48 protein-coding genes and 4 pseudogenes (2 of these 52 running past the window's edge) are annotated in these 57,671 nt (G+C 41.0%); 19 read left to right on the forward strand and 33 right to left on the reverse strand.

The genetic code is table 11. The annotated features are described in order from the left end of the window. The 3 genes from CUR83_RS08105 to CUR83_RS08115 all read right to left on the reverse strand — a co-directional run. Positions 1–766 carry the 5' portion of an alkyl/aryl-sulfatase gene (locus tag CUR83_RS08105; RefSeq protein ID WP_071001755.1) on the reverse strand. The gene continues 1,202 nt to the left of window position 1, outside the view, so only the first 766 of its 1,968 coding nucleotides appear in the window; the start codon lies at positions 764–766; its stop codon lies beyond the left edge, outside the window. After that, a complete protein-coding gene (locus tag CUR83_RS08110) occupies positions 766–2,526 on the reverse strand; it encodes a GMC oxidoreductase (protein ID WP_071001756.1) in 1,761 nt (586 codons plus the stop codon). Before CUR83_RS08110 ends, CUR83_RS08105 begins: the two co-directional genes overlap by 1 nt. Before the next feature lie 109 nt (positions 2,527–2,635). Next, the gene (locus tag CUR83_RS08115) at positions 2,636–4,069 is read right to left on the reverse strand and encodes a coniferyl aldehyde dehydrogenase (protein ID WP_284719419.1); all 1,434 of its coding nucleotides are present in this window, start codon (positions 4,067–4,069) and stop codon (positions 2,636–2,638) included. Between the two features lie 174 nt (positions 4,070–4,243). Here CUR83_RS08115 and CUR83_RS08120 point away from each other — a divergent pair, with 174 nt between their 5' ends. The 5 genes from CUR83_RS08120 (at position 4,244) to CUR83_RS08140 (ending at position 8,475) form a co-directional block, all read left to right on the forward strand. Beyond that, positions 4,244–5,263 carry an AraC family transcriptional regulator gene (locus tag CUR83_RS08120; RefSeq protein ID WP_252962493.1) on the forward strand — a complete coding sequence of 340 codons (1,020 nt, stop codon included), beginning with the start codon at positions 4,244–4,246 and terminating at the stop codon, positions 5,261–5,263. 810 nt (positions 5,264–6,073) lie between these two features. Beyond that, the gene (locus CUR83_RS08125; protein ID WP_284719420.1) at positions 6,074–6,382 is read left to right on the forward strand and encodes a hypothetical protein; all 309 of its coding nucleotides are present in this window, start codon (positions 6,074–6,076) and stop codon (positions 6,380–6,382) included. 52 nt (positions 6,383–6,434) lie between these two features. Continuing rightward, positions 6,435–7,600, forward strand: a protein-coding gene (locus tag CUR83_RS08130; protein ID WP_284719421.1) for an IS3 family transposase whose coding sequence is annotated in 2 segments (ribosomal slippage) — positions 6,435–6,693 and positions 6,693–7,600 — 1,167 coding nt in all. Because the reading frame shifts where the segments join, the coding sequence is not laid out codon by codon here. 38 nt (positions 7,601–7,638) lie between these two features. Further along, entirely contained in the window at positions 7,639–7,839 is a 201-nt protein-coding gene (locus tag CUR83_RS08135) for a hypothetical protein (RefSeq protein ID WP_284719422.1), read from the forward strand. Positions 7,840–7,908: 69 nt separating this feature from the next. Beyond that, positions 7,909–8,475: a hypothetical protein gene (locus CUR83_RS08140; RefSeq protein ID WP_284719423.1), complete on the forward strand. Its 567-nt coding sequence runs from the start codon at positions 7,909–7,911 to the stop codon at positions 8,473–8,475. Between the two features lie 478 nt (positions 8,476–8,953). Here CUR83_RS08140 and CUR83_RS08145 read toward each other — a convergent pair whose 3' ends face one another. Then, positions 8,954–9,490 carry a hypothetical protein gene (locus CUR83_RS08145; RefSeq protein ID WP_223334636.1) on the reverse strand — a complete coding sequence of 179 codons (537 nt, stop codon included), beginning with the start codon at positions 9,488–9,490 and terminating at the stop codon, positions 8,954–8,956. Positions 9,491–9,656: 166 nt separating this feature from the next. Between CUR83_RS08145 and CUR83_RS08150 the strand changes: the two genes are divergently transcribed. From CUR83_RS08150 to CUR83_RS08190, 10 genes and pseudogenes are all read left to right on the forward strand, one after another. Then, a complete protein-coding gene (locus CUR83_RS08150; protein ID WP_284719424.1) occupies positions 9,657–12,446 on the forward strand; it encodes a class I SAM-dependent DNA methyltransferase in 2,790 nt (929 codons plus the stop codon). Between the two features lie 56 nt (positions 12,447–12,502). Further along, entirely contained in the window at positions 12,503–13,120 is a 618-nt protein-coding gene (locus CUR83_RS08155) for a hypothetical protein (RefSeq protein ID WP_284719425.1), read from the forward strand. Between the two features lie 83 nt (positions 13,121–13,203). Beyond that, positions 13,204–15,405 carry a DEAD/DEAH box helicase gene (locus tag CUR83_RS08160; protein WP_284719426.1) on the forward strand — a complete coding sequence of 734 codons (2,202 nt, stop codon included), beginning with the start codon at positions 13,204–13,206 and terminating at the stop codon, positions 15,403–15,405. After that, on the forward strand, positions 15,359–16,759 hold the full coding sequence (locus tag CUR83_RS08165; RefSeq protein ID WP_223334644.1) for a GIY-YIG nuclease family protein: 1,401 nt from the start codon (positions 15,359–15,361) through the stop codon (positions 16,757–16,759). The genes CUR83_RS08160 and CUR83_RS08165 overlap by 47 nt, the downstream gene beginning before the upstream one ends. A 308-nt stretch (positions 16,760–17,067) precedes the next feature. Beyond that, on the forward strand, positions 17,068–18,528 hold the full coding sequence (locus tag CUR83_RS08170; RefSeq protein ID WP_284719427.1) for a DUF3375 family protein: 1,461 nt from the start codon (positions 17,068–17,070) through the stop codon (positions 18,526–18,528). Between the two features lie 65 nt (positions 18,529–18,593). Further along, the gene (locus CUR83_RS08175) at positions 18,594–19,571 is read left to right on the forward strand and encodes a DUF4194 domain-containing protein (protein ID WP_284719428.1); all 978 of its coding nucleotides are present in this window, start codon (positions 18,594–18,596) and stop codon (positions 19,569–19,571) included. Positions 19,572–19,582: 11 nt separating this feature from the next. Beyond that, positions 19,583–22,972, forward strand: a complete 3,390-nt coding sequence (locus CUR83_RS08180) for an ATP-binding protein (protein ID WP_071001766.1) — start codon at positions 19,583–19,585, stop codon at positions 22,970–22,972. Further along, on the forward strand, positions 22,965–24,251 hold the full coding sequence (locus CUR83_RS08185; protein WP_284719429.1) for a Wadjet anti-phage system protein JetD domain-containing protein: 1,287 nt from the start codon (positions 22,965–22,967) through the stop codon (positions 24,249–24,251). The genes CUR83_RS08180 and CUR83_RS08185 overlap by 8 nt, the downstream gene beginning before the upstream one ends. 383 nt (positions 24,252–24,634) lie before the next feature. Next, positions 24,635–24,853 carry a helix-turn-helix domain-containing protein gene (locus tag CUR83_RS13455; RefSeq protein ID WP_425301324.1) on the forward strand — a complete coding sequence of 73 codons (219 nt, stop codon included), beginning with the start codon at positions 24,635–24,637 and terminating at the stop codon, positions 24,851–24,853. A gap of 469 nt (positions 24,854–25,322) precedes the next feature. Continuing rightward, a pseudogene (locus tag CUR83_RS08190) lies at positions 25,323–26,555 on the forward strand (IS3 family transposase). On the opposite strand, the gene CUR83_RS08195 reads toward CUR83_RS08190, so the two are convergent. The 20 genes from CUR83_RS08195 to CUR83_RS08285 form a co-directional block, all read right to left on the reverse strand. Further along, positions 26,543–28,051 (reverse strand): hypothetical protein, encoded by a 1,509-nt coding sequence (locus tag CUR83_RS08195; protein WP_284719430.1) that lies wholly within the window; start codon positions 28,049–28,051, stop codon positions 26,543–26,545. The pseudogene CUR83_RS08190 and the gene CUR83_RS08195 sit on opposite strands and share 13 nt — an antisense overlap. A gap of 73 nt (positions 28,052–28,124) precedes the next feature. Then, on the reverse strand, positions 28,125–29,609 hold the full coding sequence (locus CUR83_RS08200; protein WP_193005964.1) for a leucine-rich repeat domain-containing protein: 1,485 nt from the start codon (positions 29,607–29,609) through the stop codon (positions 28,125–28,127). A gap of 126 nt (positions 29,610–29,735) precedes the next feature. Next, positions 29,736–30,158 carry an ion channel gene (locus tag CUR83_RS08205; RefSeq protein WP_201611663.1) on the reverse strand — a complete coding sequence of 141 codons (423 nt, stop codon included), beginning with the start codon at positions 30,156–30,158 and terminating at the stop codon, positions 29,736–29,738. Positions 30,159–30,282: 124 nt separating this feature from the next. After that, a complete protein-coding gene (locus CUR83_RS08210) occupies positions 30,283–30,609 on the reverse strand; it encodes a DUF6122 family protein (protein ID WP_025645701.1) in 327 nt (108 codons plus the stop codon). A gap of 104 nt (positions 30,610–30,713) precedes the next feature. Continuing rightward, positions 30,714–32,003, reverse strand: coding sequence for an ATP-grasp domain-containing protein (locus CUR83_RS08215; RefSeq protein ID WP_284719431.1), 1,290 nt, complete (start codon positions 32,001–32,003; stop codon positions 30,714–30,716). Between the two features lie 83 nt (positions 32,004–32,086). Continuing rightward, positions 32,087–32,953, reverse strand: coding sequence for a twin-arginine translocase subunit TatC (gene tatC / locus CUR83_RS08220; RefSeq protein ID WP_284719432.1), 867 nt, complete (start codon positions 32,951–32,953; stop codon positions 32,087–32,089). Further along, complete coding sequence (tatB, locus tag CUR83_RS08225; protein ID WP_192992010.1) at positions 32,950–33,336, reverse strand: Sec-independent protein translocase protein TatB; 387 nt, start codon at positions 33,334–33,336, stop codon at positions 32,950–32,952. The genes tatC and tatB overlap by 4 nt, the downstream gene beginning before the upstream one ends. A 55-nt stretch (positions 33,337–33,391) precedes the next feature. After that, on the reverse strand, positions 33,392–33,676 hold the full coding sequence (gene tatA / locus CUR83_RS08230; protein ID WP_284719433.1) for a Sec-independent protein translocase subunit TatA: 285 nt from the start codon (positions 33,674–33,676) through the stop codon (positions 33,392–33,394). 80 nt (positions 33,677–33,756) lie between these two features. Beyond that, positions 33,757–36,366 (reverse strand): copper-transporting P-type ATPase, encoded by a 2,610-nt coding sequence (locus CUR83_RS08235; RefSeq protein ID WP_284719434.1) that lies wholly within the window; start codon positions 36,364–36,366, stop codon positions 33,757–33,759. A gap of 138 nt (positions 36,367–36,504) precedes the next feature. After that, positions 36,505–36,660 carry a hypothetical protein gene (locus tag CUR83_RS08240; RefSeq protein WP_156770962.1) on the reverse strand — a complete coding sequence of 52 codons (156 nt, stop codon included), beginning with the start codon at positions 36,658–36,660 and terminating at the stop codon, positions 36,505–36,507. 98 nt (positions 36,661–36,758) lie between these two features. Beyond that, positions 36,759–37,037, reverse strand: a complete 279-nt coding sequence (locus CUR83_RS13405; RefSeq protein WP_223334650.1) for a DUF5676 family membrane protein — start codon at positions 37,035–37,037, stop codon at positions 36,759–36,761. 112 nt (positions 37,038–37,149) lie between these two features. Next, positions 37,150–37,803 carry a methyltransferase family protein gene (locus tag CUR83_RS08245; RefSeq protein ID WP_284719435.1) on the reverse strand — a complete coding sequence of 218 codons (654 nt, stop codon included), beginning with the start codon at positions 37,801–37,803 and terminating at the stop codon, positions 37,150–37,152. 129 nt (positions 37,804–37,932) lie between these two features. Next, the gene (locus CUR83_RS08250) at positions 37,933–39,276 is read right to left on the reverse strand and encodes an APC family permease (RefSeq protein WP_284719436.1); all 1,344 of its coding nucleotides are present in this window, start codon (positions 39,274–39,276) and stop codon (positions 37,933–37,935) included. 145 nt (positions 39,277–39,421) lie between these two features. Next, positions 39,422–39,895 carry a DUF305 domain-containing protein gene (locus CUR83_RS08255; RefSeq protein ID WP_201611657.1) on the reverse strand — a complete coding sequence of 158 codons (474 nt, stop codon included), beginning with the start codon at positions 39,893–39,895 and terminating at the stop codon, positions 39,422–39,424. Positions 39,896–40,131: 236 nt separating this feature from the next. After that, a complete protein-coding gene (locus CUR83_RS08260) occupies positions 40,132–41,262 on the reverse strand; it encodes a copper resistance protein B (protein WP_284719437.1) in 1,131 nt (376 codons plus the stop codon). A gap of 25 nt (positions 41,263–41,287) precedes the next feature. After that, on the reverse strand, positions 41,288–42,985 hold the full coding sequence (locus CUR83_RS08265; protein WP_284719438.1) for a copper resistance system multicopper oxidase: 1,698 nt from the start codon (positions 42,983–42,985) through the stop codon (positions 41,288–41,290). Between the two features lie 67 nt (positions 42,986–43,052). Then, positions 43,053–43,682, reverse strand: a complete 630-nt coding sequence (locus CUR83_RS08270; protein WP_284719439.1) for a DUF411 domain-containing protein — start codon at positions 43,680–43,682, stop codon at positions 43,053–43,055. Positions 43,683–43,821: 139 nt separating this feature from the next. Continuing rightward, positions 43,822–44,415 carry a c-type cytochrome gene (locus tag CUR83_RS08275; RefSeq protein ID WP_093068419.1) on the reverse strand — a complete coding sequence of 198 codons (594 nt, stop codon included), beginning with the start codon at positions 44,413–44,415 and terminating at the stop codon, positions 43,822–43,824. A gap of 61 nt (positions 44,416–44,476) precedes the next feature. Continuing rightward, positions 44,477–44,755, reverse strand: a complete 279-nt coding sequence (locus CUR83_RS08280) for a hypothetical protein (protein ID WP_093068416.1) — start codon at positions 44,753–44,755, stop codon at positions 44,477–44,479. A gap of 134 nt (positions 44,756–44,889) precedes the next feature. Then, a complete protein-coding gene (locus CUR83_RS08285) occupies positions 44,890–45,216 on the reverse strand; it encodes a hypothetical protein (protein ID WP_093068413.1) in 327 nt (108 codons plus the stop codon). A gap of 227 nt (positions 45,217–45,443) precedes the next feature. Between CUR83_RS08285 and CUR83_RS08290 the strand changes: the two genes are divergently transcribed. Both CUR83_RS08290 and CUR83_RS08295 read left to right on the forward strand, forming a co-directional pair. Further along, positions 45,444–46,178, forward strand: a complete 735-nt coding sequence (locus CUR83_RS08290; protein WP_025645672.1) for a heavy metal response regulator transcription factor — start codon at positions 45,444–45,446, stop codon at positions 46,176–46,178. After that, on the forward strand, positions 46,168–47,721 hold the full coding sequence (locus CUR83_RS08295; RefSeq protein ID WP_284719440.1) for an ATP-binding protein: 1,554 nt from the start codon (positions 46,168–46,170) through the stop codon (positions 47,719–47,721). The genes CUR83_RS08290 and CUR83_RS08295 overlap by 11 nt, the downstream gene beginning before the upstream one ends. A gap of 286 nt (positions 47,722–48,007) precedes the next feature. Here the strand turns inward: CUR83_RS08295 and CUR83_RS08300 are convergent. Together CUR83_RS08300 and CUR83_RS08305 are read right to left on the reverse strand one after the other, a co-directional pair. After that, positions 48,008–48,271 (reverse strand): annotated as a pseudogene (locus CUR83_RS08300) (transposase); the annotation flags it as partial. Between the two features lie 670 nt (positions 48,272–48,941). Beyond that, positions 48,942–49,847: a LysR family transcriptional regulator gene (locus CUR83_RS08305; protein WP_284719441.1), complete on the reverse strand. Its 906-nt coding sequence runs from the start codon at positions 49,845–49,847 to the stop codon at positions 48,942–48,944. Between the two features lie 150 nt (positions 49,848–49,997). Between CUR83_RS08305 and CUR83_RS08310 the strand changes: the two genes are divergently transcribed. Continuing rightward, entirely contained in the window at positions 49,998–51,062 is a 1,065-nt protein-coding gene (locus CUR83_RS08310; RefSeq protein WP_284719442.1) for a TIGR03571 family LLM class oxidoreductase, read from the forward strand. Positions 51,063–51,143: 81 nt separating this feature from the next. Then, entirely contained in the window at positions 51,144–51,851 is a 708-nt protein-coding gene (locus CUR83_RS08315) for an IS1 family transposase (protein WP_284719443.1), read from the forward strand. A 282-nt stretch (positions 51,852–52,133) separates the two neighbouring features. Here the strand turns inward: CUR83_RS08315 and CUR83_RS08320 are convergent. The 7 genes and pseudogenes from CUR83_RS08320 to CUR83_RS08350 all read right to left on the reverse strand — a co-directional run. Then, a pseudogene (locus CUR83_RS08320) lies at positions 52,134–52,627 on the reverse strand (IS1595 family transposase). A 53-nt stretch (positions 52,628–52,680) separates the two neighbouring features. After that, the gene (locus CUR83_RS08325) at positions 52,681–53,829 is read right to left on the reverse strand and encodes a catalase family protein (RefSeq protein ID WP_093068400.1); all 1,149 of its coding nucleotides are present in this window, start codon (positions 53,827–53,829) and stop codon (positions 52,681–52,683) included. Between the two features lie 66 nt (positions 53,830–53,895). After that, positions 53,896–55,458, reverse strand: a complete 1,563-nt coding sequence (locus CUR83_RS08330; RefSeq protein ID WP_284719444.1) for a Dyp-type peroxidase — start codon at positions 55,456–55,458, stop codon at positions 53,896–53,898. Between the two features lie 90 nt (positions 55,459–55,548). Further along, positions 55,549–56,091, reverse strand: a complete 543-nt coding sequence (locus CUR83_RS08335; protein ID WP_058023649.1) for a hypothetical protein — start codon at positions 56,089–56,091, stop codon at positions 55,549–55,551. Positions 56,092–56,461: 370 nt separating this feature from the next. Continuing rightward, positions 56,462–56,986 (reverse strand): transposase, encoded by a 525-nt coding sequence (locus CUR83_RS08340; RefSeq protein WP_342213131.1) that lies wholly within the window; start codon positions 56,984–56,986, stop codon positions 56,462–56,464. After that, positions 56,961–57,080: pseudogene (locus CUR83_RS08345) on the reverse strand (IS630 transposase-related protein); the annotation flags it as partial. The pseudogene CUR83_RS08345 and the gene CUR83_RS08340, both read right to left, overlap by 26 nt. 177 nt (positions 57,081–57,257) lie before the next feature. Further along, positions 57,258–57,671, reverse strand: partial view of an NAD-dependent malic enzyme gene (locus tag CUR83_RS08350; RefSeq protein ID WP_425301279.1) — the end only. 1,269 nt of this gene lie beyond the right edge of the window; 414 of the gene's 1,683 nt are visible here — the last part of the coding sequence; its start codon lies off the right edge, out of view; it ends in the stop codon at positions 57,258–57,260.

A 57,671-nucleotide genomic window follows, 5' to 3' on the forward strand; every position in this document is an offset into this window, starting at 1 on the left:
CAATCAAACCCACCAAACCAGTAGGCACTCCTTTACCTAAAGCTGCATCCACCACGCCATATTGATTTTTAGGTATCATGATGCCGTATTGATATGAGCCACGCCGCGCCATAGCATTGCCTGCAAGTACACTTTCCTTAACGACATGCTCCATAAAATCACGTGGTGCAATGACTTGCACCTCGCCTTTATCTACCTGATTTTTGCTGATAATGCCTTCCACTCCACCAAAATGATCCACATGAGCATGACTATAAACGACGGCTTTAATTGGCCGATCTCCTAAATGCTTGGTCACCAAAGCATGTGCGGCTTTTGCTGTTTCTGGAACGGTTAGTGGGTCAAAAACAATCCAACCTGTATCACCTTGAATGTATGTAATATTGGTCAGGTCAAAACCACGAACTTGATAAATTCGATCGGTTACCTTGAAGAGACCATAGTTCATATTGAGCTTGGCTTGACGTTGTAGACTTGGATTGATTGAAGCCATGAACTTACCTTGATCCAAAAAATCAAATTGCGCTAGATCCCAGACAACCTCTCCTTTTGCGTTTTTTATTTGCTTCGACTCAGGCTTTGCAATTAGTCCTTTAGCAGCAAATTCAAAATCCTGTTTGTCATTAAATGGCAATTGTGATAATACGGCATAGTTTTGCTGCATAGTAAATTTACTTGCAGGTTTACTACTCAAACTATCGTCTGCTTGTGCAGCCCCTATTATTAATGTGCCCGAAATTGCGGCTACTAAAATTTTCTTAATCATTATACGAACTCCTTTTCTTTTACTCGGTTTAAGTCACTTGCTAAATCTCCTATCCCTTTGATATGAGAGGTTTGTCCTACAAGCGGTTCACTGAATTGAATACGTTTAACCTTAGAAGCTTTTTCTTCCGAAAACACAGGAATCTGACTCATGGCAAACTCTGAGAGGGCGGTAATGGTCAAAGATGGGTTAACTCCTAGGTTTCCTGGAATGATCGATCCATCGAGCACTCGCAAATTTTTATAACCGAAAACCTCCCCTGAAAAATCTACGACACCATTGGAAGCGTCGGTTCCCATTGAAACCCCACTCATGATGTGCGCTGTCGTTGGTGTTCCTAGTAGGACTTCACTCAATGACGATCCTGGTTCCCCGCCTAGTTTTTCAGCATATAATCGAGTTGCTTTTTCAGCTGATGGAAAAGAGACTGTCAACGGGGTGTCATTGGCTTTTTGTACAGCAGTAATGCCATTTTTAAAAAAGCGATACCATTTGCGTCGCCACTCTAAATGAATAAAAGCCTCAGATTTTTGCATCACCAAAAACAAAATAGAACTACGAGCTTTGCCTTTTGGACGCAGCATTCTGCCAGTCTTTAACGGATGAATTAAACTATTAATCAAGAACTTCACAATCCTTATAAACCTAGGTCCTGTGACCATCGGCACGTAAGGCACATATAGCCAAGTACCATCTGAGCCTTCTCGGAATCGATTGACTTCCATATTGGTATTTTCATCGACAGATATAAATGAGCTAATAGCGACTCCATCGTCCACTTTTTCACGGGTGTCATTGGCAGTGGTTAAGGTTTCAGAGTTAGTGCGAATCTCCTGTCCTAATTCGGATGAGATGTTTGGCAGCGTTTTATATTTATCCCGCATTTTGAGTAACAACGGCACTGTGCCCATGACGCCGCCAGATACCACAACCCCTCGGCTACGTAATTTATACTGGCGCACTTTTTTACCAAGCGTTTCTTTCACAATAAGCTCATAGCCATCACTACCATCGTAATTTAACGGAATGATTTTGACGACTTCAGAACTAGGGCGTATCTCAACGCCATTACGCTCGGCAAAATACAAATAATTCTTCATTAAGGTATTTTTAGAGTTATATCGACAGCCAATAATGCAGTTGCCACAATACTGACAGGTTCGACGATCTGGACCGTCGCCATTGAAATAAGGGTCTTTTACAATCTTGCCTCTCTCACCGTCTGGTAGCGGGAAGAATACTCCAGTGTTGACCGTTTTGTAGCTGTCACCGTACCCCATCTCTTGGCCGACTTGTTGTAAGGTATCATCAGCGATGTTGGTATAGGTATTTTTGGCAGTGCCAAGCATCCGCTGTGCTAAGCCATAATATGGTAACAGCGTCTCTTTCCAATCGCTACGCAGCCGCGTCCAAGCCTTAGACTTAAAGACTTCATCATCAGGGATAAGATGTACATTGGCATATATCTGCGATCCACCGCCAACGCCTACACCATGCACGACAGTGACTTTGTTGGTAAAACTCATCTGCAAGGTACCTTGCATACCTAATTCAGGTACCCATAGGTAGTTTTTGGTATCTAAGTTGGTTTTGGGAAAATCCTGATCTTCTCGGCGCAATCCTTTTTCAAGGACTAACACGCTATTACCTTTTTCACTTAGGCGTAATGCACTGACAGAACCGCCGAACCCTGAACCAATAATGATTTGATCAAAATCAAAATGTGGCTCTGACTGTGGTTTAACATCCTTATTTAACATGCTATTAACTCCTTTAATAGTTTGCGTTTTGTCACTTAGTTGATACAGATAGTTTTTCGATAATTTAAAGATTGAAGTGTAGGATTGTATTTGAGTATGGCTCTCTACACTAAGATTTGGCATGGGTCAAAAACTTCAGAACTCGATCGGCAAGGTTACCGTAGGGCGGTGCCAAAAACTTTAAGCTTGAAAAGCTAGCTTGATAAAATACAGGTCGCATCTTTGAGAAGTTTAAAAATCCTTCGTAACCGTGATAATGGCCCATACCGCTAGCGCCAACTCCGCCAAACGGCAAGTCATGTTGACCGACATGAAATAAAGCATCATTTACCGATACGCCGCCAGACATCACGTTATTGATATAAAAGTTAACTAGAGCTTTATCTTGGCTAAACGGATAAAAGGCTAACGGACGATCGCGCTGAGCGATGTAAGTGACGACCTCTTCAGGCTGAAGATAAGTCTTAACCATCAGAATCGGACCAAAGGTCTCTCTAGTATCAATTTCCATCTCATCAGTACTATCAAAAATCAAAGTCAGTGGAAATTTACGCGCTGAGCTATCTGCTTGTTGATTATTTAAGTTGATGACTGTAGCGCCCTTATTTTCTGCTTCCTCCACACAGTGGCACAAACGCTGAAAGGCGCGATCATCAATAATTGAGGTATAGTCTTTATGATGAATATCAGGGACATGCTTTCCTACCCACTCACTAGCCGCTTGGATAAAGTGATCTTTTTGTGACTTATGTACAAATAAATAATCGATAGTGGTACAGATTTGCCCAGCATTGAATTGTTTGACGAACATGAGGCGCTCAACTGCTTTTGTCAAAGGATAATTGGGATCAATGACCGCAGGTGATTTACCGCCTAGCTCTAAAGTGACTGCTGTTAAATTCTCTGCCGCCGCTGCCATAACCTTTTTGCCTGTAGCGCCAGAACCGGTAAATATAAGATGATCAAAAGGTAGCTTAGAGAAAGCAACACCTACCCCGCCCGTTTCGTCAAAAATCTGTAGTTTTTCAGGTTCGAAATACTGCGGAATCAGTTGAATCAATAAAGCAGCTAAGTGACGCGAGTTCTCCGATAGTTTGACCATTGCTTTATTGCCAGCAGCAAAAACGGCTGAAAGCTGAGAAAATAGTAAATTAATAGGAAAATTCCATGGCACTATTAAGCCAACAACGCCTAAAGGTTGCGGGATCAGGCGATTTTTTGCACCAAAGTACATGCTCAAGTCCACTTTGCGCTTTTGTACCTTGGTCCATTTTTTTAAATGTTTAATACTGCTATTAATGTCATCTGTTGCCGTAATAATTTCAGCTAGCAAAGTCTCATGTCTTGAACGATTACCATAGTCCTGATTGACGGCTTCAATTAATGCTTCACGGTGATCATTAATAATTGCCTTTAAACTTAATAAATGCGCTTTTCTGACTGCAATGCTTTCGATACCTTCTATAGTTGCATAGTTCTTTTGCTGTTGTAGGCAATCGTGTAATTGACTTTCTAGGTCAATAGAATCGAAGTTGGCTTTCATAAAAACTTCCTTTTACAGCCGGTATGAGGTTGATTCAATGAGGTTTTAATGGATAAGTTGAATCTTTATTCATTTACTGTAGCAAAACCTACTTATCACTTCTTGACATTTTAGGACAAAAAATTGATTATATAGGACATTAAATTAACTACTTGAGACAAAATAGAGGGTGATATGGGTAGCTACATCAGAGCGGCAGGTCTAAACGGTTTTGAAGAATTGGTTCGCAGCTATGGAAAAGACCCTACAAATATCTTTGATAGGATAGGCTTAATACCTTCTGTGATACGCGAACCAAATTCTCTGATTGATCATGATAAATATATTAATTTATTAGAGCTGGCAGCGATTGTCTGTAACGAGGAATGTTTTGGTTTAAAGCTTGGCGCCAAGCAGAGTATCCAGACGATAGGGTTGATTGGCGTCTACATGTCTAAACAAACTGACATAGCCAAAGCATTACTTGTGGCACAAAAATATATTTATAGTCATGCTGAAAGTTTTGTTTTCCAGATCAATGAGGTCTCTGATAAATTATGCGAGCTTGATGTAGTGCGTCAAAATACACAGAACATAGATAGAGCACAGAAATCACAGCTATCTATATGCTTAATTTATAATATTTTAAAAGATTTAATTGGTCCAAAATGGCGTCCAGAAAAAGTAAGATTAAAACAAAATCCATCACCTCAATCAAAAAAGTTATTAACCCAAGTATTAGGATGCCCGGTCGAGTTCAATACCAAAAAGAATGCGATATATTTTTCTACTGTTTATTTAAGCTACAAACCGCACTACTTTGAAGATAATTTGGTGAATCAACTGATTGTGCAACAGCTAGAAAATGAAAACAGTACCTGTACTCATGATGATATATTTTTGATAGAAAGCTCTATGAAGATGCTACTAGCTACTGCTGATTGTAGTATGGCAAATGTTGCGTTATGCGTAGGACAGCATCCCAAAAAAGTCCAACGTCAACTGAAAAACGAAGGGACTACTTACAGAGACTTATTAGAGGAAGTGCGAAAAAAGGAAGCAGTGCGAATTATTAATACTGGCGACGTCAGCCTAACGGACGTGGCTTTTCAGCTGGGTTATGCTGAGCTGTCTGTTTTTAGCCGACAATTCAAAAGCTGGTTTGGTATTACGCCAACAGAATGGAAGGACAGCTCCAAGGTATTAGTAACATAGTTAATTATGGTTTAACTACCCATATGCGCTCCTAACTTAGTTGACCACTAGAGTTATGCCTGTTTTAATACATTAGCGATTTGGTTTTCGCTAAAACATGTCTTTTTCATAGGTGAATCATACTGCTAGCTTAGCAGTTAATCTCTATTTCTAGCTTCTATTATTTATATAGTGCATAGGGCTGGACTATGAAACTTAATTTTCTTATGTGACGCTATTAATGTCGAATTTTGATATAAGACGTTTTAGGTCTCAATCCCTGCCAAACACATAAAGAGACTCTAGCATACGAATGTACATACAAATCATCCTTAATAGGATTGACAAGTTTTTGCCTAACCTTAATTTTATTATTTTTCGTCATTTTTATAAAAATAGTGAATATAATTTATGTTATCCAGTAATAACGTAGGTGTTAAACGCTTTAGCGTTGTGGTGCTTAAAATTGGAGAATAGCTACTAGTTTTAGATATTTCAGATTATTTTAAGCACAAAAAAACTTCTTAAAGCCACAATTGATATGGCTTTAAGAGGTCATTATTTTTTAGAATTTTACTAGATGATGAGCTCAAAGATGGGGTCTTGGGGTTTGGGTTTTTACTTTATTATTTTTGTTCTTAACCTCTTAAGCTCTGAAACCGACTAATAGCCTTAACTACTAAAAACGGGGATATGCATTAGGAATTCAAATTCGATTGGCAACCGTTCATCGGTTAGAAAAATAATCAGTATTTCAGACGCTATAATCAACTCATCAGCAAGGCTATCATTTACTTTGTCTGAAATTAAAAACCATAAAAGGATATAGTCATGAAGCTCAAAAAAACACTGATGGTTACTCCATTGTTATTACTTTCTATTAATGCTATTGCCGGCATGGGTGATATTAATGGTAACACCAAATGCACCATCGTTGACTCTATTAGTAAGAAGAAGGTTATTGCAAAGTCTTGTACTTACGATGGTGCAGTAGGAGGGAGCATGAGTTATGCCATTAGCCAACTAAATTTTAAACTGCCTAATGGTAGTACTTATCGTACCGTCAATAATGCTACGTTTGATTTTGATAAAAATGGAAACGTCCAAAATTTAAAAAAAAGTATCTCTGAGCTATGCTGAAGAAACCGTACAACTAAACTTGGTAAACTAAGCACAATTATAGGAGTTTACCATGACCAAGAAATTAAGAACCTACAGTAACGAATTTAAAGCTGAAGCTGTCAAGAAGATAGCAGATAATAATGGCAATATCTCAGCTACTGCAAAGCAGTTAGGTATTGCCATGCAAACGCTATCAAACTGGCATAACAAAGCCAATCAAGGCAAGCTTGTTGGCACAGAGCAATATGATCCTGACCTTATGAGTGCTCTTCAAGAAATAAAGCAGCTCAAGCGTCAGCTCAAAGTGGCTGAAGAGGAGCGCGAGATTCTAAAAAAGGCGACCGCGTACTTCGCGAAAAACAGCCCGTAAAGTACGCTTTTATCAAAGACAATCGTCAGATATTTAGCACCACTACTATGTGCCGTGTATTAAGCGTTAAGCCCTCAAGCTACTACGATTGGCTAAGTCGTGACATCAGCGAACAGCAGGTACACCGCAATCAGTGCGAGCTACTAGTTAAAGCCGCTCACAGTGAAATGAAAGAACGTTATGGCGTAGATCGATTGCATGCTCATCTAAGCAAACAAGGCCACAACATTAGCCTGTATATGGTAAGAAGCATCAAAGAGGAACACGGCATCAAATGCCGTCGTCATAAGCGCTTTAAAGTCACTACTGACTCAAACCACAACAAGCTGGTCTATGACAATGTTTTAGATCAGAGGTTTGACGCTAAGCGTCCTAACGAAGCATGGGTCAGCGACATTACCTATATCTGGACTGCTGAGGGCTGGTTATATTTAGCTGGAGTGAAAGATTTATACACCAAAGAGCTTGTCGGCTACGCTATCAATAAGCGCATGACCGCTGATTTAGTATGCCGTGCACTCAATATGGCAATCAAGAACAAACGACCTACTCAAGGACTGATTGTTCATTCAGATAGAGGTAGCCAATATTGTAGCCATGCGTACCATAAGATTATCGAGCAGCATAAGTTTACAGGCTCAATGAGCGGCAAAGGTAATTGCTATGACAACGCACCTATAGAAAGCTTCTGGGGCGTCTTGAAGAATGAACTAGTATATCATCAAGATTATAAAACGAGGTTTGCAGCCATTAGCGATATCATTGGGTATATTGAGCTGTATTATAATCAGACTAGGATTCAAAAGGGCTTGGGCTATCGAGCGCCAAGACAGGTGTGGTTTGACTACTATCGTCAGGCTGCGTAATTAAAATCTCCCAAGTTTGGTTCTACGGATTTGACAGCATGGGTCACTCAGTCAATGGTAAAGCAGCTGAAATAATAAATTTACATCATAAGACATTTAAAAAAATTTCTGATAAAGAAATAGAAAGTCGCTATGAAAAGAAAAGTCCTAATTTTTCTGATGTTTTACAATGTTTCAAGTACATCAAAAAAGACACTGCTTTCTGCGTACCTTATGAATTTATTAGCAGCATCTCCTAATAATTATTCGGCTATAATGCGTTCTTTACTCTCTACTTTAACTACCTATATTTATCTACTGGAGCACTTATGAAATCCGTATCTATAACTTCTTTGGCCTTATTAACGACTGCATCTTTACTATCTACTATTACTCTAGCTGCTCCTAACTCTTCTAAAAGTGTCAGCAGCTATAAAAGTAATGATATGGTCCATGTATTTGGTTGGATGGAAGATGCTTGTTCTGGTGAAAAACCGCCTTATAAAAAGATTGCTGCTAAAGGCACAGCATTTATAGAGAGTATTAGAGGTCAAAAGGCCTCTGGAGACTTTGTAAAGCCGAAGGCGAAATGGTTATCAGAATATCGAAATATGATAAAAGATGTAAAAATGAAGAAAGGTGAACCATACACTGAATATCGGGTTATTTTTAACAAAGGCGTTACCTATCGCGGTCAGCCTCTAGAGGAGTATAAATTCAGTTTTATACCTGAGTCATCAGGTGGTGAAAATGTTTTAAAGTTTGCACCGACTGCGACTATACCTACCATTATGCCGAACTTTCAAACTCGAACCATGGAATACTGGGGTGAGATGGAAAAAAGAGGGGCTACTTACAACCCTAAAAATAAAACCGTCACCTGTGAGTTTTGGTAAATAGATTTTTTGAGTAGTGACTTCTGCTGTCAAATCCGTAGACATTAGCTTGAGAGATTATAATTTTAAAAAATTTTGATCTGATGTTTATTTTTATTAAAGTATAGTTTTAAAACTAACATCGATAGCGAAGAATGGTTCAATGCTAGAGTGTAGTCGATACACTCTAAAAATGTCATAGCGCTACTGGGATGAATTTTGCGCAGCCTCTAGGAACGCAGCACGCAAGTAAAATTTATACCAGTAGCGCGTTTAAATCCATAACAGTTTTACATTCAGCTAACTATAGATCAAATATTAATTTAAACTATACCTTAGCAGATGGCACGTACCCCAAAACCATGGTGTTCAAAATATTAATAACATCTCCATATACCATTAATTTATTTACTCTGATAAGTCTAAAAACCCCTACATACTATTACTTGTATAGCATAGAAGGCTGAGGTATGAAATCCACTTTTCTCAGGTGATGTTGTTAATATTGGGGTTTGCTTTGATACAGATCGACTGTACCTTTCTCACCCTCAGAATGATTCATTTCCATTTCAGGATATAGTCGTCTAGTCAGCTCATAAATCTCATCCTCTGCCTTCATCCCTCGCTTATCAGGGTTTGGATAAGCCGCAGCAGTAAGTATCAATCGGGGTAGCTCTAAGTGATGAGAAAACATCCTTGCAAGCTCTTTTCTTAAAAAATCAAGCCAAAACGACACCGTCTGTGCAGGCGTGTGTGGATCTGGCGTACTATAAGTAAATAAATCTGCGTTAAGACAGTAGTCCATGCGAAAAGCAACCGCCATACGATCATGCAACCACTGCAAAGTTCTATGATCAAAACTATTCAGCTCATCTCGCAAGTCACTAAGTTCTGTACGGACATCAACCACCCTTTCGGCATGGCGATGCTTATCGATAGCAAAGTCAATGATGATTCGTAATGCTTCTCCGTAGCTGTCATGCTGGATCATTCCTATACGAATAGAATCTCCTTGAAACTCAGTACCCACTATCATCGTTAATCCCTGTTGATAAACTTGTAGCGTATTAAATTAATAAGCAATAAAACACTATATCCACCCTATTTTTCAGAACACTTAAGCCTTCAAATACGATAAGATAGCGCTATAATTGCACATTAGCCTACTTTTTTATATTAGTAAATCATCTATAGAGACAACCATGGCATTCAACCAAACCCAGTTTTTTGAAGATTTAGAAAAATTAACCACTAAAGTCATTGATAAGAATAAGAAAGAAGACTTTATCTTTGATTTCCTAACGCTGCTAGATGTCTCAAAATCTACTATTACATCACTCAAAAAAAATGACGGTCGTTTTAACGTCGCAGCCAATCCTGAAGCTGGCGAGGTTGCCAATAAGCAGCGCATTTACTTTAAGCCTATCGATGCAGGCCAAGACCTTGCTAAAGCGCTAAGTGAGGTGGTAAGCAGCCCAATTATTAGTCAGCACAAAATCCGCATGGTGATGGTGACAGACTTCAACACCGTACTGATTAACGATACTAAATATGATGAGACGCTCGACTGCGACTTTGCTGATCTCTATAAAAACTACCACTTCCTATTGCCACTTGCCGGCCTAGAGCGTGCTCGTGAGTACTCAGAGCATCCGGCTGATGTACAAGCGTCTGAAAAGATGGGGCGGTTGTTTGACCATATTCGTAAGCTCAACGAGTTTAATACTGCTGATGACTTGCATGCGCTCAATATATTCTTAACGCGACTACTATTCTGCTTTTATGCCGAAGATACGGGTATCTTTAAGCCAGATCAGTTCCATGATGTGATCGATGGCACTACCAATATAGATGGTAGCGATGTCGATAGCGTCTTGTATGAGCTGTTTGACATTCTCAACTTACCTGAGTCTAGCGCTGAGCGCGATACCAAGCCCACCCATCTAAGCGCCTTCCCATACGTCAACGGTAGCTTATTTGAATATCCCTTTGCCATCCCGGAGTTTGATGCACGTACCCGCCGTATCTTGTTAGAGTGTGCACGTTTGAGCTGGGCCGAGATTAACCCTGATATTTTCGGCTCCATGTTTCAGGCAGTCATTGACCCTGAGCAACGTGGCAGCTTAGGTCAGCATTACACTAGCGTTAGCAATATTATGAAGGTGATTCAGCCATTATTTTTAGATGAGCTACATGAAGAGCTAGACGCGGTGAGAGCATTAAGTTATGACAATCGCCACAAGAATAACAAAGCCGAGCGTTTAGATGCCCTACTTAAGCGTATCAGCCAAATCAAAGTATTTGACCCAGCGTGTGGATCAGGGAACTTTTTGATCATTGCTTATAAAGAGTTACGCAAACTAGAGATCGATATATTAAAGGCACAACGCGATTTACTAGGCTCTAATGACAATCTATTAGGTCTAGGCTTTGATAGTGTGGTCAGCTTGGATAATCTATACGGTATCGAGTATGACGACTTTGCCAGTCAAATAGCGCGTCTCTCACTCTGGCTCGCTGAACATCAAATGAATGTGCTATTCGAGCAAGAGTTCGGTGCATCTCAGCCAATGCTGCCGCTTAAAGACAGTGGGCACATCGTTTATGGCAATAGCTTACGTGTCGATTGGAATGAGGTCTGTCCAAATAATAGTACTGATGAGATTTATATTATTGGGAATCCACCGTTTGGGGGCACAACCAATAGAACTGACGAACAAGCTGAAGACATGAAAATTGTTTTTGGAAAAAAAGTTCTTAAATATTTAGATTATGTGTCCTCTTGGTTTTGGAAAGGTTCACAGTATATTGCTAACTCTAATGCCGAGCTTGCTTTGGTATCTACTAACTCAATTGCTCAAGGTGAGCAAGTAGCCATGCTATTCCCTGATATTTTCAAATTAGGTATCCATATTCGCTTTGCTTATCAAACGTTCCCTTGGACTAACAATGCTAAGCACAATGCGGCTGTACATGTGATTATTATTGGTCTTTCTACTCAAGGTCGCAAAAATAAAACAATATATAAGCTTGTTAATAAATCATGGCATAGTGAGAAAGTAGAAAATATTAGCCCATATCTCGTATCAGGAAGCAATATTACTGTAGAGGCGTTAAGAAAACCCATTCAGCCAAGAACTAAAATGATATTCGGTAATAAACCTACTGATGGTGGATTTTTATATCTAGATGAAAGTGAGAAAAGTAATTTTGAGTTCAACGAACCATCTTCAAAACAATATATAAAACAAATTTTAGGAGCAAAAGAATTTTTACATAGCCAGCAAAGGTGGTGCTTATGGTTCGAGGGTGCTGACTTAAAAAGTCTGGTTAAATATCCTTTAATCAAAGAAAGATTAGATGGAGTGAAAAACTTAAGAGAAAATAGCGATGCAGAATCAACTAGGGATTATGCCAAATATCCACATTTATTTCGACAAATAGCTCAACCTAAAGAAGGCAACTATATTCTTGTACCTAGGGTTTCCTCAGAACGTCGTAAATACGTACCAATGGGTTTCTTTGACCATACAATAATATCATCAGATGCTAATCAAATGATCCCTAATGGCACGCTATTTGATTTTGGCATTTTAAACTCTCTTTCTCATAATGATTGGATGCGATTGGTTGCTGGTCGCCTAAAAAGTGATTACCGATACTCTGGGACTATCATATACAACACCTTCCCCTTCCCTGACGCCACAGACGATCAGAAACAGCATATTGAAACCTTAGCAGAAGAAATCTTACTCGCTCGCGCTAACAATGCTGGCATGACTCTCGCAGAGTTATATGACCCTGATAAGATGCCTGACGACTTAAAGCAAGCGCATAGCACGCTCGATGATGCGGTGGACAAGCTGTATCGTCCGCAAGGCTTTGCCAATACTGAAGAGCGCTTGGCACATTTGCTGGCACGCTATGAGCAGCTTATCGAAGCAGAAAAACAGAGCAAAGCTAAAAAGAAGGCCCAAAAGAAAAATAAGTAGCGTCCTTTAGTATTTATGCAAAACAACTTTAAACCCTTTATAAAGAGCGTTTTATTATGATTTCCAAAATATTACCAAGTGCAGCAATTGCTGCCCTACTCGTGTTTTCTGCGGGTCAAGCAACAGCTGCATCGCAAAGTGATCTTATATCGCTAAAAGGCAAAAACGGTCAAGACCTTCCTGAAGGCGATATGTTTATATTGTTTGCATGGATGGAAGATGGCTGTATCGGTGATGGTCCTATTTATAGCTCTATCAATGAACATCATAATAAATTCATTGATAGATCGATGAAAATGAAGACCCTTGCAGAACCGAATGCAAATGATGAGATTTATGAGTTTTCTATAACTCCGCGCTCTCAATGGGCCCCTGGTTATAGCCCGCTGATGAAGGATATTAGCATTCATACTAATTATGAATATACTGAATACCATATTAAATTTGCAGATGGTGTCAAATACCGAGAACAACCTATAACAGAGTATCAGTATAAGTTTAGACCTGAGTCAGAAGGTGGTGCACACGTCCTGAAGTTTGCTAAAAATGCAGACATGCAAAGCGTGTGGAAGCATTTCAAAACACGTCAGACATCAGACTATATGAGTGACGGTTTGTATGATTCAAAAGCTAGGTTTGACCGTAATGATAATACGATAACTTGTGTCTACTAACTTCACACTATTGCTATGACAAATGAGCTTTATTGTTACGACGCTACAGCCTTACAAGCATCTCTACCTATAATGAATCTACTATGACTGCCACTGTTAATATCCTAAATCAAAATTACGCCCGCACGGGTCAAAGTAAACAGAACAACGAGCTTGGCATGCGTGAAATGCAGGCGCGTGCATTTGAGAAGCGTCATAGCCAGTATTTGCTTATTAAGTCGCCGCCTGCCTCTGGTAAGTCACGTGCCATGATGTTCTTAGCGTTAGACAAGCTCATCAACCAGGGTGTCAAAAAGGTCGTTATTGCCGTCCCAGAGATGAGTATTGGCAAGTCCTTTAAATCAACAGCGCTCAGTGACTATGGGTTTTTTGCTGATTGGGAAGTGGCCGATCGTTATAACTTATGCTTAAGTCTCGCCCAAAGTGATACGCGCAAGACTGCGATATTCTCAGAGTTTATTACCCAAGATGTAGATGACAGCGCCCTACCCCAAGTATTAATCTGCACCCATCATAGCTTTCGATATGGTTTTGACAAAGTGATTGAAGATGGCGGCAGTATTGAGCTATTTAACGATGTGCTGATCGGTATTGATGAGTTCCATCACGTGTCAGCGGATGACTCTAATCGCTTGGGCGCGATACTAGATGGCATTATGACGCAGACTAGCGCGCATATTGTGGCAATGACGGGCTCATATTTCCGTGGCGATTCAGTGCCCATCTTGTCAGATAGTGACGAAGAGAAGTTCGATAAAGTAACTTACACCTATTACGAACAGCTGAATGGTTATGAATACTTAAAGTCACTGGGACTCGGCTATCACTTTTATAAAAAATCATTTTTTGATGCCTTAGATGAATGCTTGGATACCAGCAAAAAAACTATTATCCATATCCCGAACGTCAATAGCTTAACTGCTGAGACAGACAAGTATGAAACTGTTGGCCGCATTATCGACATCATAGGTGAGGTTGAGTCTCGCGATGAAGAGACTGGGGTCATCACCGTACGCGCACATGACGGTAAGCAATTGCTACTCGCAGACCTAGTGACTGATGACGCTATGCGGGCGAACACTCAGGCTTATTTAGCTGATATTACCTCTCGCGATCAGATGGATATCATTATTGCTCTTGGCATGGCAAAAGAAGGCTTTGACTGGGAGTATTGTGAACACGTATTGACCATTGGCTATCGAGGCTCTCTGACCGAGGTGGTGCAGATTATTGGCCGTTCAACACGAGATAGCGCGGGCAAACACCATGCTCAATTTACCAATCTAATCGCTGAGCCAGAAGCGGATAAGTCGACTGTGACAAGCTCTGTCAATGACTTATTAAAAGCCATTACTCTATCGCTACTGATGGAGCAAGTGCTCAAACCTAACATCAACTTTAAACGCCGCAGTGAGCTGAATATATTAGGCAAGGCCGACTTGCCGGCAGGTACCATCGTCATTGACGATACAGTAAACCCTCCCTCCGATCGAGTCATGAAGATACTCAACCAAGACCGTGATGAGATATTGGCGCAGTTAGCCCAAAATACAGAGAACATAAAAAAGTATATCGCTGCTGAGACCAATAACGTAGAAACAGAAGCCGTATCAGATTCCGTCATCCCTAGTATTATTCGTAGTAAGTATCCAGCGCTAGACACTGATGAGGTACGGCAAGTACAAGAAGGTGTCATGCAGTATATGGCTATTAACCGCCAAGGTGGCGTGGTTGAAGGTAAGGATATTCCTGAGGATGCGGTCATCGAAAATGAGCGTTTTTTTATTAAGCAAGGCACTGAATATGTCGATATCGCCACTCTAAACGCTGAACGGAAAGGTCAGCTCAATGAAAGTGACATTATTAAAGAGCGCCACCTGCCAGCTGATGCAAAAATTTATAACCCCAAAACTCAATCAAGCAGTAGCAACGACTCGAACCCTAGCAACGGTTTTGTGAAGGTGGGCAGTAAGTTCGTCAATGTAAACAACCTTCCCATTGACCTTGTGAAATCAGTCAACCCCTTTCATGATGCGTATGAAGTTCTCTCTAGGACAGTGGACAAAGAAGTATTGCAAACAATCAATGACGTCGTCTATGCCAGCCGCTCTACTGTTACTGAGGAAGAAGCGGTTCTGATGTGGCCAAAGATCGTTGCATTTATGAAAGATAAAAATCGTCAACCTAATAAAAACTCAGAGGACGCTATCGAGCGACGTATGGCTGAGGTTATCACTTATGTCAGAAACCAAAAAGCCAAGCGAGAAGCCAATAGTCATGATTAAACTCGATGAGATCTATCAAAGTCGTGAGTACAAAACGCTAGACGATATTTTTATCAATGACAGTACTGGTCTACTTGATGATATTAAGCCTACTACCAAAAGCGCAGATACTAATAGTGTTTTAGCGCAGCAGTTTGACACTATCAACCTTTTTATCGATCAACAGGGACACGTGCCTAGTAGCAGTGCCAATGATATTAATGAAAAGATACAAGCTCGCCTGTTAGCGACCATACAAACCAACCACGCAAACTCGCAAGAACTGCTAGCTTTAGATAAGCATGGTTTACTAACTGCTCAAAGTACGGCGTCTACCCTGTCTGACGACAAACCGACACTCTCAGACAAAAGCGTGAGCAATAAGGAGAATAAGGAGGATGGGTCTGAAAACGCAATCAGCGCTAGCACTAAAGAAGCTGAACCGGTAACCGAGGCTGTTAGCGAGCTACCTGTTATTAATAGTCTAGATGATATTTTCAACAGTGATGACCTAGGACTTTTTGACAATATTCACTCTGAAATCTTAGTCAATGACCATCAGAGCAATACACGTGCCAGCTACGATCAATATAATGACGAAGATATAGCCAGCCGGTTCGAATGTAAGGACTTTTATAAATTTGAAGCAACCTTTGAGCGCATATCTAAAGCCATTCAAACGGGTGCTTTTACTAAAACTAACTTTTCATCAGTGAAAGATATCAATATTGGCAGCGTATTTGTTTTAAACGGCATGCTTTGCTATGTGGCTAATATTTATAAAGCAGAGGCCAGAAAGAATACCCGTAGCCAAGAGAGATTACGCTTAATATTCTCTAATGGTACAGAGTCCAATATGCTCACACATTCATTGGCTACTGCTCAATATAAATACGAAAACAGCTACCAGTTATTAATCACTGATCCTGACTGGATGGACGATGAGCTCGCCAAAAACTTTGGGGACGAGCGACAACTTACCGGTGTCATTTATGTTGCTAAGCTGGCTGAGACCCCAAGTGATTTAGCGCACTATAAACATCTGCACAAAATTGGCTTCTCAACCCTTACAGGAGAAGCGCGTACTAAACACTCGATTAGGGATACCGCTTTCTTGCAACAGCCCGTAGATATCATAGCTGAATGGCAAGTCTATGATGCCAATGCTCGTAGTGTGGAAAGGGTCTTGCATGCCTTCTTCTATGATCAAAGAGTCAAAGTATCTTCAAAAGCAGCAGATAATAATCTTTACAAGGCGACAGAGTGGTTCAATGTTCCCCTTGATGAGATTGAAAAAGCCATTAACTTAGTTATCGCCGGGGACATTAAAAACTATCGCATGGATGGTGCGGCTGGCAAGGTGGTTATGAAGTGATGGGCGCTTGCAGCATTAACTTATATCCATATGTTTAAAAGTTATCAGATGTGATTACCTATAATATTACGGGTCTATAAATAGTATTTATAGAAATACTGATTATCAACCACAATATGAAAATACTATGGTGATAATTCATCTAAGCCTGTTTATATAAAGCTAGCACTACAACTTGCTAATCATAATATTTGTCAGGTGGCTTTGTGAAAATCGGGGTTTGATAATAATAAAAATAGACTGACAAGCATATTTGCCATATTAAATAAATTTGGGGTTAATTTCCTCTATCCGATAAGGAGTCTATTGTGAGTTTTCAAGGCCTATCTGCTAAGTATCGGCGCTTATATCAAGAGCATGCAGGATGGCGATTGATGCGAGCAGACAATGCACCGCACATAATGGCGTTTATCTCTGATCTATTCAGTGAACGTAGCGAAGTGCCCTATAACCGAGCTAAATTACTATTAGAGGCGCAAATTGAACACAGTCGTAATCTTGGTATTTGGGAAACCCAAACCAACGCTACTACTTACCTTAATCAATGGATAGCTCAGGGCTGGCTTCGTGAACTTGATGATCTATTGACCAAAACTGATGCAACAGAAATGGTGATACGCTTTTGTCATGGGCTAGAAGAACGTAGTATTGGTGTCAGTGCCTCACACTTGCGTATCGTACAAGAAGCTGTTCGAGATTTTGTGGTCGTTACCAATGAAGATACTGATAGCCGAGTTAAGTTACTTGAAGAAAAAAAAGCAGCCATTCAGCGTCAAATAGACGATTTGCAGGCAGGTGTGGTACATACGTTGAGCGACAATGAACAGCGTGAATATATCCGTGAAATATACCAGCTTGCGTCACAACTCACCGGTGATTTTAGGTTATTAGAAGAACAAATACGTAAGCTTGATAAAGACGTTCGCATACAGATGATCGACGACGCTACTTCAAGAGGCAATCTGCTAAATGAAGTTATGAAACAAGAAAATGTGTTATCAGAGACCGAAGCTGGCAGTGCTTTTGAAGGGTTTTTTCAACTATTATGTGATTACAACCGTGTCACAGAGTTTCGTGAGCAATTGCAGTATGTCTTACAAACACCTGCAGCAAAGCATTTAAGCTTACATCAACGTCAGTTTTTAGCGGATTTGATAGCAGAACTGAGCCGTGAGAGCGAAAGAGTACTTCGCATTCGCAGACGTACCGAACAAGAATTAAGAGCCTATATTGAAAGCGGCGCAATGAGCGAAAACCGTACCGTAGGCAAACTCATCAACAAGCTTGAGCAGTTGGCGGTAACCTTACGTAATGAAGAGTGCAACTTAAAATCAAACACCTCATTGTCATTGTCTGTGGGTAAGATTGAGTTGTCATCTCCAGACTCAATCAGACTAAAACAACCCGATGAGCGGCTACAAATGGGCCTCACAACACCTCATATTAATAGCCGTGAGCCAAGCGTCAAGATGCTTGCGAGTCTAAACTCAGTTAAAGTGCAAGAAGTGGCCATAAAAGTAAAGTCTATGCTCATGCAAAACAGTCCACAAACCATTTCTCAGCTTATTCATCAACTACCCATTAGTGAAGGGCTTGAAGAATTAGTTGCTTACATTCGTATTGCCCGTGCTGTAAAAGCTACTGAGCTTGCATCAGTGGAGGAAGTTATCATTAATGACAATCAAGGCAATATGTTACGTGCCAGCATACCAACAATGCTACTAACGCCTTCTTTATTCCCTGAAAATATTGAAGACTTATCGCTGTAACCATACCTTCTAATAAGACTAATTATAAAAGACTAATGACAACGGACTGAATATAGAGGATTAGAATGAGTGTATCCAATCATTTTTTTGACATGGTCATTGGTACCAACAGTGACACTGCCGTTAGTAGTAATCACGATAAGAAATCTACATCAGCGAGTAAGAACGAAACTATTAGTCCTGATAGCGAAAGTGTTAACGATGAGTCTGCGATTAAAAATACTATGCTAGACCCTATGCCTGGCGATGCCAGTCGCGTCTTAGTACATATCATGCGCCATGGGGTTATTTTTCATGCGCAAAAACCTAATTTATATCATTCATTATGCCGATATCAGTCGATGATTCAGCGCCATTTGTCTGAGGTCTACTTAACCTTAGTTTTAGATGAGCGGCAAGGTATCGCTTTTATTGCTCGTTCTGATAGTGAGACTGCAGGCAACAGCCAAGATAGCTTTGATTCAGCAAGTACAAGCCACCCTAAAGACCTGTTAGCAGATGAGCTTATAGATAGTAATGATGATGAGCACACTCATTCGCTGATTAGCAAACGCACACTGAGCTTATATGACACCTTGATATTGTTAATGTTGCGAAAATATTATCAAGAGCGCGAAACCAGTGGCGAACAAAAAATCATCATCGACATTGAACGCCTGTCATCGCTACTCATCCCTTTTTTACCATTAACTGATCATACCAGCCGAGATCTTAAAAAATTGAGCGCGCGACTCAAAGAGCTTAGCCGTCGCCATTTATTAAGTAGCATTCGCGGCAATGATGATCGTTACGAGATAACGCCTTTGATTCGTTATGTGGTCAGTGCTGATTTTTTAGAGAGTATGCTGGGTGAATATCTGCGCTTGGCACAAGGTACAACAAATACAGAATTAGAGTCACCTACTTTTGAAAATGACGATTTCGAAGATAAAAAATATTCTCAAGATGACTCCTTAAACAATCAATCTACAAACAAAGTAAAATCCGAAAAAACTTCCAATAATCAATCTATAGATAATCAGTCCGATTTATTTGGCGAATGAGGATGAATATAATGCAACAATCATCAAATGACGCGACTCTGAACATCACGCCACTTAGCCAAATACGCTTAGCCAAACTGTCTGTATTTAATTGGGGGTCATTCCATGGGTTACATACGGCAAATATCGACGTGGAAGGAACCCTCATCACAGGAGATAATGGCTCAGGAAAGTCCACCTTAATTGATGGATTAATGGCACTGCTCATGCCTGCTGGTAGAGCGACTTTTAATGTCGCAGCAGCACAAAATGACAAAAGTGACCGCTCACTAATCAGCTACATGCGTGGCAGTTTTGGCTCAGCGCACGATGGTATCAACACTAAGGTAAAAAGTAAGCGCGATAAAGGTGTTATTACAGGACTATCTGCTGAATATCTCAGTGACGATGGTCAAAAAATGACTTTATTGGCACTATTTTGGACGACTGTCGCTAGTAACTCGTTAAGTGATGTGAAAAGACTGTATGTCGTCGCTCAAAAACAGTTGCCACTGTCAGAGGTCTTAGATCAGTTTGCTCAAGGCAATGTCCGTAAATTAAAACAATGGTTAAGCATGCAGCCAGAAGTAACTTGCTGTGATGATAATTTTGGCGACTATCAAGAGCTGTACCGACGCATGCTCTATATGGACAACCCAAACGCGCCGGCCCTTCTCTCGCGAGCGCTGGGTCTAAAAAAGATTGATGACTTAACTGAGCTGATTCGTACGCTGGTACTTGAGCCAAGTGGCGTTCGTGATGACGCCAAAGAGATTGTGAAAGAATTCGGTGACTTGGTTGCCATTCATACTCGCCTGCAAGATGCCAAAGAGCAAGTTACCCACCTTGAACGCTTACCAAAGCTTGCTGATGATATCGTAAAAACACAATTAGTTATTAATGACACTTCTAAGCAAAAACAAGCGCTGCCGATCTATTTTGCTCAGTGCTACGCCAAACTATATCAGCAAAAGCAACAGCAGTTGTCACAACAGCTAGAGCAATTAGAGCGCGATCTTGCGCAAATCGAACAACAAGAGCGTGATGCTACTGAAACAGTAAACCGCTGCCGTGATGAATATATGAACCTCGGCGGCAATCGCATTGATAGCCTAAAAAAAGACATCCAAGCTACTAAAGATACCCTTAACCGCACCAATGCGAACGCCTCTCGTTACCAAATACTATGCCGTAACCTAAGTATTAAAACCACTTTAGATGAGCAGACTTTTCACAGCAATATTACTCAAGCCAATAATATTCAAGAGCATCTCGCTGAGCAAGAAGCAGACCGTGAACGTGAATTTGGTGACTGCGCCATTGCTTTAAATGAAACTGAGGAACACCATCGAGAGCTATCAAATGAGATTGAAGCACTTAAAAGCCAACCTAACTCAAATATTCCACCGAAGTTTAACCAACTAAAAGACGCAATTTCCCGTAGTTTAGGCATTGATCCTAATACACTCATGTATATCGGTGAATTGGTCGATATAGAAGAAGATGAACAAGATTGGCAAGGCGCTATCGAGCGAGCACTTGGAGGATTAAAAACCACATTACTTGTACCAAAAGAGTATTACTCGCTTGTTACTAAATGGCTTAATAGCCAGCACACAGGATTACATGTCCGTGTACAAGTAGTATTGGATAATCAACAAGCTAAGAGCCATACTGCATTTAAAGCTGACGGTTTTTTATGTAAGCTAAAATGGCGTACTCACTCTTATCGTGACTGGCTCAAAACATTTTTATCTCGTTATGATTTGCTGTGTGTGGCTAACACCGAACAGCTCGACCGCACTGCTTTTTCAATGACTCGGCAAGGATTAATTCATAAAGAAAAAGGCCGCTTTGATAAAAAAGACTTGCAGAGTATTAATGATAGGCGTCATTGGCAACTGGGCTTTAGCAACAAAAACAAGCTCGCATTGCTGCAAGTAGAAATAGAGCAGCTCAAAACAAAGCTGCAAGAAGATAGTAAACACTGGAAAGATGCACGCGCAGCCATGCGTAGTGTCAGTGAACAAATATCCTCATGGAAGAAGTTAGAGGAATTTGAATGGTCACAAATCAATGTACCGTATTGGCAACAAAGACTGGAGCATGAGGAACATGAGCTAAGCGCTATTGAAAACGCCCAAGGCGATTTAAAACAAGCTAAAGTACGCTTTGATAATGCTGAAGAAGCTTTATCTAAAGTCGCTCAAGATAAAAAAGAGAAGGTGCGTCAAAACGGTGCAAAAGAGCAAGAGTTATCATCTGTGCAAAAGGAGCTTGATAGATCTAAGAGATTAGCTGAAGTAGAGTTAGATGAGCAGGTAAAACAGCAGCTAAAGGCGTTGGTTGGTAATATCGAGCTTGACAATTCTAGCTATCAAACGCAAATAACCAAACAGCTTGAAGAAAAAATAAACGAAAACCAAAGTAGGCTCAACAAATATACTCATACAGCTATCGGCATTATGAGTAGCTATAAATCAAAACCACAATGGCAGGCTTATACGGTTGAATGGGAAACAGGGCTGAATGGTATGGATGACTATATCGCCCATTTGAACCAATTAAGCAATGAGGGATTACCTGAGTTACTGGATGAATTTAAAAAACGCTTAAACAAACATGCCACTCAATCGCTGGCACGTCTAAGTAATCACTTATCTATGGTGCATGACGATATTCGTCGGCGTATTGGACATATCAATGAGGTATTAAAGAAAACTGAGTTTAGGCAAGACTCTCATCTTAAGCTCAGTTTAAAACGTGAAAACTTCTTGCATGTACAAACCTTTAACCAAAAACTCAATCAGGCCCTCTCTGCGGTGAACGACGATAACCATACAAGAAGGTTTTACCTACTTAAAGAGGTCATCGACATATTGGATAAAGCTACTAGCTCCACTTCGAGTACTACCCTTGAAAGTTTACGTTTATTAGACCCTCGCTATCAGCTGGCATTTTTTGCTGAAGAAATTGATAACGATACACAAGAGGTCTTGGACGTGCTCAGCTCATCAAGTGGCAAATCGGGCGGCGAAAAAGAATCTTTTGCGGGTATGATTGTTGCAGCAAGCCTCGCTTATGTGTTAACGCCCGATGGCTGTGATATGCCAATATATAGTACTGTGTTTCTGGACGAAGCTTTTTCAAATACTGCCGAACAAGTTAGTCGCCGCGTACTAAAAGTATTCAAAAAGCTAAACATTCATGTCAACTTAATCACCCCATTTAAGAACCTAAATTTGGCACGTGAATCTGCCAGAAGCTTACTGATTGCTGAGCGTAACCAAGAACATCATGAAAGCCGATTATGCGAAGTTACTTGGAAAGAAGTGGATAACATCCTGGCAAAGAATAAGCTTGAACAGTTCTCCCAAGACAACCAAGAAATTGCAGAATTAGGTATTGAGCTTCATGACTAAAGAGATGATAACTACAGAAACACCAAATTGGGGTTTGATGCCTGCAGCCGTCATCACACAACTAAAAAAGCGAGAGTGGGACAATCTACCACGCCTTAAAGCCCGTTTAAAAAATGAAAGAGCCTTCCCTATTGTCATAAGCCTAAAGCCTCCCAAAACAGGTAATGAATTACTCAACCATACACTGCATTTCCACGAATTTGTGCAAGCGTGGCGTAATTTTGCTTTCGCTGATATGGTGCAATGGCAGCATAATAGCTTTCGACATTTTTCTGAACAGACCCTTCCTATCACTTTAACTATTCCTAATATTCAAGCACTGTCTGAAATATTAGGCGCATCGGCACGCCAGCAGCTTAAAGACTGGCAAAAAAAACTAAGCTACCTTCATACCGAAATCGCTAAAGGCATGACAATGTCATCTGCTAACAGTACAAATAAGATTGCAGATAGCTGGCATGAGAATTTATTTTTTGCTCTCATTGATATGTTAGAAGTTGTTGATAACTTGAGTGCTGATGATCTAAAGTTACTGGTCGCGCTTATACCGCAATTAAAAAAAGGAATGGGTGCCGGGCTATACTTGCGCGCTTTGCCAGTATGTTACGTTGATACCAAGTTTATAGAAACCTATCACAAGCTTATCGAGACCTTATTGGAAGCTTTTTATCCTGGGCAAATCAAAGAACAAGGCTTAGCTTATTGGCTCGGATGCTTGGATAAGCCTAAAGGCTGGTTAATGGTACGACCTTTGTGCCCTGATACAAGATATGCTTTATCTGGCTTGCCTATTTTAAGATTACCGATACATGTTCTACATAGCCAAGCGCTGCCTGCTAAACATATTTTAGTCGTAGAAAATGAGCAATCTTGCTTAGCACTCCCAGAAACAGAAAACACGATTGCAGTTGCAGGGGGTGGTAAAAATATTAATTGGATGAATGCTGGCTGGTTACAGAAAAAGACAGTAGCGTACTGGGGCGATATTGACTCTGAAGGTTTAATGATATTAAGCCGCGCCAGAGAATACTGTCCAAAGTTGACCGCTATCATGATGGACGACCAAACGATAAAACAGTTTATCAATCGTATGGTAGATGAGCCGGACTCTATAAATCATGAGCCAACACACTTAACTCATGACGAGTTAACATTATTTACAGAATTGCGCCGAGGAATATATGGCTTTAAGAGATTAGAGCAAGAAAGACTTCCAAGCGAATATATTAAACAAACATTGGAAAAGTGGCTCGATAAGCCTACCCCATACTCTTTATAATTGCTATTTAGCTTAAAAGATCGATTATTTGAGATTTCGCTATGATTGATAATATCTTTCAGCTAATTTATATCCTTATCGTAGTTATGTCTCGAAATACCTAGCCCCTAATACTAATGAAGTTACTCATACTGATCTACTATCCGCGTAATAAGTTTTTATTTTTAAAAATTGTAACTTATATGTAAGTTTAAAGGTAAATATATGCAAAAATTAGAGTTTTTGCTTATATCCGCATTTTATATTGATTTTTTTTCATTGCTATTTATATTTATTTAATTCTAATCATTGTATTGTTGAATGACATTAACAAAGATGAAGATTTAACTATGTATATTAAGAAAAAGAAATGGGCTGATTACACACATGATGAGCTCACATTAATGAAAGAAACTGTAGCGAATGCATCTGCTGACACTCCATTTTCGCCTGAGTACGCAGCGGCCTATCTAAACAAATCCGTGAACACTCTGCAATATATGCGCTGTCATAATTCTAATGCAATAACGTACAGTAAAACTGGCGGCCACATTGTATATCGGCGTAAGAATTTGGATGCTTATCTGGATAAATGTGAGAAAAAATGTACATCTAATTTTTGATTAGTGACAATAGTTACTCTTTAGCTCTTTCATGAATAAACTCATATTTCATAAACTTATTTTAAGGTTAGAAATAGGCATATAAAAAAGCTACTTACATTTAAGTAGCTTTTTTATTTCAAGTCAGAGAGCCACACTAACTACAGTAACGTTTAATTAATTGTAAATAACTTATAAAAATCAAGTTGTAAAGAAAAAATCCTCACCGACCAACTCACCATCCTCTAGGTAATATACACCCGAAATATTTAACCTTTTTTCAGTTGATTTGGTACCTCCGTACATCGCAATCTTCTCTGAAAGTATTGTCCAGATCACTCTACATCCAGTGCTTTTTTGCAGCTCTTCTAATGCGTCCTTTTTCACCATTAGGTTGTTACCAGATTCATTACCATAAAAAGAAGTGAGCTATGCTGAAGAAACCGTACAACTAAACTTGGTAAACTAAGCACAATTATAGGAGTTTACCATGACCAAGAAATTAAGAACCTACAGTAACGAATTTAAAGCTGAAGCTGTCAAGAAGATAGCAGATAATAATGGCAATATCTCAGCTACTGCAAAGCAGTTAGGTATTGCCATGCAAACGCTATCAAACTGGCATAACAAAGCCAATCAAGGCAAGCTTGTTGGCACAGAGCAATATGATCCTGACCTTATGAGTGCTCTTCAAGAAATAAAGCAGCTCAAGCGTCAGCTCAAAGTGGCTGAAGAGGAGCGCGAGATTCTAAAAAAGGCGACCGCGTACTTCGCGAATGAGGAACGTTAAGAAACAGTCTGGGAGACTGTTTTAGTGACGCAAGGCGTAGGGCTATGCCCGAAGTGGCAGTTAGTAAAGTACGCTTTTATCAAAGACAATCGTCAGATATTTAGCACCACTACTATGTGCCGTGTATTAAGCGTTAAGCCCTCAAGCTACTACGATTGGCTAAGTCGTGACATCAGCGAACAGCAGGTACACCGCAATCAGTGCGAGCTACTAGTTAAAGCCGCTCACAGTGAAATGAAAGAACGTTATGGCGTAGATCGATTGCATGCTCATCTAAGCAAACAAGGCCACAACATTAGCCTGTATATGGTAAGAAGCATCAAAGAGGAACACGGCATCAAATGCCGTCGTCATAAGCGCTTTAAAGTCACTACTGACTCAAACCACAACAAGCTGGTCTATGACAATGTTTTAGATCAGAGGTTTGACGCTAAGCGTCCTAACGAAGCATGGGTCAGCGACATTACCTATATCTGGACTGCTGAGGGCTGGTTATATTTAGCTGGAGTGAAAGATTTATACACCAAAGAGCTTGTCGGCTACGCTATCAATAAGCGCATGACCGCTGATTTAGTATGCCGTGCACTCAATATGGCAATCAAGAACAAACGACCTACTCAAGGACTGATTGTTCATTCAGATAGAGGTAGCCAATATTGTAGCCATGCGTACCATAAGATTATCGAGCAGCATAAGTTTACAGGCTCAATGAGCGGCAAAGGTAATTGCTATGACAACGCACCTATAGAAAGCTTCTGGGGCGTCTTGAAGAATGAACTAGTATATCATCAAGATTATAAAACGAGGTTTGCAGCCATTAGCGATATCATTGGGTATATTGAGCTGTATTATAATCAGACTAGGATTCAAAAGGGCTTGGGCTATCGAGCGCCAAGACAGGTGTGGTTTGACTACTATCGTCAGGCTGCGTAATTAAAATCTCCCAAGTTTGGTTCTACGGATTTGACAGCATGGGTCAAAGCGTCGAACATCACTAATTCATCATGCTTATCAACCCATGAACCAGAGAACTTATCATTTTTTAGACTCAAAGTTTCGAATAATAATCTAGCAGGTGCACTGATGTTATAGCCTAAATCACGATTTTTTATCCCTTCTGAAATATGACTTTCTGAACAAACGTAAACTTCACCTAAACTATCTTCATCTGAACCAACTCGGCGTTCATATATGTTTTGCCACCCAGAATTACCATAATATTCATTATCATAGATTTCAAGTAAAGGTGACCAGTAATACTCTAAGTTGAATATATCGTTATACCTCTCTACAGACTCAGGCATCCATCGACCCATAAAGTTTTTATTCTGTATATTTGATACGACCAGATCAAAGTCTTCATTTTTTACCAAATATGCGTTGATCATATACCATACACGTTGATATGAGCCAGAATGGTCACCATCACCTAACTTCTTATTAGGCTCAAATTCAATATGCCTATCTAGGGATAACCAGTCTTCGTTCTGAAAATGGTTTAAGATGACTTCTTTTGAATCAATTAAATCATTTTTTGAAACTACCCAATTTTCAAAATCATCACTCCACCCATTGTAATTAGGGGGAGTTATAAGACGGATGTTAGTTGAATCAGGAGGTATGAATGTAGGGTCAATATCTCTAAAAGAAGGCTCTACAGAACCGTTATACCATAGATATTTCTTATCATCTTTCCAACGTGTTGATGGGTCTGTCATTTCAAAGTTATCCGCTACTCTAGCTACCACTTCATACATTGCCATCCACTGATATTTTTTGCCAATTCGTTCAACTCTATTTTCACCACGACCTGTATAGGGAGTGTTTCTATCAAATTCACCATGTTTTTCTGCATCATAACCAAATTTATTAAAAATTATTTCTACAGCATAATTGCTAAGCTTATCAATATTTATATTACTCCAGTTACTAAAATTAGACTGAAAAACGTAACGCCCACAATCACCGTACCAACCTGTACCTCTACCATACTCTGTCGTCATTGAGTCTATAATTTTATCTTGAGCAAAACGATGTTTAGGAATGGTTTTATCTTCATAATCATTCGCGTACTCATTGTCAATGTCTTCATTACTAGGAATAGTTTTAGGAAACACACTTTTATATGATGGTCTAGCTAACTTCAGCTCACTTTCGCTAAAACCTACTAAATTATGACTATTAGCATATTCAATGATATTTCGAGCAAAGTCTCTTACAAGAACATTAGGATACACCTCTTCTTTAGCGAAAATATTGCTAAGGATAAAACTGGATATCTCATTTATTGATTCATGGCTCTGTGACGATAATATTGCACCATACACTGAAGCTAAAACACGCTCAAACACATAAGGATCATCTACTTCTTGAAAGGTTGATAGCAATTGAACCGCAACATGAATATGGTTTTGTAGAAGGCGAGTCAATGCTATTGTGGCATTGTCTCGTAACTTAATGTTTGAAGTTTGCTAAGAGTATGATGTGAATATCGCACAACCGCTAAGAGTATGATTGTTTATCCCAACCGTAGACTGTATCAATAGAACGTAAATAACATTTCACCCTCGGAGAAAGCCTATCAAGAGGATTACCAGTAAGATTGATACATCTCAAACTATTCAGCTGTGTAAAACTATCTGGCAGGTTTCTAAGATTACAATAAACAAGCTCAAGCTTAACAAGATTATTAAGCTCACCAATACTATTAGGTAGCTTGCCCAATTTACAATAACTGATAAAAAACTCAGTCAGACTCTTAAGTTGCCCTATGATTTCAGGCAGCTCTTTGAGGCTACAATGGTTAATATAAAGCTTCTCTAGATTAGTAAGTTGACCTACGCTATCAGGTAGCTTGTCAAACTTGCCATGACTAATAAAAAGCTCAGTTAAGCTAATAAGCTGCCCTATGCTATCAGGTAGGACTTCAAGCTTAGAGTGATTAAAATTGAGCTTAGTTAAGTTAACGAGCTGTCCGATGCTATCAGGCAATACTTTAAGTTTACAGTTGATAATATTAAGCTCAGCAAGGTTAATGAGGTGTCCAAAGCTATCGGGTAGCTCCGTTAGTTCAAGGTGAAGCAGGTCAAGGTGAGTTAAGCTCAAAAGCTGGCCTATGCTATCAGGTAGCTCTTCAAGCTCACAATGAGTAATAAAAAGCTCTGTAAGACTGCTCAGTTGTCCAACGCTGGCGGGCAACTCTTTAATACGACAACGATTAATATAAAGCTTGTTGAGGTTGGTAAGCTGTCCAATACTACTAGGTAGGTCTTTGAGATCACAGTTAATAAGATCAAGGTCATTTAAATTTTTGAGTTGCCCTATGCTGTCAGGCAAGTGCTTGAGCGGGCAATAACTAATAAAAAGCTTAGCGAGGTTAATAAGCTGCCCTATGCTGTCAGGCAGTTCTTCAATCTCACAGTGAACTATATCAAGTACCGTAAGCTTAGTAAGCTGTCCAATGCTGTCAGGTAAACATTGAATCTGACAGCGACCAATGAACATCTTAGTAAGGTTATGAAGTTGTCCAATACTATCAGGTAGCGCTTCGAGTTCACTTTGATCAATAAAGAGTTCAGTAAGATAACTCAGTTGCCCGATGCTCTCAGGTAATGCGACAAGTTTAGAGTGACTAATAGACAGTTTGGTTAGATTAGTGAGCTTACCGATATTGGGCAGTAAATGACTTGAACATATGCCACTGATAGTTATATCTACTAGATTTGTAAGGTTGGTAAGCTCATCGGGTAGATAGGCTATTCTATAGACGTCTTTTGAGTGTTGCTCATCATGTTCAGGCTCTAAGATCTCTAGCTTTTTTAGGGCTAACAGTGATTCTTTATTACGAGGAATTTCAGAATGCTTGAGCTCAAACTCATCTGCCCACGCCCATATTTTCTCAATCCAGTTGTCATTAGTATTTAATGTTTTATTAGAAGTATCAGACTGATGAATGTCCTGATGGTAGTTATTATTGTTTGGATTCATAGCTTTATTCCTTATAACAACTTGAACTATTTTTCTTATGCCAGAATAACGTTAGTATCCTGACATAGGTTTATGCAGCCCTATGCTACACATAGTCGAGATAGTCTTTAGCTAAATAGTCTTTAGCTAATTTGCAAGGGGTTTTTTACCATTCATGATCTGCAGCACAAAGGTTCCGGACATTGTAATCAGTAGGAAACCATGGAAGGCCTCCATCGCGGTCATAAATCGAAGATGTCCGTTAGGCATGAGGTCACCTCGCCCAAGCGTTGTGTAGTTAACTAGCGAGAAGTAAAAGTAGTCCATAAAGGTAAGGGAGGCACTGCCGTTGGATGAGGACGAGACGAGGTCACCAACCTGAAAGTTATGCACAGCAACCCAAAAGCCAGTCGCATAAAGCAGTGCCTCAAGGATATGAGCCAGCACGATTGAGGCAACTGCGACCCCAAGGCAGTGTCCCGGATGGCGCGACGGCGTCACAAACTGTGACGAGAATTTTAATACGCCATAATGTATTGCTGTGCAGACAGCGATTAGAATCGCTGCCATTATAATTGCCAGAATCACTTTTTATCCTTTTTGAGGAAGGAACGACATTAAAGGAAGATTACCCTATTTATTTTAACTAATCCTGTATAATTTTTTCACTATAGCTAACGACTACGCATAAGCACTAGAGTCTATTCAGATAGGTCATTACGCAGTCATTTGAATCAGTCAGCATATGTAGTAACAATCCTAGACCAATTATTCTATAGGGCTTTGGTAGAAATAGCATAGCCGCATAAACTGCCATTGCATAGTAAGTATGTAATGGATGAAAATTAATACTACAGCGATCAGGTAAGAAAACAGGTGTTGCTAGCAAGTGATCTAAATCTACCAGCATGGTTGCTAAAAGAATCAAATATACTCGTTTGTAATCATCACGAAAAAAAGTATAGGCAATAATCAACGGCATGCCAAAATGCAGGAAGTAGTGGATAACGGTTTGGATCATCATCTTTCCAATTCAGCATGATGTTTTATTGATAAGTTGGTATGCAGAATAATTAAACTAGTAAACGTTACTTAAGAAGCCAAAGCTACATGTTCATGCTATGTTCAGACTTGAAAAACAGGCGCAAAGCCACCCCCTGGTGTGCGAAAGTTAGTCGCTTGGCCTTGATAGATACGCCCAGCAGTTAGTAGCAGCTGTCCTGCATAGGTATAAAGACGTATATCTACCTTTCTAGTCGTCACCACATCATCAATCTTTATTGATCGCTCTGTAGCAGGGATAAAGGTCTGCGCAATATAGCTTTCATTTAAAATAGTCTCGAATACGCGGCGGGTAATCTTGCTGCCACGGTAAACGCCCTTACTACCATAACCAGCTACTGGCTTAAAAAACAATTGTCTCCGAGTACGCCATAATTCTGCTGCATCCTCTTTTGTAACCATTCTGGTAGTTGGTACTGACTTTTTTAGATATTCTGCATCATCATCACCTAGTCCCCACGACTGCAAAGTTTGCGTATCGGATAGTAAAGTCAGGTTGCGCTTATTAGCGAATATAGCATGGGCATGCGGATTGGGGGTTACTACTACCGCACCCTCTAAATAGGCACTTTTAAGCACGGCGTGGTTGGGGTTTTCAAAGGCGAAATCGACTAACCGATTATAGATCATATCAATGGGCTTGCTATGAGCTGTCAGTACACCATCAGCATAGTTAAGCTCAGACGGATCGAGTATAACGGTATCAATGCCTTTAGCTTGAAGTAGTTGGCAGGCCAGCTGAAACTCCAAATACATGAACTGGCTTTTGGGCTCATTATCCACAATAGCAATGCGATTGGGCATGCTAGTTGCCGATTGTCGCTGCCATTCTTGTATGAACATATTAGCGACCGCTTCTTCAAACCCATCAAGCATTTTAGTAGTAGCAACACTTTGCTCTGAGGGGCGACAGCAGTGTTTTTGTGCGCGGGCAAGTGCTACGTTTAAAAATGCGCCTCCAGCATTGGTATTGATCTCAATAAGCTTGGGGTCATCGCTCCCTAAGTGAAAGTCATAACCCATAAAGGCCCCTATTGGCCCCGGATCGAAAGCCGCGATATTGGGTGCCCACGACAGTACTTGCTGTTGATATGACGGTAGTCTAGCAGTCGACTCAATAGCTGCGATGATTCGCACCATTGCTTCTATCTCTGTCTTAGGGACGAACACCGGTGTCGCTGAAAACAGCTTATTAAGCTCATTGGCTCCTAGTGGATTATTTCTTGTGTTTACTAATTGATCTTGCAGGCTGTTATTAAGCGCTTTACGATCAAGGGTAATGCAGTAGCACTCTTGGTTAAGTCGATTTGCAAGACCGTCATTTTTCTCGTTGTTATTAGTTGGGTGTTCCATTTAGAGTCCGTCGCTAAGTAGAGTACTCACGCTGACATACTCTAGTAAAAAGTAAAAAAGGTACTTGGCGTGTTTAAGTAGTGCTAGCTACTTTCTAATGTTTCATTCCCTGAGACTAAATCATTATTTCGTTCATTTTTAATTAATATCTTTGCTAAGAGTAAACCCAGCTCAAACAATAGCCACATTGGAATCGCGAGCAATAGCATTGACACCCCATCGGGCGGTGTGACTACCGCTGACACAGCAAAACAACCGACGATGATATATCGGCGCTTACTCTCTAGACTCTGAGTGGATATGATACCGACCATTATCAATAATAAAGTAACCACTGGAATCTCAAAAGTGAGTCCAAATACCATAAATAACTTTAGCGCAAAGCTTAAATAACTGTCGATATCGGTCATAGGTATAACGTTTTGCGGAGCGAATAAAATAAAGAACTTCAATACGCCTTTGAGTACCACAAAGTAGGCAAAAGCGACACCAGAATAAAATAGGAATATCGAAGATATCAGCACTGGAATAGTGATTTTTTTCTCTTTTTTATATAATCCAGGCGCTATAAATGACCAAATTTGATACAGAATATACGGCATCACTACAAAGGCAGCAACGAAAATCGTCAAGCGAATAGGTGCCATAAAGTTCGAGGTAATATCAGTAGCAATCATAGTCGAATTCGCAGGCAGCTGCGCAACCAGAGGGTCTGATAAAAGATTGTAGAGCTCACGCGAAAACCCTACCAATGCTAAGAAGACGATCAAAACGGCTACGCATATTTTGATGAGATGCTTGCGTAATTCAATCAAATGCTCAGTAATAGGCATGTCGCTAAGCACATTCAGCACATTATCAGTCTCAACATTATGGGTAGCATCTGACGCCTTAGCATCTGTATTTGCTAACTTTCTTTGGCGACTTTTTTGGTGCTTAAATAAGCTCATTTATCCCCCTTCTCTATAGCTGAAGAAGAGGAAGTATCTGGCTGATGATTTTGCTGCTGAGGAGTGTTTGACTGATAGGAAGTATCTAAGCTTTGGTTTTGCGAGTTTTCAAACTTATCCATACTACCGCGCATCTCGGCTAACTCACGCCGCATGTCTGTCTCAGTCTGACGAATCTTTGCCAGCTCATCTTGCATCTGTTTTCGTGTCTCAGCCAAATCAAGCTCAGACTCTATATCAGACTGTAAGGTTGAAATCGTGCGACGCAGTTTGGCATACCATTGCCCAGCGGTACGTGCGGCTTGCGGCAGTTTTTCTGGGCCCAATACGATTAAAGCAATGACGCCAAACAAGAGTAATTCGGAAAACCCAATATCAAACATAACAGTCACATATATTAATAGACTACTTAGTGCCGCTATTTATAAGCGGCGCGCTTCATACTTTAGGCTGGTCATCAGTGGAAATAGGGCTGATTTCCATATCATCAGCCTGATTACCTACACGCGTATTTAAATCATTACTTGCAGCTGGCGTACTATTTTCATGGCTAAGCATATGATTTTTGCGAGCATTCTCGGGTTCTTCATCTTTGACCGCTTCTTTAAAACCCTTCACCGCACCGCCTAAATCTTTACCTGCATTTTTAAGCTTGGCAGTACCAAATACGACCACCACTACGACCAATAAAATCAGCCAATGTGTAATAGAAAAGCTGCCCATAACGGTATCCTTATATTTTGTGATCTTGTTTAGACCAGTATGTGTCAGTGTGCTTTAGAACACTTTTTACCGTACCAGAATTATAGTTTCAAACGGCGCAATCGCAGCGCGTTAGCAATCACCGAGAATGACGACAAGCTCATCGCTGCCGCTGCTATCATCGGACTGAGCAGAAGCCCAAATATGGGATAGAGCACACCTGCGGCAATAGGAACACCAAGTGCATTGTAGATAAAGGCAAAAAACAGATTCTGTCTGATATTGCGCATGGTGGCGCGGCTAAGCTTATAAGCTTTGGCAATGCCCATTAAATCACCTTTTAGCAGGGTAATGCCCGCACTCTCCATCGCCACATCGGTACCGGTTCCCATAGCGATACCAACATTAGCTTGCGCTAGCGCTGGTGCGTCGTTGATACCATCACCCGCCATAGCGACCAATTTACCGCTGTCTTGCATTTCTTTGACGATACGGTTTTTATCCTCTGGTGAGACATCCGCATGAACTTCATCAATACCTAGTTTATTGGCGACTGCCTGCGCGGTTTTTTCGTTGTCACCGGTTAGCATCACAACTTTTAAACCTGCGTCATGAAGCAGTGAAATAGCCTCTTTAGTGCTTGGTTTAATAGGGTCAGCAACTGAAATAATACCAGCAGCTTTACCGTCTATAGCCACAAACATTACCGTTTCACCGTCTTTTCTACGAACATCAGCTTTAGTGGACAGCTCACTATCAAAACTATTTAGGCTTTCCATAAGCTTAGAGTTACCAATAGCGACTTTCTTACCATCGACCACGGCTTGTACGCCTTCGCCAGTAGTCGAATTAAAGTCAGTAGCTTTAGGAATAATGAGTGATCTTTCTTGAGCTGCTCTAACGATAGCTTCTGCTAAAGGATGCTCGCTAGCGCTTTCTACTGAGGCTACCAATGCGAGGAACTCGTCTTCATCTTGACCTACCTGCGCATCAATTGCGGTAAGCTCGGGCTTACCAGCGGTCAGTGTTCCGGTCTTGTCGACGACAATGGTATCGACTTTTTCCATACTCTCTAACGCTTCAGCATTTTTGATGAGGACGCCGTTTTGCGCGCCTTTGCCGGTACCAACCATAATGGACATCGGCGTCGCTAGACCAAGGGCACAAGGACAAGCAATAATCAGTACCGCAATCGCGTTAACCAAAGCATAGGCCATAGCGGGCTCAGGGCCGAATATCGCCCAGACAATAAAGGTTATGATAGAGGTGACAATAACAATAGGTACGAACCAACCCGCCACTTGATCTACCAAGCGCTGGATAGGCGCGCGGCTACGCTGGGCTTCAGCAACCATTTGTACAATTTTAGATAATACTGAATCTGCTCCAACATTGACCGCTTCGACTAATAGCGTTCCAGTGCCATTTACCGTACCACCAGTCACTGTATCTCCTGCTACTTTTGATACAGGGATTGGCTCACCCGTCACCATTGATTCATCAACACTACTATTACCATCGATCACTGTACCATCTACGGGTAGTTTCTCACCTGGTTTAACCCGTAGCTTATCGCCAGTGACGACCTCATCAAGCGAGACTTCGACTTCTTCACCGTTTTCATCGACACGTCTTGCGGTTGGTGGTGCGAGCTCAAGCAAAGCTCTAATCGCACCTGAAGTTTGACTTCTAGCTTTGAGCTCTAATACTTGACCCAGTAGCACCAAGGTCACAATGACCGCTGCCGCTTCATAGTAGACTCCGACTTGACCAGAGGCATCTCTGAAACTGTCTGGGAAAATATCGGGAAAAAAGGTCGCGACAATACTAAAAATATAAGCAGCGCCTACGCCTATCGCAATCAAAGTAAACATATTGAGATTGCGGCTTTTTATAGACTGCCAGCCACGGACGAAAAACGGGGCGGCGCCCCAAAGCACTACAGGGGTCGCGAGCACTAACTCAGCCCATTGTAAAACCTGTGAAGGTATACCATACTGACTAAAGTCAACTCCAAACATACCGCTCATCACATATATTAATAGCGGTACAGTCAACACGGTACATATCCAAAAACGACGAGTCATGTCGTCAAGCTCTGAGGTGTCCTCTTCACCGATAGTAAGCGTTTCGGGCTCAAGCGCCATACCACATATCGGACAACCGCTATTTCTAACGTCTCTCACTTCAGGATGCATAGGACAGGTATATACCGTGCCATCGTAATCAGCAGGTACTTTATCGTATTTACCACCTTTAACAGATTTTACTCCGCTACTATCAGTATCTTTTCCATGACAGCTAGCGTGACTATCATCTTTAGCAACTTCGTCTTCAGGTTTAAGAAACATGCCACATATTGGGCAGTCACTTTTTTCAACATCTCTTACTTCTGGATGCATAGGACAAATATAAATCGTGCCGTTATAATTTTCTGGTATCTTGTCGTACTTATTGCCTTCGACAGACTTTACCTCATTACTATTATTAGCATCCGCTCCATGACAATGCGCATGACTATCTTCATGGTTGTTGGATTCAGCAACCTCGTCTTCAGGTTTAAGAAACATGCCACATATCGGACAATCGCTCTTTTCAGTATCTCTAACCTCAGGATGCATCGGGCAGATATAAACCGTACCACTATAATTTTCTGGTACTTTATCGTACTGACCACCTTTGATAGATTTTTCATCGGCAATATGTTTCATAAAACCACTCCTTGAAGACAATAAATATTTATAATAAGTACAACTCTTAAAGCACTATCATCAATCCTCGATTGCTATTCATCTAATCATTAATCTAAAAACCTCTAAAAAATAATTTCTATACTTTTCAATTGGAATTTAGTTTTTATCACGCAAATACTTGAGCAGTGCCATGATTGTTAGTACTAGTACTGCGAAAAATAGTAGGGTGAATAACAAACAGATAAGCATCATAACCCAGCCCATGCCATACATCATTGAGCCGTTCATCATGCCATGCATTGACCCATTCATTATGATTTCTCCTCAGTCTAAACTGTGATCACTCCAACTCTTCAATTAATTTTTACTCGAACCGAAGAGGTTTACTGACTGTTAATATATCAATATCTTTAGCGCACTTTGGCGAACCAACGGTATAATGGCACGAATAAGATTGCGAAATACCAACCGTAAAGATACGATTCGACAAACCCAATTAGAAAACCTGTCCACGTCAACCACTCAAAGCCAGGTAGTAGAGGTGCCCAAGCTTCGTGCATCGCTATCTGTTCGGGTGCAAGTAAGCCAAAGCCTATGCATAACAGGTAACTAATGAGTAGAAACAACGATACACTGTTGCCAACAGGGGCAATCCTTAAAGTACTTGTTGTTAAGTTTGATTTGACCATCTTAGTAATCCTCACTATTGTATGATGTGGTTCAAGCTCAAGATAACCAATCGTATCTAACCATGCTAACTCTAAGGATTTGTATGAATTAAAGCTTTATCCTGTATTGATATTACTTTTTAACTCGTGCGGCGGCGGCAAGTTGACGCCATTGACCCCATTGAGGAATAAACATTGGCACTTGCTGTTTGTAAGTAAGGTAGTCTTTACCAAACTCTTCAAACATATGCCGTTCCTCACGTCGAGCTAACCATGTGTATACAAGCACAATCACTGGAAACAGACCGATTGAAAACAGAGTTGGCCAATGCACCACACCCTCACCGAACAGTGCAATAAACAACCCGGTGTACTGAGGATGACGTACGTAGGCATAGAGTCCATCAGTTACTAAACGATTTTCCCCTCGTGCTTTGTGGACTTGGCGCCAACCTTGAGCAAAAAGACCGATTCCTAAAAATGCAATAGCATAGCCGAGTAGCATTGAGATCATCATGCCTGTCTCACCTAAACCAACAAGGGTCGACCATAAGCTAGCGCTGACATATTGGCTGTCCAAACCAAAAAACCGTACTAATAAATATATAGTGAGCGGAAAGCCATACATTTCTGCGTAAAGTGCAATAATGAAAGCCTGAACTACACCAGCACCCGCCCATTCACGCCAGTTCTTTGGTGCGAAATAACGGTAAAAGAACCAAGAAATCAGAACAATAACAATTAGTGCGAGACCCCAAGTTCCAGCGTGATTAAATGACTCATTCATAGCTTACTTTCCCTGTTGTCTTTATGAATATCGTATTGCATGAAATCAATTCTTGAAGATAGTAAGCAGACGCTTAAATCTATGCAATTTTTAACCAAACAATTTTCTGTAAACTCTTTGATGTTACTGTCAATGATGGTCTGCAAGCGTATCTTTTTCGATAGCTTTTTTCCTCGCTGAAGATTTCAGGTAAACCTGCTCAGCCACAGCAATCACTACAATAGTGACGACTGCTACGCCAAGTACGAATGGATCTGAGTTTAGTTTAATCCAGACAAAACCGCCGAGAACCAACAGGTCAAGAAGTATGGCCACTATAGGCACCCACATCACCGCCTTTATATCCTGACGAAGGTATCGCAAAACACCCCAATGAATGGCGATATCCATAATTAGATAGAAAACAATGCCAAGTGCTGCAATTCGTGATAAGTCAAATAACGTCGTAAAAGCTAAACCCAACACCACAGTATAGACCAACGTATGTTTTTGAACGCTTCCCGGCATTCCCAAATGACGATGAGGCACCAGCTTCATCTCAGTCAACATAGCAAGCATACGAGAGACTGCGAAGATGCTAGCAAGGAGGCCGCCAGCGGTAGCTACCATTGCGATTGCAACTGTGAACCATAGACCATAGTCGCCAAGTGCTGGGCGTGCGGCGGCAGCCAAGGAGTAATCTTTAGTTTCGATGATTTCGGCAAGAGATAGATTACTAGACACCGCGAAACCGACTAAAGTGTAAATAACTACGCATATTGCGATTGATATTACAATGGCACGGCCGACGTTGCGATGAGGATTTTTTACTTCCGAGCCACTGTTGGTAATCGTGGTAAAGCCTTTAAATGCCAGTATGCCTAGCGCCGTTGCGCCAAGAAAGTCACCAACAGTATTAGTGTCACCTAATGTAGAAGAATCAACTGCAAAGCTATCAGCTAGCCAGATACCAACCAACCCGAATATAAGAATACCGACAATTTTTATAATACCGATAACCGATGCAACCCCCTGAATCCAACGATTACCAAGTAAATTGATAAAGAACACAGCAAGAATAAGCGCGGCGCCAAGGATGGATACCATGCGACCGCTGTCATCGCCACCGAATAACTGCATAGTGTATGACCCGAACGTCCGGGCCAAAAAGCTCTGCGCTATAACCATGGAGAAATACATCAGCAGGGCATTAAATCCAGTCGGTAAACGATCTCCGTATGCCTGATGCAGGTACATTGCAACACCGCCAGCCGACGGGTAAGCGTTAGAGATTTTGATATAAGAATAGGCACTAAAAGAAACAACGATTGCGGCGGCTAGAAAAGCAAGTGGGAAAAGCGAACCCGTCATCTGAGCCATCTGACCGGTCAGAGCGAAAATACCAGCACCGATCATGACACCGGTACCTAGCATAACTGTTCCTGATAATGTCAAACTATCCTTCTGATAGCGAGTCGCTCTATCTTGCTTCATACTTATTCGACCTTAATCTATTTCTTCGTAGAACTTCAGTTTTACAGGTTATTTTTGAAGTAAGGAGTAGGTATAGTTAGAATTAAAAGACGCGATATAGTAAATAGTTTTTAAAGAAGAGCTTACTTATTGGTATCATAATATATTATTCCAATTCATCAATAAGTGCTTGCATCTCAGCGATTTCACGTCTTTGGGCTTCGATAATTTCATCAGCAAGCTGACGTACACGTGGATCTTCGATATCAGCACGCGAACTGGTCAAAATAGCAATCGAGTGATGCGGTATCATCGCTTGCATCCAATCGACCTGATCGACTGTTTGTTGTGAGCGTACGCCCCAAAGACCAAAGGCAAATAAAACTACGCTAACCCCATAAACCATCAAGTTTATCTTGGTTTTTTTATACATATTAGTCATAAAGGCGAGCATGATAATTGCCATTACCGCGCCCATATACAGCGCCATATAAGCACGGGTCTCACTAAAATAGACGTGATCCCATTTATACGTATTAAAGTACATCATGATGTACATGACGATGGTGGAGGTCAGAATCATCAGACCAAATTTGACATAAGGATTCATTTTTTGCTTATGGTTCATATCGTTGTTCATGCGATTACTCCTTTTTTATAGTTATATGGTTAAGCCAATTTAAAATTGATCTTTAGTTGCTTAGTCAAACCATTAATATACTTATTAAATTTAGCTAAATAAGAATTTAACAAAAAAGCACCTATTGGAAGGTGCTTGTTTAGTCGTTAACACGTTAGTAATAGTATCAAGGTTCATACTAACGTTAATCTCAGCACTTTAAATAATGAGATATTTGTGCATTTAGAACTAGGAACCTAGAACCAAAACATCACACCAGCAGTCAGACTACTAGAATCAACAGCTTCGTCCTCTTGACGACGTAAGTCTCGCGCATCACCCAAGGCGCTCTCGTAGCTGATACCCACATAAGGCGCGAGCTGACGACTGAATGTCTCATAAGCCAGCCTAACTTCAGCCCCAAACTCATTAAATCCTTTAGTAATACCGTTATCGGTATCATCTTTACTAAAGGCAGTCAGCTCCAGCTCTGGTCTGACCACCCAACGCTGATCTAAGCGCCACTCGTACGCTGTCCCAAGATCAAGCTGGACTTGACCATCAGTATATAGATAAGCTCTTGCGTCAGTCTCAACGAAGTACGGCGCCGTACCAGCAATGCCTGCCATGATTGCGGACTTATCGTTTTCAGTATTATAAGCAATACCCGCTTCTCCATTCCAGAAGATACCGAGCGGCTTCCAATAAGCGAGTGAGCTTAGACTATCGATCTCTTTATCATCGTTAGTTTGAGCACTACCTTCACTGCGTAGAGTGACACGGTTGCTGTCTGTACCGTACCAGCCTTCAGCTTCAAAATCGATTTGGTCATTCTCAAACTGATAGCCCAAAGTTTCTACTGACACACCCCATAACGGTAAGCTATCCATCATCACAGGCTTACCAAAGCGACCATAGGGAACACCGTTCGAGTAGTCAGGACTGCGAGCATCAGCTGGAGCTTTACCACCTTGCATACCTCCTGACATATCCATACTGCCATGGTCCATACCTGACATGTCCATACTACTGTGATCCATACCTGACATATCGCCCGACATATCCATGCCACTATGATCCATATCTGACATGTCACCTGACATATCCATACCACTGTGATCCATATCCGACATATCGCCTGACATATCCATACCACTATGATCCATATCCGACATATCGCCTGACATATCCATGCCACTATGGTCCATATCTGACATATTGCCCGACATATCCATGCTGCTGTGATCCATATCTGACATATCCATACCAGACATGTCCATACTGCCATGATCCATGTTCGACATCTCAGCAGCGTTTGCTAAAGGTGACATTAGTAGCATCAAAGATGACATGCCAATAAACGGTAGACCTACTTTATATATTTTCATAATAAGGCTCATATTCGAAGGTTTATTAAACAACGGCAACTTCTCTAAACATCCCGGCTTCCATATGATAGAGCAGATGACAATGCCATGCCCAGCGACCAGCTTCTCCTGTGACATCAAAGCTAATTTTTTGCGCTGGTTGCACCATTATCGTATGTTTGCGAACTTGAAAATCGCCATCAGGCGTGCGCAAATCGCTCCACATACCATGCAGATGCATAGGGTGGTTCATCATAGTGTCATTGACTAAGGTAATACGCACACGCTCGCCCGGTTTGATATTGACAGGCGGCGCATCCTTAAACATGATGCCGTCGAGTGCCCAGATATAGCGCTCCATATTACCGGTTAGATGTATTTCAATCTCTCGAGTGGGCTTGCGCTGCTCGGCCATTATTTCATTGCCAACAGAATGCAGTTGGTTATAGGTTAAAACCTTACGATTAATATCACGCAAATTAATACCCGGATCATCGAGATTCATCCGTGGACTATCGACGCGCATATCTGTCTTAAAGTCATATTCGGTCTTAGCATGACGGGCATCATAGCCATTAGCACCCATAGCCCCCATCATATCGGACATAGTTAGCCACTCAACATCATCCATAGCAGGTATGGCAGCGCGAGCGCCTCTTTTAGTGGCAAGCGTGGTTGCGACAAAGCCGGTGCGATCGATGTTTTGGGCAAATATGGTATGCGCGTCACGGGTTGGGGTGACGATGACGTCATAAGTCTCGGCCACCCCGATACGGAAGTCATCGACATCAACGGGCGCGACATCAATCCCATCCGTCGCGACGACTTTCATTTTTAGGCCGGGGATGCGTACATCAAATATCGTCTGCGCGGAGCCATTGATAAAGCGTAGTTTGACAGGCTGTCCAGCCTTGACAAGTTGCGTCCAGTTAGCCGCTGTCGTTTTACCATTCATAAGATAAGTAAACGTGGTCTCACCAGATAAATCAGTAAAATCAGTCGGCATCATGCGCATCTGGTTCCACATTTTACGTTTATCATAAGCCGCCTCAAGATCCGTAGCGGCAATATCGGACAATAGCTTTTTAAAGTCTGGCAGATGATAATTATCAAAGTCAGCACGCTGCTTAAGTAGTTTTAGCAGATTATGCGGATCGCGATGCGTCCAATCACTAAGCAGGATAACGTGATCTTCCTCGATAGGATAGCGTTCGCGCCCTTTAGGTTCAATCACAATAGCCCCGCGCATACCGGTCTGCTCTTGGAAGCCAGTATGCGAGTGATACCAATAAGTGCCTGACTGTGTCAGTTTAAATTTGTACGTGAAGGTGCTACCCGCAGGAATACCATCAAAGCTGATACCCGGTACGCCATCCATCTCAAACGGCACTAAGAGGCCATGCCAGTGAATAGAGGTCGACTCATTCAGCTGATTATGGACTCGAATGGTGACCGTATCGCCTTCTTGCATCTTAAGCGTTGGCGCAGGCAGTGAGTCATTTATCAGCGTTGCCATGCTTGACTTGCCGTTGACCGTTATCATCTTCTCACTGACATAAAGATCAAACTCTTTGCCTGTCAGTATGGGTACTTTATGATCGGGTTTATCACTATTGACTACGACATTTTGGCTTTTAGTTAAAGCACTATTAGCCATCGTCGGTAGTGTGGATAGCATCGACGCGCCGAGCAAGGTGGATGACCCTGTCAAAAAACGCCTGCGGTTAAATCTGTTTTTATTCATAATATTGACCTAAGTTAATCCATGAAATGAGAGTTGAACTTATATATCTGATAACTTATTAATAGAACTACAGCTGCTGCTGAGGAGACTCAATAGCAGCATAGACTTCTGTGGTGCCGTCTTTATTAAGCTGCATTACCTTATAAGGCATGAATTTACCTTCATACTCCATACCGGGGCTACCAACCGGCATACTCGGTACGGCAAGTCCAATAGCTTGTGCAGGAGGATTTGCTAAGAATTCAGCCATGTGTTTAGCAGGGACATGCCCTTCAAAGACAAAACCGTCGGTGGTAACGGTGGTATGACAAGAGCGCATTTGCTGTGGTACGCCATAACGCTCTTTAAATAAAGATAAATCTGTAACGTCTTGCGCAGTTGCGCTTAGACCATGACCTTCGGCATAGCCTACCCATTCTTTACAGCAGCCGCAGTTGGCATCTTTATAAACCGTGGCTGAGACGTTTTGTAGAATTGTCGACCCAGTACCTGAATTAGCACTGACAGACATCATTTGCGGTTGTGGTTGCTCTATTTGAGCACTTTTGGTGGCAAGCGTTGGCTCAGTTTGAGTAGAATTTGAAACACTAGTATCGGGCTGACTACAAGCCATTACTGTTGACGTTGCTACTAGTAAAAGAGCAGAAGCTGATACCTTTTTATGTCCATTGCCCATTATATTTATATAGCGTCTCATAACTTACTCCTAAGCGTCTGCTTATCTGTTGAACCTTCTAAAGATTTATACCCTATAACTAAGTGTAGTATAGGCAAAGTTTAAATCCCAAAAGGCAGCACTATTTAGCACTGCGCTTTTATAAAGGAATATGGAAGAATTAATGCTGCATTCCAGATCCATCATCCGACATATTCATATCACCGTCAAATGACATGTCCATCATATCGCCATCTATCCTAGTGGTTAGCATCGTGTATTGGCTTTCATCTAATTCAGGTAACGATCTAATGAAGGCTACCATTGCCCACATTCTAGCGTCATCATGGGACGCGCCCCACGCAGGCATTCCAGATGCCATAATACCGTGCTTAATTGCCCAAAAGCCTTGCTTTGCACCGTCTTCTGTTTGATAACGTTTGACAATATCAGCCTTGGTAAAGTTGGGCGGCTTTGGATACAAGCCCTCACTAAAGTCAGTTTGTGCCACTCCCGGAGACAAGTGACAGCCTGCACACATATCCTTATAGTCCGCGCCACCAGAACTGATTAGCTCAGCCTTCTCTAAATCTGGTACCACAATATCTTTACTGGCATTTTCTATGGAACGATTGCGAGCAGTTTCTAAAAAGCTAAACATCATTGGGCTATGCTCTTGGTCAGCTCCCACATTGACAACGCCACTAGTAACAACCGCAAACACGCTAACGATTGCCACAAATACGGTAAAGAGCGCACCCAATAAAAATTTCATATGTTTTCCTAACAATTTATTTCCGTTAAGTGTTGACTGCTATTTAACAGAGCTAAAATTTTTAAGATTTACTGTCGTTAGTAACGCAGTGTTTTTGGTACATTTGCTTCATTTTACCCATGTTAGCCATCATCGCTTTCATGGCAGGATCGCTCATGTCCATCTTGCTATGATCCATTTTTCCCATCATATCCATATGCTTTTGCATTTTTTCACAGTTCATTTGATCTTTTTCAGCATGCATTTTAGGATCATGTGCTAGAGCTGAGGTTGAAACGACTAGAGCGACGGCAGTGGCTACGATTGCTTTAGGTAAAGACTTTGATTTAAAGAGTGACATGGTTAATCCTTAATTGATTTAGTTGAGGGTACATAAAGCTTTAGGATATTAATTCAGTCTAAAGCATAACTTATTGATTCTGACAGAGAGATGACAGCAAGATGACAATATTGTCATCTTGCTACTTTTATATTTTAATGCTGCACGTATTCATTTAGTATGGCATCAGCATTTCTATCACGATCGCTACCATATTTTTTTATAAAATACTTTTCAGACTGCAGATGTTGATCTTGATGCTGAACTTGGCAAGCGACTCGTGCATCAACATAGCTTTTCATTTGAGCATCAGACATCTGTGCGTTATTGTGATCTAGATTTCTGGCAAACGTAGTTAAGTTATCGCAATTATCGATAATTGAAGTGCTTAGATTGGTAGTATGCGCATTAGCTGCTGATATACCGATAAGCATCGAAGCGGATAGCAGCACCACTTTTTTGAATGAACGATAGCTTTTCATATAACATCCTTAATAAATTATTAAATATTGAAACTAATTACCTGTAGTAATAATTCATAGTAGCTACTCGTATCAAGAATGAGCCGCTATGTACTATAGGTATAGATTAACAAACGAAGACTGACCATTTGATGACGAGCGCATGACATCTTTGTCAGATACCAGTCCGTTTTGTCATTTATATTGATTTGGGTATTATAAAATCATAATTATATTGAAGGATTACTATGAAAGTACTACTAGTAGAAGATGAATTAAAACTCGGCGAATATGTAAAAAAAGGCTTAAGTGAAGCAGGCTTCATTGTTGATCATCAGCTGACAGGTTTAGATGGCTACCATGCTATGATGACTGAAGAGTTTAGCGTGATACTCATGGATGTTATGCTGCCTGATGTTAGCGGTTTTGAGCTAGTACGTAATTACCGAGCGGCTGGCAAGCATACGCCAGTGTTATTTCTAACCGCAAAAGATGATTTAGATGACAAAATCAAGGGGATTGAGATTGGCGGTGATGATTATCTGACCAAACCTTTTGCCTTTGCAGAGTTAATAGTCAGGATAAAAAGCTTATTACGACGCGCCAATCAAGCCGACTATAAAAGTACGCTCATGCAAATAGCGGATCTCAAAATGGACATTGCCAAGCGCACTGTACATAGAGGAGACACGCCCATTAAACTAACCGCAAAAGAGTTCTCCCTATTACAGTTTCTATTAGAGCGCCGCGGTGAAGTATTACCACGCTCAATCATTGCTTCACAAGTATGGGATATGAACTTTGATAACGATACTAATGTGATTGATGTGGCAATAAGACGTCTGCGTATAAAAATAGACGATGAGTTTGATACCAAGCTAATTCATACTGTGCGTGGCATGGGCTACCGATTAGATGCTGTCGACGTTTCAGCTAGTAATAAAGCTGCCAGCGAAACGGAAGATAGCCAATATGATAAATAGATTGGACAATCGACGCTTACCCTTACTATGGCGAACTGTGTTTTTATTGACGATATTTGTCGTTTTATCGCAGTTGATAATCTATATCTGGGTACAGCACTCTGTTAAAGGCCATTTTGAACAAATGGATGCTGAAATCATTACCCACGCAGCCTTTAATCTACGTAAGCGCGTAACAGAGGCGGATAACCAAATAGCCTCTCAGACACTACCTAAGCCTCAAAGTCCATCAAACACTCAACAACCGCTAAGCTCGAAAGCTTCTTCAAATCTACTTCCTACAATAGCCACAGAAAATGATGATCACCTGCATTCATCAGCGCTAGATTACGATCTAAAAACTATCATTGCTGATAAAGAGGGACGATTGCTATCTAGTACTCCCAAAAACTTTGCTAATGAATTAAGTGCCGACTTTAACCTATTATCATTACAGCAAAATCATGATGACAGACAGTTTGTAATAAATATTAAAGACAGACGTTATCGAGCTATGGTTATTGGAGACGATGACATGCTTGCCCTTATCGCCTTACCCATTGACGTGCATCATCAGTATTTATTACAGTTTAACCGTCAACTTAGTCTGATCCTATTTGCCATCACACTACTGTTGGTTTCAATAGCAGCCTTAAGCGTGTATTGGGGTTTTGCCCCTTTATCCACTATCGTGCAAAGGATGAAAGGTATTCATCCTGAAAGATTGAGCGAAAGAGTAATAGTTAGTGATATGCCATTAGAGCTAAGACCTTTAGCAGAATCCTATAACTCGATGATGGCTAAGCTTGAAAGCAATTTTGAGTCGTTGTCGCGATTTTCAGACAATATCGCGCATGAGCTACGCACGCCAATAGCGACGCTGATTACGCAAACGCAAGTCATGTTAAATAAGCCTAGAGAGGAAGAGGAATATGTCGAACAATTACATCAGCAACATGACACCTTAGAGCAATTATCGGCGATGATTAACAACATGCTACTGCTAGCAAAAACCCAAAAAGGACTGAGTGATTCGCAAGTGACTACTGTAGATACTGAGGTCCTAATCAATAAGCTGTTAGATTACTTTGAAATGATTGCCGAGGATCGTGAAATAACTTTTGTAAAATTAGGAGATTTTAAGGCAGTATTAGGCGATGAAGGTTTATTGCAAAGGCTATTTGCTAATCTGCTATCAAACGCGATCTACTACGCCGCTAGTAATAGTGTCATCACAATATCAGCCACTGTCAACACTCCAAATACTTCCGTTAATACTTATAAGATGCTTGAAGACGATCAAAGTAACACTCAAACCGCGAAGCAATCTTGGCTAGAGATAACTTTTACTAATCTTCTAGAAAAACCGTTAAACCAAAGCGAAGCAGATCGATTGTTTGAGCGCTTTTATCGTCATGATAAAACTAGCCAGCACCACTCAGGCTCAGGTTTGGGTTTATCTATCGTTCAGGCTATTGCTAATGCTCATAAAGGGACGGTCAATATCACTATCAAAGATGAGTATTGTTTTGAAGTTACTGTAGGATTATTGATTGCTAAGTAGCATACACCTCAATATCCTAGTGTTCAAAATATTAATAATATGTAGACCTACTATAGGTCTATTTTATTTTGATAAGTCGAAAAGGCTCTGAATGCTATTATTCATATAGTGTATAAGGCTAGATTATGAAGTCTAGTTTTCTTAGGTGATGTTGTTGATATGGGGGTTTGATAAAGGCGTACTTTACTAACTGCCACTTCGGGCATAGCCCTACGCCTTGCGTCACTAAAACAGTCTCCCAGACTGTTTCTTAACGTTCCTCATTCGCGAAGTACGCCGTCGCATTTTTTAGTATTTCACGCTCCTCTTCAGCCACTTTGAGCTGACGCTTGAGCTGCTTTATTTCTTGAAGAGCACTCATAAGGTCAGGATCATATTGCTCTGTGCCGACAAGCTTGCCTTGATTGGATTTGTTATTCCAGTTTGAGAGCGTTTGCATGGCAATACCAAGCTGCTTTGCAGTCGCTGAAATATTGCCATTATTATCTGCTATTTTCTTGACAGCTTCGGCTTTAAATTCGTCACTATAAGTTCTGATTTTCTTGGTCATGGTAAACTCCTGTTATTGTGCTTAGTTTACCAAGTTTAGCTCTACGTTTTATTCAGCATAGCTCAGGCAGCTTAATTCCATTTATAAGGTGTCTTAGGTTTGGGAGGGTTACCCATATTTATTTAATGTGTAAATATTAGCTAAATATTTACAAATAACTTCCCAGTCATAATAACTGTTTACTCTTAACTCATTAATATACATTTATTCATCCAGACAAAAGACTTCTTTTTTAGATTATATCAACTAATGATATTATTCATAGTAAACACTAAGCAGCTCAAACCTGATAAATGTAAATTAGCAGCCTAATATAACAAAAGATAACAATATTTTTTATGAATAATATATCTTCAGGATCAGCTATCTAACTCATAAGATTGTTGGTATAAATGTTGGTATAATAAAATTAATATTTATAAATATCTTTTAATATCAAAAACTTAATCAATAAGTATGGTTGATACTGGGCCCACCATATTCAAACCCTTACAGTCATTGACTTGTAAGGGTTTTTTATTGTCTAAAATTTATGTGACTGCATGGATGTAATTAATTTTTGGGGCTGTAGTAGATAAGCACTATGCTAGACTACTTTTATGAAGAAAACCCTCCCTAAATTAGATACGCATAATATTCTACTGCTTTTCACAATATCACCATCTACAGTTTAACCTATCAAACGCTGTGCTAGAAAATTTACCAACACGCCAATTTTTACCACATTACGGCTAGTGGGCGGATACACCAAATAAATCCCGTCATCGGTCGCCAAAGACGGGGTCACTTGCCAATCAGACAACACCTGTACCAACGCCCCAGACTGCAACGCTTTCTCAATCAGCCAATTAGGTAAATGGCTAATCCCTTGTCCATCAAGCGTGGCTTGTTTCAGCATTTCTATATTATTACCCATCAAATTCCCTGTCACCCGCAAACTTTGCGTTTTACCCGTTTGATGGAAATACCACTTTGACGCATAGCCTTGATACATAAACGGCAAACAATTATGCTCGGCTAATTGTGACGGTGTTTGTGGTATTCCATGCAATCGTAGATAATCGGGACTGGCACATAACAGCCGTTGCTGAGAGGCAATAAATTTTGCTACCAAGCGGTCATCCTCCACACGCCCTAACCGCACCCCTACATCATATTTCTCATTAAATAAATCTACAAATTCATCACTGGCAAATAGCTCCAATTCAATTTTTGGGTATAAATGGGCAAATTCGGCAAGCAATGGGGCGATTTTTTCAATCCCATAGGAGCTGGGAAAAGTAAGGCACAATCGCCCTTGTGGCTCAATTTGCTCCTCTTTAATCGCTTCATTTACCTGTTGTAATTCAGCTAATATCGGCTCGGTCTGTTGTAAATAACGCATCCCTGCATGGGTCAAATCCAAATGTCTGGTTGAGCGATTCAATAGCTTAACTTGCAAGGATTGTTCTAAGTTATCAATTTGCCGAGTGACAGACGACACCGCCAGCCCAAGCTGACTTGCCGTGGCAGTAAAGCTATTAGTATTCGCCACATGGTGAAAAATAGTGAGGGCATAGAAGTAATTGATGGTCATGGATTTGTTAGCAGTTAAGTGTATTTTTGAATAAACATATTTTTGCAAAAAAAGCAAAACTGTTTCTAATTTTACCCCAATTATCATTAAAAATAAAAGCATTATACTAGGACTATATTTTTTAATGCTTCATTTAACGGAGTGACTCCCATGACCACAAGCTCACAAACTGCTGTACCAAACCTCTCTGTTCTTGGACAAGACAATAGCCAATTACTTCACACCGCTCAGACGAATGAAAATATAACCCCGCAACAAAAACAACTACCCCCTCATCTTGCCAATCACCCTGCATTTAGTGAGGTGTTTCAAGCGGATAAACTCACCTTGGGATTGATTGCCCCGTTTAAAGGCTATCCCAATAGTCCGATTCCGAGCTTAGAAGACTTTGGGGAAACCGCTGTCTTAGCAGAACAGCTTGGATTTTCTGCACTATGGTTGCGAGATGTGCCATTTTATGACCCAAGTTTTGGCGATGTTGGACAAGCATTTGACCCCATGGTTGCCATGGGGTATTTGACTGCGAAAACCCAACGAATTGCGATAGGTTCAGCAGGCATCGTTGCACCTTTGCGGAGTCCCATTCATATCGCCAAAGCCTCAGCAAGTACGGCAGTATTAAGCAATAATCGCTTTATTTTGGGGATGTCGAGTGGCGATAGACCTGTGGAATACCCTGTGTTTCAGCAAAACTTTGACAATCGTGCCGAGCGTTTTCGAGAAAGTTGGGACATGATTCGTGCCTTAACCACCCAAAAATTTCCGCAGTTTAAAGGGCAACATTATGGGGATTTAACAGGCAATATTGGCTTTATCCCTACCCTTGAACAACGCTTACCGATGGTTGCTATTGGTCGTGCCAGACAGGAACTAGATTGGCTTGCTAATACTGCCGATGCGTGGATTTGGCATGGGGTAAACCCAAAAGATACCAAAAATATCGTGCAAACCTTGGCGGATTTAAATCAAGATGACGCTTGGCATCCTTTTGGTTATGCCAATTTTGTCGAACTTAGTGAGAATCCGAATGAGCCTGCTCAATTATCTCGCAATATTTATCTACGAGGCGGGGCACATAGTTTGCTGGAATTTTGGCAAGAGCAGAAAGAACAAGGCTTATCTCATGTCACCATTAATTTAAAGCCTACCAAACGCCCTGTCAAAGAAACGTTGCAAGACTTAGCAGAAAATGTGCTAGCCAAATTAAACCAATAAAAATGGGGGTGGTGTATCAAAAAGTATGCTGGGGTAATAAAGGAAGGGTGACAGCCGAAGCAAGATGATATATTTGAGGTTATGAAGACACAAATACAGATCAATTGCCCCGACTGTCTTAGTCACAGTCTTAGTCTAAAGAAAAATGGTATAAAAAGCTATGGCAAGCAGAACTACCAATGTAAGGACTGCAAACGACAATTCATTGATGACCATGCCTTAAACTACCAAGGCTGTTACTCTCAAATAGAAGACATCTTACGGCTGATGACTGCTCGAGGCTGCGGTGTTAGAGACATAGCCATCATTACCTCGGTGAGTATTGGTAAAGTGCTCAGCACCATAAGCTCATCCGTTTATAAGATCCTGCCTAATAAGCGCTACTATGAACGCTTAGAAGTTAATGATTTTTGGACTTACGTATATCGCAAGAAGCGTAAAGTCTGGCTTATTTATGCTTATGACCGGGCTACTAATGAGATTGTCACTTATGTTTGGGGCAAACGCGACTTAAAAACAGCTCAGAAACTAAGAGCGCGTCTTAAGCAACTTAAAGTGAGCTATGACTCTATTAGCATGGACAATTGGGACAGTTTCATAACGTCCTTTAAACCAGATAACAAACAAGTTGGCAAACAGCATACGATAGGTATTGAAGGCAATAATTGCCGTCTTAGACACCGACTAAAACGAGCCGTTAGAAGAACCTGTTGTTTCTCTAAGAAGCTCGATAATCACTTAAAAGTGTTTGATTTGGTATTCTTTTATATCAATGATGGCTATGTCTGATGTCAGCATACTTTTTAGAACACCACCGATACTTTAAAGGTATTAATTCTAAATTGTAGATTTAACTAGGGTGTGTTGACAATTACCGTCAATGGATAATCGTCGCTGCTAAATAGATATTAGCAGCAAACGACTCATCCGTTTTTTCAGCACGCATGGCAATTTTCTTGCATCTCTGCGAGTATAAGCCTTATCTGTTTGCTCAAACAAAAAATCCTAATACCACGATGAAAAGTGGTATTAGGATTTTTTTATATCTTTTTTAGGGGCTGTCCTAGATAACTAGTTCAAACCCTGTTTAACCCATTGTTTTAATTGTAGTAATTGCGACTTTGGGTCACTGTGATTAAAACGCCACTCACATTCCTTTAAATAGAGGTGAAAATGCTCTTTTGGAACCCCGTTAAACTTACGTAGATGCCGTTTGGCTTGGTTCCAAAAGTTCTCTATACCATTAATGTGATTCTTGTCATTAACAAAGGTTTTGGAGTGGTTGATACGATAATGAGTAAACTCACTGACATCTAATGCGTTATAGCTTTTAAATGAGTCAGTATAAACAATGCTATCAGGCTTCACTTTTTCTCTTATGATGGGGATCAAAGTATCTGCTTTAGCATTGGGTATAATACAAGCGTAGACCTTGCCATTACGCTTTAACTGGCTGTGGTTTTATTAACACCAATTAGGCTTGCTGCTGTTCTCGCGGTAGAACCAGCAACAAATAACTCGATGAGTCTGTTTTGTTTATACCAACTTAGTTTACTCTTTCTCATAGTGCTATCCTAAATAATTTTACTTATCTAGGACAGCCCCAAAAACAATTAGTCTAAAAAAAAGACTTAGCAAACGTCTCCTTTAAACTCTTTGGCTCACGGCGCTTGACATCGTTGAGTTTATGGCGAGTCTCGGAGGCGACTTGATAGGCCTTGAGACGCGACTGTTGTAAGTTTCCGATAGGACGGTTCTCTTCAAGACAGCGAAATGGGGTAAAGGATAGATTCTCCATAATCTCAAAATTACCGTCATCTGGTACGTCTTGGCAAGGAAGAGTTAAACGCGCTACGGTGACAAAGGGCGTATCCGACTCTTGCCACTGCGTCGTAATCTCTTCAATCGGCTGCTTTTTGAGATTACGGCATAGCTGAATCTGGATATCAAACTGATAATCATGTTCGCGTATCTCCTCGACGATAAGCGGTCGCAGTGCCTCTTCGCGGGCGTCGACATCGACATCACGGCGCGTGACTTTTTTGACAGAAGCGGCTGTTGGCGTTGCCCGTATCTTTGCCATATAATCACCATGACGCACCACACCTTGCGAATGAAAGTCGTATAACAAGGTATTTTTTGGTTCAATCCTCGTAAAGCCGCCGATAGCTTTAAAGGTTTTAATCGACTCTTTGGTTGGTAATCTTGAGCCGTAATTGGTCAGCCAGTTAAACGCCAACTGCGCTTTACCGATCGCGCCCTTCTCCGTGTATTTAGGTAATTCCAAAAACAGTCTTGAGAGATAGGTATACTCCTCAATTCTATTGCAAAAGAACACCGGATGATTGATAAAGTTATAATCAAAGGTCGTACTGTCCTCCTCACCGGGAGCGAGCTTCTTACCCGGTACGTCAAAGACTTTAATCGCGAGACCTTGAGCAAAGCCCAACTTACGATCAGCGAATACTCGAGATGAACCGTTGGACAAACGAATCACCGCATCATGAATGCCCGCTTTAGCATACAAACCTTGCGCGTACTCTTTGGGAATATCATCTAATATCTCAAACTTGGCTTTTAGTGCGCAGTACCCCTTGGCATGGGCATCACGCGTGTGATAATCGATATTGCTGGCTTTATCACTACGCGCAATATAGCTTTTGATATCGTCGGTAATAGTACGAATGTTTTTTTCGTCCTCAGCATTTAATTCGATATATTTTGGATCGTAGGGGACGTATTTGGGTTTAAATAATTTTTTTAGCATTATATTTCCTCATTTTATTCATGATTATTATTGTTAAGTGGTGACTATTACAAATGGTACTGAGAGTTAAGACAGCTCGCTAATCCATTTTAGCGCCGATAAACTCGGAATAAAAAAGTACTCGCCGCCGTGCAAGGTATTAAAGGTTTCAATACCATGGTAGCGTTTGCGAATTGGATCAGCCGGAACAGTAAAGGTATCTGCATCGCTGTCTTTATCACTTCCTCCTTTATCACCAGAGTGCAAACCAACCATAGGATCTTTTTCTTCGCCTAAGCTCATAAAGTTGCCATCGTTGATCCACTGTGATTGCAAGAACTCAACCGTCTCCATGGCATGAGCATTAATACCAATAAAAAACAGACCGCGATCTTTGCCATCGTCCTCTATTACATCGGGTGGCACAACTTCACCAAAGCCCACGCTACGTCTAACGATACGGTGAATACGCACATCGGATAAAATAAAATCTTCGCTATCGCGGGGGTTCATACGCCTGATATGCGCACCAAACGGACACTTTTTACCGTAAGGATCGTCTTTATAACCAAAGTCGTTATTGCGGCTGGGATCATCGCCAAGCGCTTTATCATCATGATCGGGAGACAAAATGAGCGGCGCGCCTGAACGCCAGCGTCCCCACATTTTTGCACCAAGCAGCTCCGCCTCTTCCTCGCTGTCGGTATTATCTTTGCGGTATTTATTAAAAGCAGCAACATGGCTATGATAAGCACGTAATACCATAAACGAGCCGTTCTTGCCTAAGACTTCAGGCTGCGGCATAGGCGCAACCAGCCCTGCCTCCCCTTCGTAACCGAGCACAAACTCCCCTGCGGCAATAGGATCGCCGTCATGGTTCGAAGGCGTCTGAATACCACTGCCTTGAATCTCAGGATTACTGATACCATCACGATAACCAAAGACGTTTTTGACGTTGTCATTTGAACCAAAGTCCTGCTCGATTAGGATTTCTACATCACCATTAGCAGGATTGTCCACATCGATATGATCGGTAAGATTATCTCGAAGCTCGTCAAGTTTGGCCTGCCATTTATCTTTAGTATCAGCGATAATAGCCGCGCCCACATGGATATCACCCTTATCCCCAAAAGGTGCCATCCAATTCTCAGGGGCATTAACATCAAAATCGCGCAACTGCTCAGCACGCGCTGCCATACCTGCTTTAAAAGACTCAGGAAAGCTATCAAGTGATGACTGCGGTACACCTAACGCTTGTAGACCCTCGTAAGTCATGACGATAGACAGCGTGGCTTGCATGTCTTTGTGCCAGTCTTCACTACCGGTTACATCAGGCAACACCTGCGCTAGCATTTGTTTGCCAACGTCAGCATTATTGATTTTTAGTGCTACTACCGTGCCAAAATATGGGGTGGGACGCTCACGTAGGACGATGGATTGAATATCTTTTAGCTGCATGGTGACGAGATTGGGGTTAAAGACCCCGCGCGCCCTACGAGCCATCATCTCAATACCGTCACCGACTTCCTCTTTCACGCCTTTAAGCCACGTCTCAAAATCACTGTTTTCGATGCGATTGCCAAACTCATCTTTTAAGTCTTGCAACTTATCGGTCAATCCCGTTAAAGGTTTGTTATCATCATTACTCATACATCGCCCTATTCATTTTTTATCGTTATTAAAGTATGACCGTATCAAAGCCCTGAAATTTATGCACTTAAAAATACAATATCTTGAAAATTAGTTTGTTTGTGCTTCATCTAAAGCTTTATTGATGCCTTTAACAATACGCTCATGACGGCGAATATCTTGTACCGTCAGATGCGGGACGCCTACGTACCAGCCTGCAGCGGTAATCTGATGATCAAGAATAAACTGCTTAACACTTGGGTCTTTGATACCCGGCCAGCCTTCGACATTGCCGAATAAAATATCCATGAGTTCAGGAATTTTGGTGGCGAAATCATCAATATAAGGATCCCAGTCGCCGTCATAAGCGGTGCAAAAAAGCACTCTTGTATCATTATCTAAAAAGACGAAGCGCAAATCGTGCAAAGTGCCTACCCTTGTCGCGCCTTTTAGATTGCCCCCTGCTATTTTTAGAATCTCTTTGAGACGGGCAGCGCCGCCGTCTTTTAGCGGTGCGATAACGGTAAGCTCGGATACTTTGCCTGACTTTAGACCTTTCTCGCCGGCGCTAGAGGTTGAATGATCATAACCATCATTGCCACCCTCTTTTAAATTCGCCACTAACAGATCTGCACGTAGTTTAAAGGCATCCATAGACTCAGTGATTTTATCTTTCAGATCTTCTGAATTATCAATAATGCGCTCTTTATTATTGTTTTTACTCATAAGTCTTTCCTATATGATTGCTGTTGAGCTATTACCATAGCAAAAACGGTAAAAGGCTCAAGTAATAGCGGACTAATCACACAAAACAAAACATAGGTTTAACAATAACGTTTTAGATTGCAGCAGTGTTACAAAGATAGACGGCGCACTTACCGGCGCAATAAATCTTGGTCGTACTTATTAAGTCTTTAAAAGCATGACTGTTTTTGTACTTGTTATTAAATACTAAAAAAGCTTGGCTACTCTAGGTAACCAAGCTTTGAAATCATACTTCGAGTTTTTATAATTATTTATATAGTCAGTTCAAAATAAAATTGTTATGGTTAGGACAAACATCATAAAACAATTTGGATAAGTCGTTTTCCATCCAGCCTTGGCGTAGAAACTTTACTTGTGCCCATTTCTTTTCAATGGAATTCAGATCAGGGCTGTATGGTGGCAGCCATAGAATACGATGACCATGCCTATTCAGTAGCTTTTGAATACGCTTACTCTTATGAAATCTGGCATTATCCATCACAATCAAGCATTTGGTTTTAAGACTTGGGATTAGCTTGTGTTTGCACCAGTGATAGAAGACGATGCTGTTGATGTTTGTCTCAAAGTAATCTAGGGCAAACAGCATCTTTTCATACAGAGCACCGATAACGTTGGTTCGCTTTTTACCTTGCCAGTTGTAGCTATCGATACAAGGCTTACCAATCGGTGCATAACCATGAGAGCGAATGGTCTGACTCTCAAAGCCGCGCGCGTATATATAAACGATGGGATAGCCTTGTTGCCTAAAGTGCTCAAGCTTATTCTGATATATCGCTCTTTTGATCGGACAGGCTTTTGGATGTTCTAAAGTCTTTTTTTTGACTGATGCCTAGGCGCTTTAGGGCATGATGAATGCCTGTTTTACTACAGTTCAAACGGAAATACCCCCCAAATTTAAAACACCAAATAAGTAGAACTAAGCTGCCATTATACTATCGATATCCTTCCAATTTTCTTGCATCTCTGCGAGTATAAGCCTTATCTGTTTGCTCAAACAAAAAATCCTAATACCACTTTTCATCGTGGTATTAGGATTTTTTTATATCTTTTCTATATTAAAAAGAAGTACGGCGATAGTGACGGTATTCAGGTAACCAAAAGTTTGCCTCTATTCTGCGTTGTAAGTTTTCCGCGGTATCAGGTAGTGCCAGCTTATCTTCAACCGCTTGCACTGCTACGGCATAGGCTATTTTTTCACTAATCTCTCTGATCACTTTGATTGGCGGTAGTATAGCACCCGGTGCTTTTTGGTACTCCATAGAGATATCTGCAAGGGCTTGGCTTGCCGCCATTAGCATATTATCACTGATACTTGTCGCCTGAGCCACCAAAACGCCAAGACCGATGCCTGGGAATATATAGCTGTTATTACACTGAGACACCTCAAAGGTCTGGCCATTGAAGGTCGTGGGAGGAAAAGGACTGCCTGTTGCAATGATGGCTTTGCCACGACTCCAGTTCATCACTTC

Source organism: Psychrobacter pocilloporae (genome assembly GCF_029872915.1).
Classification (GTDB): Bacteria; Pseudomonadota; Gammaproteobacteria; order Pseudomonadales; family Moraxellaceae; genus Psychrobacter; species Psychrobacter pacificensis.

Excerpts from the sequence above, each read along its gene's own strand:
- CUR83_RS08110 (WP_071001756.1), bottom strand. The coding sequence starts at position 2,526 with ATGTTAAATAAGGATGTTAAACCACAGTCAGAGCCACATTTTGATTTT.
- CUR83_RS08115 (WP_284719419.1), bottom strand. The coding sequence starts at position 4,069 with ATGAAAGCCAACTTCGATTCTATTGACCTAGAAAGTCAATTACACGAT.
- CUR83_RS08120 (WP_252962493.1), top strand. The coding sequence starts at position 4,244 with ATGGGTAGCTACATCAGAGCGGCAGGTCTAAACGGTTTTGAAGAATTG.
- CUR83_RS08125 (WP_284719420.1), top strand. The coding sequence starts at position 6,074 with ATGAAGCTCAAAAAAACACTGATGGTTACTCCATTGTTATTACTTTCT.
- CUR83_RS08135 (WP_284719422.1), top strand. The coding sequence starts at position 7,639 with ATGGGTCACTCAGTCAATGGTAAAGCAGCTGAAATAATAAATTTACAT.
- CUR83_RS08140 (WP_284719423.1), top strand. The coding sequence starts at position 7,909 with ATGAAATCCGTATCTATAACTTCTTTGGCCTTATTAACGACTGCATCT.
- CUR83_RS08145 (WP_223334636.1), bottom strand. The coding sequence starts at position 9,490 with ATGATAGTGGGTACTGAGTTTCAAGGAGATTCTATTCGTATAGGAATG.
- CUR83_RS08150 (WP_284719424.1), top strand. The coding sequence starts at position 9,657 with ATGGCATTCAACCAAACCCAGTTTTTTGAAGATTTAGAAAAATTAACC.
- CUR83_RS08155 (WP_284719425.1), top strand. The coding sequence starts at position 12,503 with ATGATTTCCAAAATATTACCAAGTGCAGCAATTGCTGCCCTACTCGTG.
- CUR83_RS08160 (WP_284719426.1), top strand. The coding sequence starts at position 13,204 with ATGACTGCCACTGTTAATATCCTAAATCAAAATTACGCCCGCACGGGT.
- CUR83_RS08165 (WP_223334644.1), top strand. The coding sequence starts at position 15,359 with ATGTCAGAAACCAAAAAGCCAAGCGAGAAGCCAATAGTCATGATTAAA.
- CUR83_RS08175 (WP_284719428.1), top strand. The coding sequence starts at position 18,594 with ATGAGTGTATCCAATCATTTTTTTGACATGGTCATTGGTACCAACAGT.
- CUR83_RS08180 (WP_071001766.1), top strand. The coding sequence starts at position 19,583 with ATGCAACAATCATCAAATGACGCGACTCTGAACATCACGCCACTTAGC.
- CUR83_RS08185 (WP_284719429.1), top strand. The coding sequence starts at position 22,965 with ATGACTAAAGAGATGATAACTACAGAAACACCAAATTGGGGTTTGATG.
- CUR83_RS13455 (WP_425301324.1), top strand. The coding sequence starts at position 24,635 with ATGAAAGAAACTGTAGCGAATGCATCTGCTGACACTCCATTTTCGCCT.
- CUR83_RS08200 (WP_193005964.1), bottom strand. The coding sequence starts at position 29,609 with ATGAATCCAAACAATAATAACTACCATCAGGACATTCATCAGTCTGAT.
- CUR83_RS08205 (WP_201611663.1), bottom strand. The coding sequence starts at position 30,158 with ATGGCAGCGATTCTAATCGCTGTCTGCACAGCAATACATTATGGCGTA.
- CUR83_RS08210 (WP_025645701.1), bottom strand. The coding sequence starts at position 30,609 with ATGATCCAAACCGTTATCCACTACTTCCTGCATTTTGGCATGCCGTTG.
- CUR83_RS08215 (WP_284719431.1), bottom strand. The coding sequence starts at position 32,003 with ATGGAACACCCAACTAATAACAACGAGAAAAATGACGGTCTTGCAAAT.
- tatC (WP_284719432.1), bottom strand. The coding sequence starts at position 32,953 with ATGAGCTTATTTAAGCACCAAAAAAGTCGCCAAAGAAAGTTAGCAAAT.
- tatB (WP_192992010.1), bottom strand. The coding sequence starts at position 33,336 with ATGTTTGATATTGGGTTTTCCGAATTACTCTTGTTTGGCGTCATTGCT.
- tatA (WP_284719433.1), bottom strand. The coding sequence starts at position 33,676 with ATGGGCAGCTTTTCTATTACACATTGGCTGATTTTATTGGTCGTAGTG.
- CUR83_RS08235 (WP_284719434.1), bottom strand. The coding sequence starts at position 36,366 with ATGAAACATATTGCCGATGAAAAATCTATCAAAGGTGGTCAGTACGAT.
- CUR83_RS08240 (WP_156770962.1), bottom strand. The coding sequence starts at position 36,660 with ATGAATGGGTCAATGCATGGCATGATGAACGGCTCAATGATGTATGGC.
- CUR83_RS13405 (WP_223334650.1), bottom strand. The coding sequence starts at position 37,037 with ATGGTCAAATCAAACTTAACAACAAGTACTTTAAGGATTGCCCCTGTT.
- CUR83_RS08245 (WP_284719435.1), bottom strand. The coding sequence starts at position 37,803 with ATGAATGAGTCATTTAATCACGCTGGAACTTGGGGTCTCGCACTAATT.
- CUR83_RS08250 (WP_284719436.1), bottom strand. The coding sequence starts at position 39,276 with ATGAAGCAAGATAGAGCGACTCGCTATCAGAAGGATAGTTTGACATTA.
- CUR83_RS08255 (WP_201611657.1), bottom strand. The coding sequence starts at position 39,895 with ATGAACAACGATATGAACCATAAGCAAAAAATGAATCCTTATGTCAAA.
- CUR83_RS08260 (WP_284719437.1), bottom strand. The coding sequence starts at position 41,262 with ATGAAAATATATAAAGTAGGTCTACCGTTTATTGGCATGTCATCTTTG.
- CUR83_RS08265 (WP_284719438.1), bottom strand. The coding sequence starts at position 42,985 with ATGAATAAAAACAGATTTAACCGCAGGCGTTTTTTGACAGGGTCATCC.
- CUR83_RS08270 (WP_284719439.1), bottom strand. The coding sequence starts at position 43,682 with ATGAGACGCTATATAAATATAATGGGCAATGGACATAAAAAGGTATCA.
- CUR83_RS08275 (WP_093068419.1), bottom strand. The coding sequence starts at position 44,415 with ATGAAATTTTTATTGGGTGCGCTCTTTACCGTATTTGTGGCAATCGTT.
- CUR83_RS08280 (WP_093068416.1), bottom strand. The coding sequence starts at position 44,755 with ATGTCACTCTTTAAATCAAAGTCTTTACCTAAAGCAATCGTAGCCACT.
- CUR83_RS08285 (WP_093068413.1), bottom strand. The coding sequence starts at position 45,216 with ATGAAAAGCTATCGTTCATTCAAAAAAGTGGTGCTGCTATCCGCTTCG.
- CUR83_RS08290 (WP_025645672.1), top strand. The coding sequence starts at position 45,444 with ATGAAAGTACTACTAGTAGAAGATGAATTAAAACTCGGCGAATATGTA.
- CUR83_RS08295 (WP_284719440.1), top strand. The coding sequence starts at position 46,168 with ATGATAAATAGATTGGACAATCGACGCTTACCCTTACTATGGCGAACT.
- CUR83_RS08305 (WP_284719441.1), bottom strand. The coding sequence starts at position 49,847 with ATGACCATCAATTACTTCTATGCCCTCACTATTTTTCACCATGTGGCG.
- CUR83_RS08310 (WP_284719442.1), top strand. The coding sequence starts at position 49,998 with ATGACCACAAGCTCACAAACTGCTGTACCAAACCTCTCTGTTCTTGGA.
- CUR83_RS08315 (WP_284719443.1), top strand. The coding sequence starts at position 51,144 with ATGAAGACACAAATACAGATCAATTGCCCCGACTGTCTTAGTCACAGT.
- CUR83_RS08325 (WP_093068400.1), bottom strand. The coding sequence starts at position 53,829 with ATGCTAAAAAAATTATTTAAACCCAAATACGTCCCCTACGATCCAAAA.
- CUR83_RS08330 (WP_284719444.1), bottom strand. The coding sequence starts at position 55,458 with ATGAGTAATGATGATAACAAACCTTTAACGGGATTGACCGATAAGTTG.
- CUR83_RS08335 (WP_058023649.1), bottom strand. The coding sequence starts at position 56,091 with ATGGATGCCTTTAAACTACGTGCAGATCTGTTAGTGGCGAATTTAAAA.